At 65.3% G+C, this 57,671-nt stretch carries 52 protein-coding genes (1 of these 52 only partly in view); 11 read left to right on the forward strand and 41 right to left on the reverse strand.

All coding sequences use genetic code 11. The features are described from left to right. Positions 1–52 precede the first annotated feature (52 nt). From NGB94_RS03755 to galU, 6 genes are all read right to left on the reverse strand, one after another. Positions 53–514, reverse strand: coding sequence for an NUDIX hydrolase (locus tag NGB94_RS03755; protein ID WP_325789201.1), 462 nt, complete (start codon positions 512–514; stop codon positions 53–55). After that, positions 511–1,434: an N-acetylglucosamine kinase gene (locus tag NGB94_RS03760; RefSeq protein WP_325789202.1), complete on the reverse strand. Its 924-nt coding sequence runs from the start codon at positions 1,432–1,434 to the stop codon at positions 511–513. Before NGB94_RS03760 ends, NGB94_RS03755 begins: the two co-directional genes overlap by 4 nt. A 70-nt stretch (positions 1,435–1,504) precedes the next feature. Continuing rightward, positions 1,505–2,776 carry a phosphotransferase gene (locus NGB94_RS03765; protein WP_325789203.1) on the reverse strand — a complete coding sequence of 424 codons (1,272 nt, stop codon included), beginning with the start codon at positions 2,774–2,776 and terminating at the stop codon, positions 1,505–1,507. Between the two features lie 9 nt (positions 2,777–2,785). After that, entirely contained in the window at positions 2,786–3,736 is a 951-nt protein-coding gene (locus NGB94_RS03770; RefSeq protein WP_325789204.1) for a hypothetical protein, read from the reverse strand. 95 nt (positions 3,737–3,831) lie between these two features. Beyond that, positions 3,832–4,449 (reverse strand): GNAT family protein, encoded by a 618-nt coding sequence (locus NGB94_RS03775; RefSeq protein WP_325789206.1) that lies wholly within the window; start codon positions 4,447–4,449, stop codon positions 3,832–3,834. A gap of 4 nt (positions 4,450–4,453) precedes the next feature. Next, positions 4,454–5,356: a UTP--glucose-1-phosphate uridylyltransferase GalU gene (galU, locus tag NGB94_RS03780; protein WP_325789208.1), complete on the reverse strand. Its 903-nt coding sequence runs from the start codon at positions 5,354–5,356 to the stop codon at positions 4,454–4,456. A 68-nt stretch (positions 5,357–5,424) separates the two neighbouring features. Here galU and NGB94_RS03785 point away from each other — a divergent pair, with 68 nt between their 5' ends. The 3 genes from NGB94_RS03785 (at position 5,425) to NGB94_RS03795 (ending at position 7,338) form a co-directional block, all read left to right on the forward strand. Next, the gene (locus tag NGB94_RS03785) at positions 5,425–6,030 is read left to right on the forward strand and encodes a 5-formyltetrahydrofolate cyclo-ligase (protein WP_325789209.1); all 606 of its coding nucleotides are present in this window, start codon (positions 5,425–5,427) and stop codon (positions 6,028–6,030) included. A 90-nt stretch (positions 6,031–6,120) separates the two neighbouring features. Beyond that, on the forward strand, positions 6,121–6,420 hold the full coding sequence (locus NGB94_RS03790) for an FmdB family zinc ribbon protein (protein WP_325789211.1): 300 nt from the start codon (positions 6,121–6,123) through the stop codon (positions 6,418–6,420). 171 nt (positions 6,421–6,591) lie between these two features. Further along, positions 6,592–7,338 (forward strand): SAF domain-containing protein, encoded by a 747-nt coding sequence (locus NGB94_RS03795; RefSeq protein ID WP_325789212.1) that lies wholly within the window; start codon positions 6,592–6,594, stop codon positions 7,336–7,338. A 384-nt stretch (positions 7,339–7,722) separates the two neighbouring features. Here NGB94_RS03795 and NGB94_RS03800 read toward each other — a convergent pair whose 3' ends face one another. The 11 genes from NGB94_RS03800 to groES form a co-directional block, all read right to left on the reverse strand. Continuing rightward, entirely contained in the window at positions 7,723–11,634 is a 3,912-nt protein-coding gene (locus NGB94_RS03800) for an AAA family ATPase (protein ID WP_418910603.1), read from the reverse strand. A 138-nt stretch (positions 11,635–11,772) separates the two neighbouring features. Beyond that, positions 11,773–13,401: a glutamine-hydrolyzing GMP synthase gene (gene guaA, locus NGB94_RS03805; RefSeq protein ID WP_418910604.1), complete on the reverse strand. Its 1,629-nt coding sequence runs from the start codon at positions 13,399–13,401 to the stop codon at positions 11,773–11,775. A gap of 32 nt (positions 13,402–13,433) precedes the next feature. Continuing rightward, positions 13,434–13,856, reverse strand: coding sequence for a DUF3817 domain-containing protein (locus tag NGB94_RS03810; RefSeq protein WP_325789216.1), 423 nt, complete (start codon positions 13,854–13,856; stop codon positions 13,434–13,436). Continuing rightward, the gene (locus NGB94_RS03815; RefSeq protein WP_325789217.1) at positions 13,853–14,662 is read right to left on the reverse strand and encodes an SURF1 family protein; all 810 of its coding nucleotides are present in this window, start codon (positions 14,660–14,662) and stop codon (positions 13,853–13,855) included. Before NGB94_RS03815 ends, NGB94_RS03810 begins: the two co-directional genes overlap by 4 nt. Before the next feature lie 55 nt (positions 14,663–14,717). Continuing rightward, positions 14,718–15,209: a PTS sugar transporter subunit IIA gene (locus NGB94_RS03820; RefSeq protein WP_325789218.1), complete on the reverse strand. Its 492-nt coding sequence runs from the start codon at positions 15,207–15,209 to the stop codon at positions 14,718–14,720. A 16-nt stretch (positions 15,210–15,225) separates the two neighbouring features. Next, complete coding sequence (locus NGB94_RS03825; RefSeq protein WP_325789219.1) at positions 15,226–16,947, reverse strand: glycerol-3-phosphate dehydrogenase/oxidase; 1,722 nt, start codon at positions 16,945–16,947, stop codon at positions 15,226–15,228. Between the two features lie 52 nt (positions 16,948–16,999). Continuing rightward, positions 17,000–18,139: a GuaB3 family IMP dehydrogenase-related protein gene (locus NGB94_RS03830; protein ID WP_325789221.1), complete on the reverse strand. Its 1,140-nt coding sequence runs from the start codon at positions 18,137–18,139 to the stop codon at positions 17,000–17,002. A gap of 79 nt (positions 18,140–18,218) precedes the next feature. Beyond that, entirely contained in the window at positions 18,219–19,736 is a 1,518-nt protein-coding gene (gene guaB / locus NGB94_RS03835; RefSeq protein ID WP_325789222.1) for an IMP dehydrogenase, read from the reverse strand. Between the two features lie 116 nt (positions 19,737–19,852). After that, on the reverse strand, positions 19,853–21,943 hold the full coding sequence (locus NGB94_RS03840; protein WP_325789224.1) for an acyltransferase family protein: 2,091 nt from the start codon (positions 21,941–21,943) through the stop codon (positions 19,853–19,855). A 159-nt stretch (positions 21,944–22,102) separates the two neighbouring features. Next, complete coding sequence (gene groL / locus NGB94_RS03845; RefSeq protein ID WP_325789226.1) at positions 22,103–23,713, reverse strand: chaperonin GroEL; 1,611 nt, start codon at positions 23,711–23,713, stop codon at positions 22,103–22,105. Positions 23,714–23,784: 71 nt separating this feature from the next. Then, positions 23,785–24,081: a co-chaperone GroES gene (gene groES / locus NGB94_RS03850; RefSeq protein WP_055239413.1), complete on the reverse strand. Its 297-nt coding sequence runs from the start codon at positions 24,079–24,081 to the stop codon at positions 23,785–23,787. Positions 24,082–24,444: 363 nt separating this feature from the next. Here groES and NGB94_RS03855 point away from each other — a divergent pair, with 363 nt between their 5' ends. The 4 genes from NGB94_RS03855 (at position 24,445) to NGB94_RS03870 (ending at position 28,286) form a co-directional block, all read left to right on the forward strand. Then, the gene (locus NGB94_RS03855; protein ID WP_325789227.1) at positions 24,445–25,398 is read left to right on the forward strand and encodes a siderophore ABC transporter substrate-binding protein; all 954 of its coding nucleotides are present in this window, start codon (positions 24,445–24,447) and stop codon (positions 25,396–25,398) included. Between the two features lie 80 nt (positions 25,399–25,478). Further along, entirely contained in the window at positions 25,479–26,522 is a 1,044-nt protein-coding gene (locus NGB94_RS03860) for an ABC transporter permease (RefSeq protein ID WP_325789228.1), read from the forward strand. Between the two features lie 28 nt (positions 26,523–26,550). After that, entirely contained in the window at positions 26,551–27,531 is a 981-nt protein-coding gene (locus NGB94_RS03865; protein WP_325789455.1) for an iron chelate uptake ABC transporter family permease subunit, read from the forward strand. After that, on the forward strand, positions 27,528–28,286 hold the full coding sequence (locus NGB94_RS03870; RefSeq protein ID WP_325789230.1) for an ABC transporter ATP-binding protein: 759 nt from the start codon (positions 27,528–27,530) through the stop codon (positions 28,284–28,286). Before NGB94_RS03865 ends, NGB94_RS03870 begins: the two co-directional genes overlap by 4 nt. A 6-nt stretch (positions 28,287–28,292) precedes the next feature. Here NGB94_RS03870 and NGB94_RS03875 read toward each other — a convergent pair whose 3' ends face one another. The 6 genes from NGB94_RS03875 to NGB94_RS03900 all read right to left on the reverse strand — a co-directional run bounded on the left by NGB94_RS03875 (position 28,293) and on the right by NGB94_RS03900 (position 34,059). Further along, positions 28,293–29,708 carry a hypothetical protein gene (locus NGB94_RS03875; RefSeq protein ID WP_325789231.1) on the reverse strand — a complete coding sequence of 472 codons (1,416 nt, stop codon included), beginning with the start codon at positions 29,706–29,708 and terminating at the stop codon, positions 28,293–28,295. A 3-nt stretch (positions 29,709–29,711) separates the two neighbouring features. After that, complete coding sequence (locus tag NGB94_RS03880; RefSeq protein WP_325789232.1) at positions 29,712–30,101, reverse strand: hypothetical protein; 390 nt, start codon at positions 30,099–30,101, stop codon at positions 29,712–29,714. Between the two features lie 99 nt (positions 30,102–30,200). Further along, complete coding sequence (locus NGB94_RS03885; RefSeq protein WP_325789234.1) at positions 30,201–31,127, reverse strand: hypothetical protein; 927 nt, start codon at positions 31,125–31,127, stop codon at positions 30,201–30,203. 305 nt (positions 31,128–31,432) lie between these two features. Then, positions 31,433–31,789: a DUF6507 family protein gene (locus NGB94_RS03890; protein WP_325789236.1), complete on the reverse strand. Its 357-nt coding sequence runs from the start codon at positions 31,787–31,789 to the stop codon at positions 31,433–31,435. An 89-nt stretch (positions 31,790–31,878) separates the two neighbouring features. Beyond that, positions 31,879–33,027 carry a MalY/PatB family protein gene (locus NGB94_RS03895; protein ID WP_325789237.1) on the reverse strand — a complete coding sequence of 383 codons (1,149 nt, stop codon included), beginning with the start codon at positions 33,025–33,027 and terminating at the stop codon, positions 31,879–31,881. A gap of 54 nt (positions 33,028–33,081) precedes the next feature. Beyond that, a complete protein-coding gene (locus NGB94_RS03900) occupies positions 33,082–34,059 on the reverse strand; it encodes a hypothetical protein (RefSeq protein WP_325789239.1) in 978 nt (325 codons plus the stop codon). Positions 34,060–34,068: 9 nt separating this feature from the next. Between NGB94_RS03900 and NGB94_RS03905 the strand changes: the two genes are divergently transcribed. Then, the gene (locus NGB94_RS03905; RefSeq protein ID WP_325789241.1) at positions 34,069–34,212 is read left to right on the forward strand and encodes a hypothetical protein; all 144 of its coding nucleotides are present in this window, start codon (positions 34,069–34,071) and stop codon (positions 34,210–34,212) included. Positions 34,213–34,391: 179 nt separating this feature from the next. On the opposite strand, the gene NGB94_RS03910 is transcribed toward NGB94_RS03905, so the two are convergent. From NGB94_RS03910 to NGB94_RS03920, 3 genes are all read right to left on the reverse strand, one after another. Continuing rightward, positions 34,392–34,796 carry a hypothetical protein gene (locus tag NGB94_RS03910; protein WP_325789242.1) on the reverse strand — a complete coding sequence of 135 codons (405 nt, stop codon included), beginning with the start codon at positions 34,794–34,796 and terminating at the stop codon, positions 34,392–34,394. A gap of 76 nt (positions 34,797–34,872) precedes the next feature. Continuing rightward, entirely contained in the window at positions 34,873–36,207 is a 1,335-nt protein-coding gene (locus tag NGB94_RS03915; protein ID WP_325789243.1) for a hypothetical protein, read from the reverse strand. After that, positions 36,207–36,566, reverse strand: a complete 360-nt coding sequence (locus NGB94_RS03920) for a DUF6507 family protein (RefSeq protein WP_325789245.1) — start codon at positions 36,564–36,566, stop codon at positions 36,207–36,209. Before NGB94_RS03920 ends, NGB94_RS03915 begins: the two co-directional genes overlap by 1 nt. 128 nt (positions 36,567–36,694) lie before the next feature. Here NGB94_RS03920 and NGB94_RS03925 point away from each other — a divergent pair, with 128 nt between their 5' ends. Next, entirely contained in the window at positions 36,695–37,921 is a 1,227-nt protein-coding gene (locus NGB94_RS03925; protein ID WP_325789246.1) for a class I SAM-dependent methyltransferase, read from the forward strand. Here NGB94_RS03925 and NGB94_RS03930 read toward each other — a convergent pair. Then, on the reverse strand, positions 37,918–38,730 hold the full coding sequence (locus NGB94_RS03930) for a shikimate 5-dehydrogenase (protein ID WP_325789248.1): 813 nt from the start codon (positions 38,728–38,730) through the stop codon (positions 37,918–37,920). The two genes, NGB94_RS03925 and NGB94_RS03930, sit on opposite strands and share 4 nt — an antisense overlap. A gap of 267 nt (positions 38,731–38,997) precedes the next feature. Between NGB94_RS03930 and NGB94_RS03935 the strand changes: the two genes are divergently transcribed. Together NGB94_RS03935 and NGB94_RS03940 are read left to right on the forward strand one after the other, a co-directional pair. Then, positions 38,998–40,146: a glutamate--cysteine ligase gene (locus NGB94_RS03935; RefSeq protein ID WP_325789249.1), complete on the forward strand. Its 1,149-nt coding sequence runs from the start codon at positions 38,998–39,000 to the stop codon at positions 40,144–40,146. A 514-nt stretch (positions 40,147–40,660) separates the two neighbouring features. Next, the gene (locus NGB94_RS03940; protein ID WP_325789250.1) at positions 40,661–42,562 is read left to right on the forward strand and encodes a DUF222 domain-containing protein; all 1,902 of its coding nucleotides are present in this window, start codon (positions 40,661–40,663) and stop codon (positions 42,560–42,562) included. On the opposite strand, the gene tsaD is transcribed toward NGB94_RS03940, so the two are convergent. The 14 genes from tsaD to glmS form a co-directional block, all read right to left on the reverse strand. Then, entirely contained in the window at positions 42,510–43,586 is a 1,077-nt protein-coding gene (tsaD, locus tag NGB94_RS03945; protein WP_325789251.1) for a tRNA (adenosine(37)-N6)-threonylcarbamoyltransferase complex transferase subunit TsaD, read from the reverse strand. The genes NGB94_RS03940 and tsaD overlap by 53 nt on opposite strands. Continuing rightward, entirely contained in the window at positions 43,583–44,062 is a 480-nt protein-coding gene (rimI, locus tag NGB94_RS03950) for a ribosomal protein S18-alanine N-acetyltransferase (protein WP_325789252.1), read from the reverse strand. The genes tsaD and rimI overlap by 4 nt, the downstream gene beginning before the upstream one ends. Before the next feature lie 26 nt (positions 44,063–44,088). Beyond that, the gene (tsaB, locus tag NGB94_RS03955) at positions 44,089–44,757 is read right to left on the reverse strand and encodes a tRNA (adenosine(37)-N6)-threonylcarbamoyltransferase complex dimerization subunit type 1 TsaB (protein ID WP_325789253.1); all 669 of its coding nucleotides are present in this window, start codon (positions 44,755–44,757) and stop codon (positions 44,089–44,091) included. Between the two features lie 5 nt (positions 44,758–44,762). Further along, on the reverse strand, positions 44,763–45,152 hold the full coding sequence (locus tag NGB94_RS03960) for a hypothetical protein (protein WP_325789254.1): 390 nt from the start codon (positions 45,150–45,152) through the stop codon (positions 44,763–44,765). Positions 45,153–45,275: 123 nt separating this feature from the next. Beyond that, positions 45,276–45,809, reverse strand: a complete 534-nt coding sequence (gene tsaE / locus NGB94_RS03965) for a tRNA (adenosine(37)-N6)-threonylcarbamoyltransferase complex ATPase subunit type 1 TsaE (RefSeq protein WP_325789456.1) — start codon at positions 45,807–45,809, stop codon at positions 45,276–45,278. Between the two features lie 8 nt (positions 45,810–45,817). Next, positions 45,818–47,026 carry an alanine racemase gene (gene alr, locus NGB94_RS03970; RefSeq protein WP_325789255.1) on the reverse strand — a complete coding sequence of 403 codons (1,209 nt, stop codon included), beginning with the start codon at positions 47,024–47,026 and terminating at the stop codon, positions 45,818–45,820. A 34-nt stretch (positions 47,027–47,060) separates the two neighbouring features. Beyond that, a complete protein-coding gene (locus NGB94_RS03975) occupies positions 47,061–47,567 on the reverse strand; it encodes a GNAT family N-acetyltransferase (protein ID WP_325789256.1) in 507 nt (168 codons plus the stop codon). Between the two features lie 8 nt (positions 47,568–47,575). Further along, a complete protein-coding gene (gene mgrA, locus NGB94_RS03980; protein WP_325789257.1) occupies positions 47,576–48,622 on the reverse strand; it encodes an L-glyceraldehyde 3-phosphate reductase in 1,047 nt (348 codons plus the stop codon). Between the two features lie 48 nt (positions 48,623–48,670). Further along, entirely contained in the window at positions 48,671–50,443 is a 1,773-nt protein-coding gene (gene treZ / locus NGB94_RS03985; protein ID WP_418910607.1) for a malto-oligosyltrehalose trehalohydrolase, read from the reverse strand. Beyond that, positions 50,437–52,749 (reverse strand): malto-oligosyltrehalose synthase, encoded by a 2,313-nt coding sequence (gene treY / locus NGB94_RS03990; RefSeq protein WP_325789259.1) that lies wholly within the window; start codon positions 52,747–52,749, stop codon positions 50,437–50,439. Before treY ends, treZ begins: the two co-directional genes overlap by 7 nt. After that, positions 52,746–54,932 (reverse strand): glycogen debranching protein GlgX, encoded by a 2,187-nt coding sequence (glgX, locus tag NGB94_RS03995; protein WP_325789260.1) that lies wholly within the window; start codon positions 54,930–54,932, stop codon positions 52,746–52,748. Before glgX ends, treY begins: the two co-directional genes overlap by 4 nt. 55 nt (positions 54,933–54,987) lie before the next feature. Further along, complete coding sequence (locus tag NGB94_RS04000) at positions 54,988–56,526, reverse strand: NAD(P)H-hydrate dehydratase (RefSeq protein ID WP_325789261.1); 1,539 nt, start codon at positions 56,524–56,526, stop codon at positions 54,988–54,990. 9 nt (positions 56,527–56,535) lie between these two features. Next, on the reverse strand, positions 56,536–56,886 hold the full coding sequence (locus NGB94_RS04005; RefSeq protein ID WP_325789262.1) for a holo-ACP synthase: 351 nt from the start codon (positions 56,884–56,886) through the stop codon (positions 56,536–56,538). 48 nt (positions 56,887–56,934) lie between these two features. Continuing rightward, on the reverse strand, positions 56,935–57,671 hold the 3' end of the coding sequence (gene glmS / locus NGB94_RS04010) for a glutamine--fructose-6-phosphate transaminase (isomerizing) (protein ID WP_325789263.1). 1,141 nt of this gene lie beyond the right edge of the window; the window shows 737 of its 1,878 coding nt (coding positions 1,142–1,878); its start codon lies beyond the right edge, outside the window — the gene reads right to left on this strand; the stop codon is at positions 56,935–56,937.

The raw sequence follows: 57,671 nt of genomic DNA on the forward strand, positions 1-57,671 counted from the left end.
TAAGCTATGTGCTTCCGGGCCCCGGCGTCCAGCGGATGCACGGGTTACGCGCCTAGCGTAGGGGCGCCGTGCCGCTTTCGGGCGCCGCGGCCAGCAGTTTCAGAGCTGCGTCCACCAGCCCCACCCGTTCAAGCCCGGCTACTTCCTCCAGCGGGAACCACGCCGCTTCATCGGTGCTTCCCGCAGTTTCGCTGACCAGGCTGCCGGAGATAATCCTGGCCCGGTAAATCACCCGCAGCGCGTGGAGCATCCTGCCCTCGCCCCGCATCCGCCGTTCAGCCGGCACAAAATGGCTGTCCACCCCCAGCAGGTCCTCAAGCTCCACCGAGAACCCGGTTTCTTCGCGGACCTCCCGTACGGCGGCTGTCGGGGCGTCCTCCGCGTACTCAAGTCCTCCGCCGGGGAGGGTCCAGGCCGAATTGCCGTGCTGGTTCCAGTGCGCCAGCAGGATCTGCCCGTCCCGGACCACCACGGCGTAGGCGCCCACCCGGACGTCAAAGGCCCGCTCGCTCATGCCGCCTCGCCCTGCAGCAGGTAACGCACGCCGAAGACCGGGTCCTGGCTCAGGAACCGGATGTCGCCCAGTCCCCGGGCAGAGAGCCCGGCCAGGAGCAGTTCCTGGAGCAGCGGCTGGTGTACTCCGATGCCGCCGCCCACCACCACCGGGCCGCTGATGCCCAGCCGGGCCGCGACGTCGGCCACCAGTGACGCCAGGTCCCTCGCTGCCGTAGCGATGATGCTGCGGCTAGGCGCATGCCCTTCCTGCGCCGCATCAAAGACCACCCGCGCCATGGACGCCCAGTAGCGCCGCCCGGTGCCGGCGTGGAACCGGGCGATCAGCGCATCGGGTTCCTCAACGCCCACTGCGAGCAGCAGTTCGGCGGCCAGCCGGTCGGGCTGCTGGCCGAGGTCGTGCAGGCGCAGGGTGTGGCGCACCGCTTCACGGCCGATCCAGTAGGCGCTTCCTTCGTCGCCGAGCAGGTAGCCCCAGCCGCCCGACCGGGCCTGCTCACCGCCTGGTGTCATGCCCCAGGCCACGGAGCCGGTCCCGGCGATCAGGCCGATGCCGTCCGGGGCTTCGCCAGCCGCGAGGATCAGCCGGGTGTCATGCACGACGGTCACGTCTGCCCCCGGCACCTGTTCGAGGATCAGTTCCCCCAGCGCGGCGGCGTCGTCAGCAGTGTCCACTCCCCCGGAACCCGCGATCACCCGGGTGACGCCGCTGGTGCCCAGCGCAGCGAAAATCTCGGCGAGGTTGTGCCGCGCCTGTTCACGCGAAACGTTCTGCACATTGGCGCTTCCGCTGACGGCTTCTGCTGCCACCACCTGCCCCTCGAGCCGGATTCCGTGTGTTTTGCTGCCGCCGATGTCGAGGCCGATGGCTGTGATGGGGGTAGTTTGTCCGGGGCTGGATGCGCTGGTGCTCGATTGCATTCCTTTAGCCTACGCAGAGGAGAAGCTCCACCGGATATTGTGAGCACATTTGGCATCCCGGCCGCGCGGATCAGGCGTCCGCGCCCTGCCGGGCACGGTCCAGGAGCGCATCAGCTGCAGACAGCCGGAGCGCAGCGTTTGCCTGCCGGTCCAGCCGCCCTGCCCGGGCTCCGGAAACAAGGCTGAGGGCGACGCCTGCCGCGCGCGCGTTCAGGGCCGCGGCGGAGCTGCCCGCCTGCACAGCGGCCGCCTCGAATCCGGGCTGGAATTCTGCCAGCCGGTCCGGGAGCGCCGATTGCGGGGAAAGCCTGGCCAAGACTGCGAGATGGCCCAGAAAGCAGGCAAGGTCATCGACACGGTGCCCGGGCCCCAGCCCGTCCACGTCCAGGACACCGGTAATCCTGCCGCCGTCCCAGCGCAGGTTTCCTTCGTAGAAGTCTCCATGCACCGGCACTACGGGCCCCGCGTCCAGTGCCTTCACCAGGGCTTCGATTCCGCCGGCGAGGTCCCGGATCCGCCGCTCCTCCCCCGGAAGGACACCCGCGGCGGCCAGGCCGTACGCCTTCGCACGCTCAGCCCAGGCGGGCCGTCTGCGCAGGGACAGGGCCGGTTCGGGCAGGGCATCCAGGACGGCGGTAAGGTCCGCCGGCGTGATGCGTCCGGATCCGGCCGCCAGGGTATGAAGCAGCGGGGCACCGGGCAGGGCGGAGAGAACGACGGCGCTGCGGCCTTCCGCGCCGGGCAGCAGCTCCGGCGCCGGGACAGCGGAGTCCGCGAGCAGCTCATGGCGGGCACGCAGTCCGTCCACGTGGCCGGGCAGCACCACCTTGATATAGGCCTGCTCCGCACCGTGCACCGCATGCACGACAGCGCGCCGCAGAGGCCGGTACCCGGACATCTCCAGCACCGCTGGGCCGCCCTGAATTGACCCGAAAACCTCCCGGGCAACTTCGGCCGGTGAGAGTGCCCATGCCAGGTCGCGGAGCATCGGATCATGGGGGTGCAGCCAGAGGAAAAGCCGGACCCCGGACAGAGAGGTCCGAAGCACCGGTCCTTCCGCCGCAGCGGGCGACGTCGTCGCGCCCGCGTAGAGGCTGATCCCCGCACCGGAGGGATCGACAGCGGTGATGCGGTACAGGGCGGTGGCCCCGGCACCGGGCCGGTCAAAGGTGCGCTCGTGGGTCCAGATGTCCAGGACCAGACGGCCGGGTGTGAGCAGCTCGGCCAGGGGAACAGCCATTCCGGACCCTTCCAGCAGCTCACGTGCGGGAACAGGGTGCAGGCTGCTGGCCGAAGCCGCGCGGTCGCCGTCCGCTCTCCGGCCGCGTGGCCTCGGAGACATGTGGGGAGGCTAGGCCCGGCGGCGCTGGAGTACGTCGTCCAGGTTCAGGATGCCGGTTGCGGGGCGCGGTTCGATGGCCGTGCTGCCGGGAGCCGGAGCGGCGATGGGCCGGATCGGCGTCTTCAGGACGGGCTTGGGCGAGGCAGGCACAGCGAGCGGAGCGGGTGCAGGACGCGGTGCCATCGGGGCGTCCACGTAGGTCGGTTTGGGCACGGCAACCGGCTGCCATGACGAAGCTTCGGCGCTCTTCGCTGCTTCGGCGAGGGCCGCCGCACGCAGCTCCGACGCGGTAAGACGCGGAACGGGCTTGGGCTCCGGAGCGGCGGGACGGGCAGGTTCCGCCGCTGCCGGCAGTTCTGCCCTGCGGGCCGCGTCGTCACCGGCGGCGTCGAAAACGGTGTCCGCCTTGGGGTTGCTGCGTACCGGTGCCTGCGGTTCCGGTTTCTGCCGGGCAGCGGCAGCGGCGCGGCGGGTGCGGCGTTCCCGCTGGTCACGGACCGCCAGGCCGCGCAGCGACACGACGGCGGCGCCCGTTCCCAGAGCTGCCCCGGCGGGGATCCACCAGGACACAGCACCAAAGAGGGCCGCCGCGCCTCCGGCCGGGATGGCAACGGCGAAGAGCAGCCCCAGGACAGCCAGCGTGAGCCGTCCGTAGCGGATGTTCAGGGGACCGGGGGCAGATGCCGGAACAGCCTGCCCTGCAGTCGCACCGCCTGCTGCGGTGCTCCCTTTCAGGTGCGGCGTGTGCTGGACGCCGGTGCTGGTGTTGTGCATGGTGTTCCCCTGAGAACTTGGGTCCGGTTCGATGGCGGCACTGCTGGCTGCGCGGACGGAGGTGCCGGCACGTCCCTGGGACGGGGCAGGCACCTGCTTTCCATGCAGGTACTGCGGGGCAACCCAGAGCAGCCAGAGCCCGACGGCTGCCGCCAGGACCAGGGAGCTGTTAAGAGGGAAGTCCACAACTACGACCGTATGAGAAAACCCCCACCGGTTGCGGCATTGGCAGGGGTGTGTCGAATCACTTCCGGAGAAAAGAAGTGCGTCATAACCCGAAGTCAGCGCGAAGATGCCAGCCTGGAAAGCAGTCCTTCCGGCACTTCTTCCGCCGTAAGGGCGAAGCTGAGATGGTCCGCCCACTCCCCCGCAATGTGCAGGTAGCGGCGCCGGAGTCCTTCTTCCCGGAATCCAAGTTTCTGGACTACCCGCAGGCTGGGCCGGTTTTCCGGGCGGATGTTGATCTCCATCCGGTGCAGGCCCAGGACCTTGAAGCAGTGGTCGGTGGCAAGGGCAACGGAGGTCGGCGCGATGCCGCGGCCGGCCCGCGCCTCGTCGACCCAGTACCCCAGGGTCGCCATCCGGGCCGAACCCCAGATGATGGACGAGACGGTCAGCTGGCCGACAATCGCCGGGTTGCTGCGCACTCCGCCCTGGCGCTCCGTGATGACGAAAGGCAGGGCGGTGTCCTGGCGGGCCTGCTGGTTGAGGCTCCGGACCATCCCGGTATAGGACGGAAGAACTGTTCCGGGCAGCGGGTTGGTGGCTTCCCACGGCCCGATCCACCGGGCGTTCCGTGACCGCACCGAATTCCATTCGGTGCGGTCACGGTAGCGGATCGGCCGGAGGATGAGGTCGCCGCTTTCAAGCGTCACCGGCCAAATCGCCGACCCCAGCATTTAGCTAGCCTTCGTCGGAGCTGTTGAAGTCCTTCAGCCAGGCGCGCAGGTCCGGGCCGAGGTCTTCGCGCTCGGAGGCAAGGGTGACAACGGCCTTGAGGTAGCTCAGCTTGTCGCCGGTGTCGTAGCGGCGGCCACGGAAGACGACGCCGTAAACGCCGCCGCCCTCGCCCTCGGTGCCTGCCAGGGTCTGCAGGGCATCGGTGAGCTGGATTTCCCCGCCGCGGCCGGGTCCGGTTTCCTCGAGCACGCCGAAAACGGACGGGTGGAGGACGTAGCGGCCAATGACCGCGAGGTTTGACGGCGCGTCAGCGGCGTCGGGCTTTTCAACGAGCTTGTTGACGCGTACGTAGTCTTCGCCCTCGATGACGGAGATATCCGCGCAGCCGTAGGCGCTGATCTGGTCCGGCTCAACTTCGATCAGGGCGACGACGGAGCCGCCCGTCTTCGCCTGGACTTCGACCATTGTTTCCAGCAGCGGGTCCCTGGCGTCGATGAGGTCGTCACCGAGCAGGACGGCGAAGGGGTCGTCACCAATGTGCAGCTTGGCGCGGAGGACTGCGTGGCCGAGCCCCTTCGGGTCGCCCTGGCGCAGGTAGTGGATTTCGCCCAGTTCAGAGGACTCACGGACCAGGGCAAGCTTTTCGTCGTCGCCCTTGTCCTTCAGCGTCTGCTCGATGAAGGGCACCCGGTCGAAGTGGTCCTCAAGGGAACGCTTGTTGCGGCCGGTGATCATCAGAATGTCGGGCATGCCCGCATTAACCGCTTCTTCAACGACGTACTGGATGGCCGGCTTGTCCACCACCGGAAGCATTTCCTTCGGCATGGCCTTGGTGGCCGGAAGGAAGCGCGTACCCAGACCGGCGGCGGGAATTACGGCTTTGGTGATCTTTGGGCGTGAGGTCATGACGGTAAGAGTACCTAAGTGAACGCACGGCGCGCCAAATGCACCGCCGCTGCGGGCACAATGGGTGCATGACCGGCATAACAAAAGAAGAGGTGCGGACCAGGTTCAAGCAGCAGCGGCGCGCAATGGACGGCAGGGAGTCAGCCGAACAGCTCGCCGCCGCCGCCTTACCGCTGCTGAGCGGTTTGAAACCGGGGTCGATGGTCAGCTGTTACCTCTCGGCCGGAAAGGAACCGGATACCTCGGGTCTCCTCGCTGCGCTGTCCGCAGCCGGCCACACTGTCGTGGTGCCCGTCTGTGAACCTGCCCACCGGCTTTCCTGGTGTCCGTGGACTCCGGGAGTCCGGCTGGTTCCCGGACTCTTTCCCGGGATCCCGGAACCCGCCGGTCCGCGCTGGGACCTCCCGGAGATCATGGGGCTGGACCTGCTGCTTATTCCGGCCCTTGCGGTCGCCCGGGACGGCACGAGGATGGGCAAGGGCGGCGGCTACTACGACAGGTTCCTTACCCGGTTCCGTGCCGCCGGGGGTACTGCCCCGGTGGTGGCACTGGTGCATGACCATGAGTTCGTTCCCGCCGGGACTCTTCCCGCTGATGCCCTGGATGTTCCGGTGGACGGCGTACTGTGCCCGGCCGGTTATACGCCGGTGACCAGCCCGGAGGTGTATACTTAGCACTCTAGGCCACAGAGTGCCAATCCAGCCGATCTTCGGCGGATGACGACACTGCTGAGGCCTTCCTTTCGCCCTTCAGGAGGAGTAAGAGTGCCCACGTATGCCTATGCCTGCAAGGATTGCGGCCACGCGTTCGATATCCAGCAGTCCTTCACCGATGACAGCCTCACCGTCTGCCCCGAGTGCGGCGGCAGCCTGCGCAAGAAGTTCAACAGCGTAGGCGTGGTTTTCAAGGGCTCCGGTTTCTACCGCACCGACTCCCGCGACGCTGCTTCGACCGTTCCGGCTGCCCCCTCAAAGGACGCTCCCGCCAAGGAATCTGCGGCCAAGGCTGCACCGGCTGCTTCCTCCGCGCCGGCCTCTGCGGCTTCGGCTCCGGCCGCCGGCTAGCTCGTTCGGGGTTCCGCTGTGCGGTCCTGAAACCACGCAGTGCTGAAACTGTGCGGTCCTGAAACCTAAGGGCGCCCCGGGCTCCTGCACAGGAGCCCGGGGCGCCCTTTGTTTTCCCCAGGACTTCTCCTGGCGGGCGCACCGGGCCCTCCCCCGGCCTAGCGTGGCCGCATGTTCAGCACTTTCCGGCGCGGCCGGTTGATCCGCCAACGGGACAACGTCCAGCCAGCCGGAGCCAGGCCGGCTCCGGCGCCTCCCGGCCGGGTTTCCCCGGGACGCGGGCGCCTTCACCGCGTCCTCGTCCGCCGGCGGCGTTTCCTGGCGGGAGTGCTCGTTGCTGCCGCTGCCGGAATCACGGTGCAGGCGATGCTGCCTGCCGAGCCTGCCGCGGTCGCGGCGGCTGCTGCCGCCAGAGACCTTCCCGCCGGTCACATCATTACGCCCGGCGACCTTCGCATGGTCCGGCTTCCGCCGAAGGCCGTGCCTCCTGGAGCGCTCACCGGCACCGGTTCCGCCGCCGGGGAGCAGCTGGCCGTGCCGCTGCGCAGCGGCACGGTGCTGAGTGAGACTCTCCTGGTAGGTGACGGGCTGCTGGCGGGTTCGCCGGAGGGAACTGCAGCGCTGCCCCTCCGTCCGGCTGATCCTGCGTCCGCCCGGCTGCTGGCTCCCGGGGTCCTGATCGACGTGGTCGCCGCCGCCGACGAGGGGTTCGATGGGGCCGGCCCTCCGGTAGTCCTTGCATCCGGTGTCCCTGTGCTGTGGGTAACGGGGGCCGGAAGCGGGGCCGGTTCGTGGCCCGGGGCCGATGCCGCAGCGGAAGAACAGCTGGTGGTGGTCGCGGCGCGGGCAGCTGACGCACCGGAGCTGGCCGTCGCCTCAGCCAGTGGCGGGCTTTACCTCATCCCCAGTGCCCGGTAGCTCCGCAGGTCATCGCAAAACTATCCCCAGTGCGGAGGACGCTGTTCGCGCAGCCAGTCTGAGGTGTCCTCAGGCGCGTCTCCCCACGCGCGGGGATCGTCCTCAGCCGCGGTCTGCGGCAGGATTCCAGTGCCCCGCGGCTGCGGAGCCTTTCGGGAATCCGGATGCGGTTTGCCGCCGGCCCTGTCTGTCTCCGGCGGACGGGATCCCTCGAAGGTGCCCGGTGCGGAAGGCCCGGCTTCTGCTGCCGGGGAGGCCGGAGCAGTATGCACAAGCTGTGCGGCCTGTTTCAGCCTGGTCGGTGCAGAGGTGCTCCGCCGGGACCGGCGCTTGCCTGCCGCCGGAGCATCTGCCGGTGGGTTCCCCGTAGCCGGCCCCCGGTTTTCACCGTCGCCGGGATTCGTCATTCCGGGATTCGGTTGGCTGTTCTGTTCCTGGCTCATGCTGCCTGTCGATTCCCCCGGCCGCCGCTGCAGCTGCTGCCGCGGCGCGAATCGCCGGGTTGGCTTGTTCCTCTGACCGTGGCCGGATCCGCGTGCTGCCGTGAGGAACCACGGTGGCCGGGGCGGCCGCCGCGCTCACGTCGCGGATCGGTTCGGGGTCCGGCGCCGGGGCCTGGAGTCCCAGGTACCGTCCCACCAGGTCGGCGCAGGCGGCGGGATCGGTAAAGACCTCGATGGTCCACAGCGGCATGTAGCGCCAGCCCAGCCGCTCAAGCAGCTGCGGACGCAGCCGGCTGCGTTCCCGAACGCTCATGCCCCGGTACCGTGCCGTGCCGTCGGACTCGATAGCCATCGGCACGGCCGGATCCGCCTCCGCGGAACGCCGGACTGTTGCCACAATGTCAATCACGTCGTCGTAGTGGTCCCAGACGTCCGCGCCCCGCGAGCGGAGCCGTCCCACCAGGTCCGCTACCAGCGGGTCATCCGCCATGATCGAGTTTCCGGCAGGGCGTTCGCTGGTGGGCTGGGCCGGGCCGCCGTCGAGCTCGCGCACCAGCAGCTGGTAGAAGTCGCGGGCACCGTGGCCGAGCCTGGACTCGTCGAGGTCCGAAGGCTGGAAGCAGGTCAGCACATGCAGGCGGTGGCGGGCGCGGGTCATCGCATTGACGAACCGTCCCCGTCCGCCCGGCTCGGAGAGCAGGCCAAAGTTGTGCAGCGCCCGGCCGTGCGGGGTCCTGCCGAAGCCGAGCGAGAAGATCACCGCATCGCGGACCAGGCCGGCAGCGCGGTCAGCCGGTACCACCCGGAAGGATTCGGCGCCGGGGGCGAAGAAATCCGCTGCCCAGGGGAAGTTGGCCATCTGCACACGGATTGCCTCAGCCACCCGAACGGCGTGCCGCGGGCTGGCAGTGATGACGGCCAGTGACTGGCTCGGACGGCGCCGGACGTGTTCAAAGACCAGGTCCACCACGCGGTTGACCTCGGCGGAGACACTTTCAACGCCTTCCTGGTCAGCACTGGGCATGCCCGTGCCGTCAGCAAGGTACTCCACCGTGAGCGGCCGTTCACCGGTGGCCACTTCATCGCCGCGGGGCACCCAGGACAGGCGTCCGCCGTAGAACTCGTCGCTGAGCTGCTTCAGCAGGTGCTTATCGGTACCCCGGTAGACAGTCGACAGGTTCCGGACGGGCAGGATCCGGGCAAGCGCGTCGAAGGCGCTGGGCAGTTCGTCCTCTGCGGTCCCCGTGTCCGGGTGCTGAATGTTGATGGTGAAGGGACGCGGGCCGCCGAGGTTTCCGTCGCCGAAGGCAAGTACCTGCTCTGCGCGGGCAATCGCCGGGACGGCAGCCTGCAGGCTCATGGACTCAGCGTCCAGGATGATCAGGGCGTCAAAGCGCCTGGATCCCGGAAGCATCATGGGCAGCAGGAGCGGGCTCGCGGCCCAGACCGGAAGCAGCGAAGACACCAGCTCGTCGGACTGCCCGGAGAGTGAATCCACCGTCAGCGGACCGGTCTTGATGACTTCGCGGAGCCGTGCGGCGTCCTTGGGCCGCGACTTGATTCCCTCCCGCCAGCGCCGTGCCAGCTCCCAGCGAAGCCGGGAAGAGCCGGAGGCAATGTGCGCATTGTCCGCCAGGCGGTATTCGGCCTCCAGGCGGCGCAGGCTGTCGCCGTCGGACATAGCCAGGTAGTCATCGCCGCTGATCATGGCTTCAAGTGCGGACTGCCACCAGGCCAGCTCCAGTTCATAGCCGACCTGCCGCGGTGTCACTTCGCGGGCCTCAAGGTCGTCAAGCAGCTCGCCAAGGCCCTGTCCGCGCATCTCGTCCACGAGCAGGGTGCGCTCGGGCAGGGTTTCAAGGGTTTCCTTGTCCCCGGCGAGGGCGCTCAGCTTCTTCTCGAGGTCGTCCAGTGACTGGTCGGCGAGGTTGGGCCGGTCCGGAGTTCCGGCGAGGATCCGCGTCAGCTCGTCGAGCTGGCCCTTGACCTCAAGATAGGTGCGGTTCAGGTCTGCCAGACCCGTGGGTACCGAGGGATGGCGCTGGGTCGTGGCGTACCGCGTCCAGGTTCCGCGCTGCTGCTGCACCTGCACCAGTGACGTGTGCAGATCCGCAATGTGCACACCGGGACGAATGTATTCCTTGGCCACGCGCCGCAGCCGTGAACGCGTCATGGAACTCATGTCCACGCCGTGTTCGCGGCGCCAGGAGGATGATGCAGTGGCTGAGATCAGGTCCGTCACGGGCCGGTCGAAGATGTCCGGGGTGAATTTGTCCAGGCTCTCGCGGACCGCAACCAGCAGCTGCAGCTGCTCGCCCCACTGGGCGAAGGTCTCCCCCAGCCGGATCTGTGAGTGCTCGGCCACTTCCTGGACCCGGGTGCGCAGCTGCGGCAGTGCCTCAGCCAGCTCCTCGGTCAGCTTGTGCGCTGCTTCGGTCTCCTTGCGGTTGAGCAGCTTGGCCCCGAACCAGGGGCTGGAGACGGCGGCGCGGGAAAAGCTTCCAAGTTCCGCGGCGCGGCGCAGCCGGCCCGTCAGCTCGGTACGGTCCGTGATGCTGTCCAGGACGCTGCGCTTCAGGCGCACCGTGGTGGCCGGTGCCGGAGTCAGGGATGTGAGTTCAGCCAGGGACTGCATGGCCTGGTAGGGCGAGCAGCCCCAGCGCTGCCGCACGTTATGCAGGGACTTCACATGGTCGCGGAGCTGGTGGCGGCTTTCCTGCAGGACCTTGTGCAGGTTGCCAAGGTTCGGTTCCGCTGCCTTCTCGCTGCGCACGATCGCGCGGATGAGGCGGTCCCGGAGGGCGTCTTCGCTGAGGCCGGCCCCGAGCTGCAGCACCAGCGAACCAAGATTGAGGCTGTCCAGGGCGGAAACGAACTCGTTCAGCGTCCCGCGCCGCTCGGCGACCACGAGGACCGACTTGCCGGCGTTGACCAGGGCGGCCGCCGAATTGACCGCGGTCTGCGTCTGGCCGGTTCCCGGAGGTGCCGAAACCACGAGGGAGGTGCCGGCGCCTGCCAGGTCCAGTACATCCTGCTGTTCGCGGTCAGCGTCCATGACCAGGAGTTCGGAGGCCGGGGCGCGGTCGTCCAGGGGCGGGAGCCCCGGGTCGGCGGGTTCCGGGACTTCGGCGCCGCCGTCGACCGCTGCGTCCATCAGCGCCCGGAGGACGGGATGGGCGGGGTCCAGGGCCGTATCCTCGGCGAGGTCGGGCAGGTCAGCGAATGTGGACACGAGGAGCCGGTGCTCAATGTTCATGCCGCGCACACCCTCGGTGAGCCCACGCAGCCGTTCCAGGACCGGATGCGGGTCGAAACGGGCCGTACCATAGGCCAGCCGTGCCAGAGACTCGGCCTCGACGTCGAGGCCCTGCTGGTTCTCGAGGTGACGGATAAGGGCGGGGTTCAGTTCGGCCTTGCCGGTGAGCTGAAGCTCGTAATCGTCCTGGGAAGCGTGGACCGTGAGGCTGACGGCGGTGAGCAGCACGGGAGCGGTGAGGGATTCCGGGCGAAGCGCTTCATCCGAGGCGTAGCGCCAGGATGCGGTTCCTGCGGCAAGATAGCCGACGTCGATGCCGCGGTCGGAGCCCAGTTCGTAGATCTTGGCCCGCAGCGCGCGGGCTGCACGCATCGCCGTGCTGTAGTGGTCCGCGTCGCGCAGCAGGGTTGAGAGCCTGGTCTTCCGCCCGGCGAGCAGCTGGGCCAGGCCGGAGGGGTGGGCATGGGTCAGGTCGATGCTGTTCTCCGGCGTGACCGTGAAATGCAGCAGCGTGTCCGACCCGGCGTGCTGGCCCAGCCCGGCCAGCCACGGCAGCAGGAAGTCCGAGGCGCTGTCCCCGGGATTCTGCTCAGACACTGATGCCCTCTTTCCTGCACTTCCGCGCGACGATCTCGACCAAACTGGCATACCTTCCAAGCTATCGTCATTTGCCGGGATAGCTCCGGATAGCAACGCGGGGGACGGCTCTTCAGCCGTCCCCCGCGCTCTATGATGCTACTCCCACTCGATGGTTCCCGGGGGCTTGCTGGTGACGTCCAGCACCACCCGGTTAACGCCGTCCACCTCGTTGGTAATGCGGTTGGAGATCCGTGCCAGCAGGTCGTACGGCAGGCGCGACCAGTCCGCCGTCATGGCGTCCTCGCTGGATACCGGGCGCAGGACGATGGGGTGGCCGTAGGTACGGCCGTCACCCTGGACGCCGACGCTGCGGACGTCTGCCAGCAGGACGACCGGCATCTGCCAGACTTCCTCATCCAGGCCGGCTGCGGTGAGCTCGGCACGGGCGATCGCGTCTGCACGGCGAAGCAGGTCCAGGCGTTCCCTGGTTACTTCGCCGATGATGCGGATGCCCAGTCCGGGACCGGGGAACGGCTGGCGGCCAACGATCTCCGCCGGCAGGCCGAGTTCGCGCCCAACGGCACGGACTTCGTCCTTGAACAGCAGCCGCAGGGGCTCAACCAGTTCGAACTGCATGTCCTCGGGCAGGCCGCCGACGTTGTGGTGGCTCTTGATGTTCGCTGCACCTTCGCCGCCGCCGGATTCGACGACGTCCGGGTACAGGGTGCCCTGGACGAGGAACCGGATCGGTTCCCCGGCAGCGTTGGCTTCGGCCATGATGGCGCGTTCGGCTTCTTCGAATGCTCGGATGAACTCGCGGCCGATGATCTTGCGCTTGGTTTCGGGATCGGTGACCCCGGCAAGCGCGCTCAGGAAGCGTTCCTGCTCATTGGCAACGTAGAGATTGACGCCGGTTGCGGCGACGAAGTCGCGCTCAACCTGCTCTGCTTCGCCTTCGCGCAGCAGACCATGGTCAACGAAGACGCAGGTGAGCTGGTCGCCGACGGCGCGCTGCACCAGTGCGGCAGCCACGGCGGAATCAACGCCGCCGGAAAGGCCGCAGATGACGCGTGAGGAGCCGATCTGTTCGCGGATGCGTTCGACCTGCTCTTCGACGATGTTGCCGGTGGTCCAGCTGCGGTCCAGCCGCGCACCCTTGAAGAGGAAGTTCTCCAGCACCTGCTGGCCGTGGGCCGAGTGCTTCACTTCGGGGTGCCACTGGACGCCGTAGAGCTTCTTTTCCTCGTTGGCGAAAGCGGCAACGGGTGCGCCGGCGGTGCTGGCCAGCACCTCGAAGCCCTCGGGGGCTTCGTGGACGCTGTCACCGTGGCTCATCCAGGTGTTCTGGTGCTCGGGGGTTCCTTCAAGGATGGAGCGGGAACCGTTGACGGCAGCCGCATCGGTGGAACCGTATTCGCGCATGCCGGTCCTGGCGACTTTGCCGCCAAGGGCCGCAGCCATGGCCTGGAAGCCGTAGCAGATGCCGAAAACCGGTACACCGGCGTCGAACAGGTCCGGATCCACCTTGGGGGCGCCTTCGGCGTAGACGCTGGAGGGTCCGCCGGAAAGGATGATCGCCGCCGGATTCTTGGCCAGAAGTTCCTGGGTGCTGTAGGTGTGCGGCACGACCTCGGAGTAGACATCGGCTTCGCGTACGCGCCGGGCAATCAGCTGGGCGTACTGGGCGCCGTAGTCCACAACCAGGACGGGGCGCTCTTCAATGGGAGCAGTCGCGGGATTAGTCACGGTTTCAAGGATAGTCGCCCCGGCGCACCGCCCGCACATTGTGCCGGCTGCGGATTCCCGGGTGGAAGCGGCTAGTACCGCTTGGCGGCTTCCGGATGCGCTTCAAGTTCCGCGAGGACCTGCTTGTGGGTGCGGGTTTCAACGATGAATGAGAGGAACGGCACCACACCGCCCAGCGCAATGACGATGAACTTGGAGAACGGCCAGCGCATGAGCTGCCACAGCCGGAAGTCAGCGAACAGGTAGACCACGTAGAGCCAGCCGTGCGCGATCAGCACCGCGGTGTAGAGGTTCAGTCCTCCCACGATTACCGGCGGAATCTCCAGCACGTACTTCATGATCATTTCGGCCACGAGCAGCAGCAGGAAGATACCGGTTACCCACGAGGAGACCTTGTAGAACGCCAGGGCCGTCCGGATCTGCGCGTGGGTGCCGCCGAAGCGGCGCTTCTTCTTCTTCGGGCGGGGCGGCCGGGTGACTGCGGGGTCGCTCAATTCTTTACCTCACTGCTAGTTGTACCGGGTTCGTCGTCATACTCGTCGTCTTCGTAGTCGTCGTCCTCGTACTCGTCCTCTTCGAGGCTGCGCTGGTATGAGTCGGCCAGCAGGCGCCACCAGAGGAAGACGGAGAAGCCGGCGAAGACCACCCATTCGACGGCGTAGAAGATGTTCAGCCAGTTGATCGTGGTTTCCTGCGGCTGCGGTGCCACTGTCACGGTCTGCAGCCCGGTGTCCGCCGGGGCACCGTCCACGAGGGTCTCGTGGGCGGTGACGAAGGCGGAGTAGAGCGGCCGGTCCCAGATGTTGCCCAGCTCTGCACTGGAGAGCGCAGCGACCATGCCCTCGGGCACCGGCCCGGCGATCGGCGCTTCGGGCGGAAGCAGCCTGCCGGTAATCGTGACCTCGCCCTCGGGGGCTGATCCGGCGTCGTCCGCTTCTTCCGTCCAGCCGCGCACAACCGGGATCGATGCGTCCTGCGGGGCGCCGTCGACGTCGAACGCCGTGACTACCCAGTAGCCCTCTTCGCCGTCCTGCAGGCGGTTCCCGATCAGGACCTGGTCTTCGGGATCGAAGGAACCGGTGAAGGTAACCATCTGGTCTGCCTGGGTGCCGTAGAGCGGAACGCCGGGGGTGAAAACGTCCGTCAGCGGGCGGACCACCTCAGTGTCCTCTGCGGGCGGCGGTCCCTCGTTTTCGGCTGCCGAGAACTGCCACTCGGAGAGCAGCACGAACACGGTGGAGATGGCCAGGGCAAACAGCAGTCCGGCGATCCATCGCGGTTGCAGGGCAGTCTTAAGCACGGGTTAACGGTACTTCGTAGTCGTGTAGAAAACCCAATGCCGCCTCCGGGACTGGTCAGTGGTCGAAGAAGACGAGGGAGGAATTGATGAGCTCTGCTATGACTTCCGGATCCTGTGCCCGGCGCAGGGATTCCCGGAAAGATGGCCGGAACAGGGACCGGGCAAGCGTGGCGAGCACCTCCAGGTGCTCGGAGTAGGCTGCTGCCGGCGTGGCAATCAGCAGCACCACCGTCGCGGGGCCGTCGGAGGCTCCGAAGTCCACGCTGTGCCCGTATTTGCAGATTCCGACGCCGATGGAGGTCTTCACCGTGTGCCGGCTGCGGGCATGCGGCAGGCCGATCCCTCCGGGCAGTCCGGTTGCCATCTGGTGCTCCCGGGCAGCGACGTCCCTCAGGAAACCGTCCAAGTCGTCCAGCCTGCCCAGGGCGTACATGCGCTGGGCCAGCTGTGCCGCGGCGTCGTCCCTGTCCTTGGCCTCCATTTCCAGGATGACCATTTCCGGCTCGGTAAGGACGGCGCCGGACGCGTTCAGGCTGAGTTCACTCATGCGTCAGTGCTCCGGATCAGCGCGGGGCGATGTCCTGGACGGCAAGCCGGGCAGCGTCGGCGGACACGTCGTCCGGCTGTTCCTGGCTAAGCCGTTCGGCTTCCACCCGGGCGAGGTAGTGGCGTACTTCTTCCTCTACCCGGGCCTCGTCCCAGCCGAGGATCGGTGCCATCAGGTCTGCGACAACGGGTGCCGCGGAGACGCCCCGGTCCCAGGACTCGATGGAGATCCGCGTGCGGCGTGCCAGCACGTCCTCGATGTGGCGTGCGCCCTCGTGGGTGGTGGCGTACACAACCTCGGCACCAAGGTAGTCGTCGGCTCCGGGAAGCGGTTCGCCCAATTCCGGTTTGGCCTTGATGAGGTCCAGGACCTCTCCGGCGAGGGCCCCGTAGCGGTTGAGCAGGTGTTCAACGCGGACAACGTGGATGCCGTATTCGTCGGCTGTCCGGTGGCGCCGGTTCCAGGCGGCCTTGTAGCCCACGGCGCCGAGCAGGGGGATGGTCTGCGTGCAGGATTCCGGCACCTTCTCATCCAGTGCCCGTGCGGCTTCGTCCACGGCGTCCTTGGCCATCACCCGGTAGGTGGTCCATTTGCCGCCGGCAACGACGACGAGTCCGGGCACCGGGTGTGCGACGACGTGTTCCCGCGAAAGCTTGGCGGTTGAATCGTTCTCGCCGGCCAGCAGCGGACGGAGCCCCGCGTAGACACCCTCGACGTCTTCGCGGGTCAGGGGACGCTTCAGCACACGGTTGACGTGCTCCAGCAGGTAGTCGATGTCCGCTGACGTGGCAGCCGGATGGGACTTGTCCAGGTTCCAGTCGGTGTCCGTGGTACCGATGATCCAGTGCCGTCCCCATGGGATAACGAAGAGTACCGATTTCTCGGTCCGCAGGATCATGCCGACAGTGGACTGGATGCGGTCGCGCGGCACCACCAGGTGGATGCCCTTGGACGCCCGCACCTTGAGCTGGCCGCGGTCAGTGACCATGGCCTGGGTCTCGTCGGTCCAGACACCGGTGGCGTTGACCACCTGGCTGGCGGCAATCTCGAACTCTTCGCCGGTCTCCTGGTCCCGCACACGGGCGCCGACAACGCGCTCCCCTTCGCGGAGGAAGTCGACGACGGAGAGCCGGTTCACGGCGGCGGCGCCGTAATGGACGGCGGTCCTGACCATGTTGGCCACGTACCGGGCGTCGTCCACCTGTCCGTCGTAGTAGCGGATGGAGCCGATCATGGCGTCATCCTTGAGGCTGGGGGCCGCCCGCAGGGTGCCGCGCCTGGTGAGGTGCGTCTGCATGGGCACGCCGCGGGAATTGCCGGACGTCATGCCCAGGGTGTCATAGAGGAAAATGCCGGCGCCCACGTACGGACGCTCCACGAAGCGCTTGGTCAGCGGGTAGAGGAACGGGACCGGCTTCACCAGGTGCGGGGCGATCCGCTGCAGCAGCAGGCCGCGCTCCTTCAGGGCTTCCTGGACCAGGGCGAAGTCCAGCATTTCCAGGTAGCGCAGGCCGCCGTGGATCAGCTTGGAGGACCGGGAAGACGTTCCGGAGGCCCAGTCCCGGGCCTCCACCATGCCGACCTTCAGTCCGCGGGTCACGGCGTCCAGTGCAGCACCGGCGCCCACCACCCCGCCTCCCACGATCAGGATGTCCAGCTGGCCGCCGGGCTCCGTCGTCGAACGCAGTTTCTGCAGGGCTTCTTCGCGGTATTCCGGACTGAGTGCATCTGTTGCCATGGTCTAGGTTCCTCTCTGAAGCGTGCCCCGCTGGTGGTGGGGTTGGACGTGCTCAGGTGTTGTAAGGGTAAGGCGAGACCAGCACGTCAATGCGCTGGAACGCCTTCAGGTCAGAGTAGCCGGTTGTTGCCATTGCCCGCCGCAGTGCCCCCATCAGGTTGGAGGTTCCGTTGGTGTGGTGCGAGGGGCCCCACAGGACTTCCTTCAGCGGACCAACGGTGTCCAGATGGACCCTGTCCCCGCGCGGAAGCTCGCTGTGGTGGGCTTCCTGCCCCCAGTGCCAGCCGCGGCCGGGGGCTTCCTCGGCGCGGGCCAGGGCAGAACCGAGCATCACGGCGTCTGCGCCCATGGCGATCGCCTTGATGATGTCGCCGCTGGTGCCCATGCCGCCGTCGGCGATCACGTGGACGTACCGTCCGCCGGACTCATCCATGTAATCCCGGCGGGCTTCGGCGATGTCGGAAATCGCGGTGGCCATCGGGGCGTGGATGCCCAGCGCGCGCCGCGTCGTCGTTGTTGCCCCTCCGCCGAAACCGACGAGGACGCCGGCAGCACCTGTGCGCATCAGGTGCAGGGCCGGGGTGTAGCCTGCGGCTCCGCCGACGATCACTGGGACGTCGAGTTCGTAGATGAACTGCTTGAGGTTCAGCGGTTCAACGTTCTTGGAGACGTGCTCGGCGGAAACTGTGGTTCCGCGGATCACGAAGATGTCCACGCCTGCGGCCAGGACGGTCTTGTAGAACTCCTGCGTGCGCTGCGGGGTCAGCGAACCGGCTACGGTCACGCCTGCTTCGCGCATCTCTGCCAGGCGGGAGGTGATCAGTTCGGCCTGGATCGGCGCGGTGTAGATCTCCTGCAGGCGGCGGGTGGCAGAAGGGTTGAAGTTCTCTTCGCTAAGGACGGCGATTTCGTCCAGGATCGGCTGCGGATCCTCGTACCGGGTCCACAGTCCTTCGAGGTTCAGGACGCCGAGTCCGCCCATGCGGCCCAGGGCGATGGCACTGGCCGGAGACATCACCGAGTCCATCGGGGCGCCGATGACGGGCATTTCGAACTGGTAGGCGTCTATCTGCCAGTTGACCGAGACGTCCTGGGGATCACGGGTGCGCCGCGAGGGCACAATCGCTACGTCATCCAGGGAGTAGGCTCTGCGCCCACGCTTGCCACGGCCGATCTCTATCTCGTTAGTCACTGCTCTAGGTTATCCCAGTCGCTAAAAGAAGCAGGCACCGTTCCGGCTGGAACGGTGCCTGCTTCCTGAGGGGCTGGCTTTAGCGGCGGCCGTAGTTCGGTGCTTCGGCAGTCATCATGATGTCGTGCGGGTGGGATTCCTTCAGCCCGGCGGAGGTGATCCGGACAAAGCGTCCCTTGGCCTTCAGCTCGGGGATGGTGTGGGCGCCGGTGTAGAACATGGTCTGGCGGAGCCCGCCTACCAGCTGGTGCGCGACGGCGGACAGCGGGCCGCGGTAGGGCACCTGGCCTTCGATGCCTTCGGGGATCAGCTTCTCGTCGCTGGGCACGTCGGCCTGGAAGTAGCGGTCCTTGGAGTAGGACGTGTTCTTCCCGCGGGTCTGCATGGCGCCCAGGGAGCCCATGCCGCGGTAGGTCTTGAACTGCTTGCCGTTCACGAACACCAGGTCTCCGGGGCTTTCGGCGGAGCCGGCGAGCAGGCCGCCGAGCATCACCGTGTCAGCACCGGCGACGATTGCCTTGCCGATGTCGCCGGAGTACTGCAGGCCGCCGTCGGCGATCACCGGAACACCGGCGGGAATGGCAGCCTTGGCCGCTTCGTAGATGGCGGTGATCTGCGGGACGCCAACGCCGGCAACCACGCGGGTGGTGCAGATCGAGCCCGGACCAACACCAACCTTGATGGCGTCGGCACCGGCGTCGATCAGCGCCTGGGCGCCTTCGCGGGTGGCCGCCTGGCCGCCGATGACGTCCACGTGGGCTGCAGCCGGGTCCTTCTTCAGGCGGGCGATCATTTCCAGTACGCCGGCGCTGTGGCCGTTGGCGGTGTCCACTACCAGGACGTCAACGCCGGCGTCGACCAGTGCCATGGCACGCTCGTAGCCGTCGCCGAAGAAGCCGACGGCGGCACCGACGCGCAGCCGGCCCTCGTCGTCCTTGGTGGCCAGCGGGTACTGCTCGGCCTTGTCGAAGTCCTTGACGGTGATCAGGCCCTGGAGGCGGCCGTCGTCGTCAACCAGAGGAAGCTTCTCGATGCGGTTCTTGCCCAGGAGCTCAACCGTCTCCTCCGGGGTGATGCCCACGCGGCCGGTGATCAGCGGCATCCGGGTCATGACTTCGCCGACCTTGCGGCTGGCGTACTCGGAGCGCGGGATGAAGCGGGTGTCGCGGTTGGTCACGATGCCCAGGAGCTTGTTTTCCGGGTCGACGACCGGCAGGCCGGAGACGCGGAAGTGGGCGCAGAGATCGTCGAGTTCCTGCAGCGTCGCGTCGGGGTCGATGGTGACAGGGTTGGTGATCATGCCGGATTCGCTGCGCTTGACGCGGTCAACGTGCTCGGCCTGGTCGGCGATGGAGAGGTTGCGGTGGATGACGCCCAGGCCGCCGTGGCGGGCCATGGCGATCGCCATGCGGGACTCGGTGACCGTATCCATCGCTGCCGAAAGCAGCGGGGTCTGCACGGTGATGCGCTTGGTCAGGCGGGAGCTGGTGTCCGCCTCGGACGGGATGACGTCCGTGGGGCCGGGCAGCAGAAGGACGTCGTCGTAGGTAAGTCCGACGAAGCCGAACGGATCGTGTTCTGGGGACTGCTGGCTCAAGTGCGCGCCTCTTTCAGGACCGGAGATTTTTGTGGGGTGGCTGGGACAACACGCCCGCGTTTATCCAATCGTAGAACGAAATCAGCGCCCTTCCCTATTCCTTCGGGTGCTTTGCGCTATGTGGTTCCGGGCACTGTGACGCCTTCCCAGCCGGTGGCGGCCAGGATGCGTTCAGCGAGTACATGGGACGTGGTCTCCATGTAGGTGCGGTTCAGGTGGTCGTGGTCCTTGTAGACGATCACGTTGCCGATGATTCCCGGGCAGGCGTCGTCGAAGCAGAACTGGTCGCTCATATCCAGGACCCGGACACCGGGGATGCGTTCCTCCAGCCCGTCCAGCGGCGAAACGGCGGCCAGCAGCTGGCTGCGCGGAACGTGGCAGGCCTGGACATCGAAGCCGCTGTCCTCCAGGCACTTGAACATATCGAACTCGAAACGCGGGTTGTCCCGCATCGCCAGCACCTGGATTCCGGCGTCGGCGAAACCGCGGACGCCCTCGTCGTAGCCGCCGGCCAGCGTTTCATCGGGCACTGACTCCCGGGTGACCGAGGCCACGGTGAAGACGGCGTCCGGCATCAGGTCCAGGACGTACTCCCCCGCAGCCTGGTTGAAGGCGTTGCATTCCTCGGAGCGCTCCGGATCTTCGGCCCCGTAACGGCAGCCCATCTTCAGGACCGTGACCACATGCCAGTCGTTGGCGCGGGCCACCGGCCCCAGGGCGGCAGTCCACTGCATGGCGTGGGAATCCCCCAGGACCACGATGGTTTTCTGCGCGCCGTCTGCGGTACCGATCTGCTTGCAGTGCTTTTCCAGCAGGCTGTCCGCCGCCGGTGCAACGCCTTCCTCGCAGGCCTCATCCAGCTGCGCCCACTCCTGGTCCATGTCCGACGGTGCGGGTTTCACCAGCGCCGTTGTGGAAGAGGCGGTCTGGAAGTCCGGATCCAGGGACAGGGCACCGGGGTTGTCCGCGATGGACTGCAGCCGCACGGCCTCGGCCTGGGCATCGACCCGCTCCTGCCAGCCCGCCAGCGGCGCTGCGACGAGGGCGAAGGATGCGGCCAGGACCAGGCCGGAACGCCAGGGTGAGACCTGCGGCCAGGACCAGCTGCGCAGCGGACCCTCCACCAGCTTGGTGGTGAGCACGGCCAGCAGCAGCGAGACCGCAATGACGACGGCGCCGTCCACCAGTCCTGCGTTCTGCTGTTTGGAGGCGATCAGCCAGAACACCAGCACCGGCCAGTGCCAGAGATAGAGGGCGTATGAGTTGTCCCCCAGTTTCACCAGCGGTTTCGCCGTGAGCCAGCGGTCGGCGCCTGCCCGGCTTCCCGTGTCTCCGGCGGCGATCACCATTGCGGCGGCGAGGGTCGGCCAGAGGGCGAGGTAGCCGGGGAACTGCTGCTGGACCTGCAGGATAATGCCGCAGCTGAGCATTGCAATGACACCCGTCCAGCCGAGCAGGATCCGGACCCGCCTCCCAAGGCGCAGGTGGGGAAGAGCCAGCGCCAGCAGGGAACCAAGCGCGAATTCCCAGAGTCGGGTTCGTGTGTCGAAGTAGGCGTAGGCCTGGTTGGCGCCGGTTTGCCAGACTGAGAACGCCAGGGACACGGCGAACACCGCACCGAAAACGGCGGTCAGCACCGTTCGGTAGCTCCTGCGAAGGAGCCGGGCCAGCGGCAGCGCCGCGGCGAAGATCAGCGGCCAGAGGATGAAGACCTGGCCCTGGACGGAAAGGGACCAGAAGTGCTGCAGGGGGCTGGCGGCACTGTGGTCCGCTGCCAGATAGTCCACGGCGTTGTTGGCCAGGGCCCAGTTCTGGAAATAGAACAGCGATGACCAGGTCTGGCTGATCAGGTCCTGGCGCGCACTGGCAGGCAGCAGGGCCGCCGCTGCGGCAAGCACTGCGAGCAGTACGACGGCGACGGCGGGCAGCAGCCGCTTGAACAGGTGCAGCCAGTACCTGCCCAGGGCCAGCGCCCGCCCGCTTTCAGCCTTGCGGACAAAGGATCCCGTGAGCAGGAACGCCGAGATGAGCAGGAAGACATCCACTCCCCCGGAGACCCGGCCCAGCCAGACATGATAGAGAACAACCAGCACCACCGCGAGGGCACGCAGGCCCTGGACTTCGGGACGGTAACGGCGTTCTGCGGTGCGCGGCGCGGGAGCCGGAGGGTTGGGCGAAGCGGCAGCGTGCTGCACGGGTGCTGACACTTGCTGGTGTCCTTTCAAAACGGCAAATACCGCATGAGTTTACCGGCCTGCCGCTCTGAAGCCTGAATCCCACCGCCCCGCACTGCCTCCAAAGTACGCCGAAGGCCCCGCCGGACGCGGACGAATCCGTGCCTGACGGGGCCTTGGGCTTAGCCGGAATTAGTGGCTGTGACCGTGGTCGTCTTCCTCGTCACTCGGCTTTTCGACGACGAGTGCCTCGGTGGTCAGGACCAGCGCGGCAATGGAAGCGGCGTTCCGCAGTGCGGAGCGGGTGACCTTGACCGGGTCAATGACGCCGGCTTCGATCAGGTTGCCGTATTCGCCCGTGGCGGCGTTGAAGCCGTTGTTGACGTCCAGCTCACCCACCTTGGACACAACTACCATGCCCTCGGCACCGGCGTTCTCAGCGATCCAGCGCAGCGGCTGGGCCAGAGCGCGGCGGACCAGGCCAACGGCAGTCGCGGCGTCGCCGTCGAGCTTTGCCACCTCGGAATCGGTGTCCAGGGCGCGGGAAGCGTGGACCAGCGCGGAACCGCCGCCGGCCACGATGCCCTCTTCCAGGGCAGCACGCGTAGAGGACACGGCGTCCTCGATGCGGTGCTTCTTTTCCTTGAGCTCAACCTCGGTTGCAGCACCAACCTTGATGACGCCGATGCCGCCGGAGAGCTTGGCGAGGCGCTCCTGGAGCTTCTCGCGGTCCCAGTCGGAATCGGTGCGTGCGATCTCGGCGCGGATCTGGGCAACGCGGTCGGCAACGTCGGCTTCCGAGCCGGCGCCGTCAACGATCGTGGTGTTGTCCTTGGTGACGGTGATGCGGCGTGCCGAACCCAGCACCTCCAGGCCAACCTGGTCCAGCTTCAGGCCGAGGTCCGGAGACACAACCTGGGCGCCGGTCAGGGTGGCGATGTCCTGCATCATGGCCTTGCGGCGGTCGCCGAAACCCGGTGCCTTGACGGCAACAACGTTCAGCGTGCCGCGGATCTTGTTGACCACCAGGGTGGAGAGGGCTTCGCCGTCCACGTCTTCGGCAATGATGAACAGCGGCTTGGAGGCCTGGAGCGCCTTCTCCAGCAGCGGCAGGAACTCTGCCACGGAGGAGATCTTGCCGGAGTTGATCAGGATCAGTGCGTCTTCGAGGACGGCTTCCTGGCGCTCTGCGTCGGTGACGAAGTACGGCGAGAGATAGCCCTTGTCGAACTGCATGCCTTCGGTGATGACCAGTTCGGTGGACGTCGAGGAAGATTCCTCGATGGTGATGACGCCGTCCTTGCCGACCTTGTCGAAGGCCTCGGCCAGCAGCTGGCCGACTTCCTCGTTCTGGGCGGAGATTGCAGCGACGTGGGCAACCTGGTTGCCTTCGACTTCCTGGGCGTTTTCAAGCAGGCGTGCGGCCACGGCTTCAACAGCGGTCTCGATGCCGTGCTTCAGGGCGCCGGGTGCGGCACCTGCGGCTACGTTGCGCAGGCCTTCCTTGACCAGTGCCTGGGCCAGGACGGTGGCGGTGGTGGTGCCGTCGCCGGCAACATCGTTGGTCTTGGTGGCGACTTCCTTGGCCAGCTGGGCGCCAAGGTTCTCATACGGATCGTCGAGCTCCACCTCGCGGGCGATCGTGACGCCGTCGTTGGTGATGGTGGGGGCGCCCCAGGTCTTGGCGAGCACCACGTTGCGGCCGCGCGGGCCGAGGGTGACCTTGACGGTGTTGGCGAGCTTGTCGACACCGGCTTCCAGTGAACGACGAGCGGAGTCGTTGAACTCCAACTGCTTTGCCATGTGTGTGTCCTTTCGAGAACTACATCTACAAAAGAAGACCCCGGCCGAATCTGGCCGGGGTCTTCGAAGACTTACTTCACGACGATGGCCAGCACGTCGCGTGCGGAGAGCACCAGGTATTCCTGGCCGCCCTGCTTGACCTCGGTTCCGCCGTACTTGGAGTAGATGACGACGTCGCCTTCAGCAACATCGATCGGCACACGGTTGCCGTTGTCGTCAACGCGGCCGGGGCCGACTGCTACGACTTCACCTTCCTGGGGCTTTTCCTTAGCGGTGTCCGGGATAACCAGGCCGGAAGCCGTGGTCTGCTCAGCTTCGAGCGGGCGAACAACGATGCGATCCTCAAGGGGCTTAATAGAGACCGACACTCGGGCTCTCCTTTGCTTAGTTACTAACGGGTTTGTGGACCGTCGGTAGGCGCTTGCCGTCGTCGCGGGTGCCGGTGGGCGCTTCCCTCAGGAATTAGCACCCTCACGCGGGGAGTGCTAGCTCCGACTTTATGCAACGGTTAGCACTCGGTCAAGGTGAGTGCCAACAAACATGCCAGATTATTCTTCCCGGCCAGCGCGGGGGCTTCGGAGGGCGTGCGGCCACGTTACATTCAAGTTGCTTAGCCTTGCCTAACAAGATAGTTTTCAAAGGCGCGCGAAATTAGCAAACGATTTTGTGACCTAATGGTGGAGGCATCCGCCGGCAGGCCAACCTGAAGAGAACATCTGGAGCACCCCCAAGTGAAGACCACCCTGAAGTCCCGGCTCCTGGCCGGAACCGCCCTGGTTTCCCTGCTCGCGGTCAGCGCATGCGGCGCGGAGACTGACGCCGCCGCGGAACCCGCGGCCGCAGAGTCGACCACCGTCACCGTGGAGCACACCCAGGGCACCACGGAGGTTCCCGTGAACCCGGAGGTCGTCTACACATTCGACCTCGGTGCGCTGGACACCCTCGACGCCCTCGGCATTGAAGTTGACGGCGTTCCGGCAGCGAATTTCCCCGAAAGCCTCTCGAAGTACGGCTCGGATGACTACGCCAAGATCGGCAGCATGAAGGAACCGGACTTCGAGGCAATCAGCGCCGGCGCTCCGGACCTGATCATCATGTCCGGCCGCACTGCCGACTCCTACGAAGAGTTCTCCAAGATTGCCCCCACGATCAACCTCAGCACCGACGCTGCGGACCCGTGGAACTCCTTCATCTCCAACACCGAGATCATCGGTGAAATCTTCGGCAAGGAAGCCGAGGTTGAGGAGAAGCTCGCCGCGCTCGACTCCAGGGTCGAAGAAACCAAGGCAACCGCTGCCGACGCCGGAAACGGCCTCATCATCATGACCAGCGGCGGCGAGATGACGGCCTACGGCGCAGGCTCGCGCTTCGGCCTGATCCACGACGTCCTCGGCGTTGCGACCGCAGCCGACATCAAGTCCGAAGCCCAGCACGGCGAATCCGTCTCCTTCGAATACGTCGCCGAGATCAACCCGGACAACCTGTTCGTTATCGACCGCGACGTCGCAGTCGGCAATGCCGGTGAAGTCGCCTCCGCCGTTCTGGACAACGAACTCGTGATGGGCACCAAGGCTGCCAAGAACGACCGCATCACCATGCTCGATTCCTCCAGCTGGTACCTGGTGGGCTACGGCCTGAACAACGTTGACGCCATGGTCAGCGCTGTCCAGGACGGCATCTCCTAACCGTCCTTCGTACCTGCTAGATCCTCACTGGCCGGGACCGCCTTCGGGCGGCCCCGGCCGATGAGGGAGACGGAACCTTCATGACAACACAGATCAGCACCCCCGCTGCTCCGGCAACCGCCGGGGACGCTGCCATGTCCGGACCACGACGGCGGGTCCCCGGCCCGGCAGCCATGCTGGTCCTCGGCGGTACCGCCGTCCTCGTACTCGCCGTCGTGAGCATGTTCGTGGGGGTCAGCGATGTCTCCCTGTCCTCACTGCTGGCCGGCGACGAACACGCCTGGAACATCTTCTGGGTCAGCCGGGTGCCGCGGACCCTGAGCATCATCCTCGCCGGGATGGCACTGAGCGTGGCCGGGCTGATCATGCAGCTGATGGCGCGGAACAAGTTCGTGGAACCCTCCACCGTCGGCACGATCGAATCGGCGTCCCTGGGCATCCTCGTGGTAACGGTCCTCATCCCCGGCGCCTCGCTGTTCATGAAAATGTCCACCGCCACCCTCTTCGCCGTGGCCGGGACCGCCCTGTTCCTGCTCATCCTGCGCCGCATTCCGCTGCGCAACACCCTGATTGTTCCCCTGGTTGGCATCATGCTCGGCGGTGTCATCGCCGCCGTCACCACGTTCTTCGCCTACCGCTTCGACCTGCTGCAGACCCTGAATTCATGGATGACCGGTGACTTCTCCGGCGTGCTGCGCGGGCGCTATGAGCTGCTGTGGATCGTCGGCGCCCTGACCCTGATCGGGTTCCTGGCTGCTGACCGCTTCACTGTTGCCGGCATGGGCCAGGAATTCACCACGAACCTCGGCCTGAACTACAACCGCGTCATGACCCTTGGCCTGGTTATCGTGTCCCTGATCAGCGCCGTCGTGGTGGTCAGTGTCGGTTCCGTGCCGTTCCTGGGGCTGATCGTTCCCAACCTTGTTTCCCTCCTGGTCGGTGACAACGTCCGCCGCGCCATTCCCTGGGTGGCGATCTTCGGCGCCGGCTTTGTCCTGGCCTGCGACATCATCGGCCGGACCATCCGCTACCCCTACGAAATTCCGGTAGGAGTGATCGTCGCTGCCGTGGGCAGCGTCCTGTTCCTCTACCTGCTCCTGAGAAAGCGCTCCGCCCGTGCCTAGCTCCCCCACCAGCGTCCTGCCCTCGGCAATGACGGTGCAGCGCCGCCGTCCGGTGCGCAACCTCTCCCCCAAGTTCTGGATCATTGCGCTCTCCGTGGTGGCCGCAGTCCTGGTTACCGTCTTTATGACCATCGAGCTGCGCGGAAACATCGGTTATGTGCTGCCCCGCCGTGCCATCAAGGTGGGCTCGATGATCCTGGTGGCCTACGCCGTCGGGGTTTCCACCGTGCTGTTCCAGACGGTGACCGCCAACCGGATCCTCACGCCGTCGATCATGGGCTTCGACGCCCTGTACGTGCTGATCCAGACCGTCCTGGTATTCACTTTCGGCGGCGGACTGGTGCTCTCCATGTCCGAGCCGCTGCGCTACGGCATGGAAGTTGCCCTGATGGTGGGCTTCTCCTTCCTGCTCTACCGCTGGCTCTTCACCGGCGGGGGCAAGTCGCTGCACCTGATGCTGCTGGTGGGAATCGTCCTGGGCACCATGTTCCGCGGCATGTCCTCCCTGCTGCAGCGGCTGATCGAGCCAAGCGAGTTCATCATCCTGCAGGACCTGTTCTTCGCGTCCTTTAATAATGTCGACGGCGCACTGCTGGGCTATTCGCTTATCGCCGTGGCGATCGTCAGCGTTCCGGCCTGGCGGATGCGGCACTCCCTCGATGTCATGTCCCTCGGGCGGGATACCTCCATCAACCTTGGCGTGAACCACAAGCGTTCGGTCACCGGCGTCCTGGTGATCTGCTCCGTCCTGGTTGCCGTCTCCACCGCACTGGTTGGCCCGGTCACCTTCTTCGGCCTGCTGGTGGCTTCCCTCGCCTACCAGCTGTGCTCCCACTTCTCCCACAAGGCAGTGGTTCCCATCGCCGTCCTGCTGGGCATCATTGCCCTGGTCGGCGGCCAGCTGGTCCTCGAACGCGTTTTCGCCTTCGACACCGCGCTGAGCATTGTCATTGAATTCGTTGGCGGGATCGTCTTCCTGATCCTGCTCCTGAAAGGCTCCCTCAAATGATCCAGGTCACCGGCGTCACCAAGCAGTACGCGGGCAACACTGTTGTGGACGAGGTGAGCTGCCACATCAAGGAAGGCGGCGTCACCTCGATCATCGGCCCCAACGGAGCCGGCAAGTCCACGCTGCTTTCGATCATCAGCCGCCTCCTCAAGGCCGACACCGGATCGGTCACCGTGGACGGGCTGGATGTCTCCAGCGCCCCGGGCAAGGACCTGGCCCGCAAGATGGCCATCCTCCGGCAGGACAACCACCTCACCGTCCGGCTGACGGTGCGCGACCTCGTTGGCTTTGGCCGGTACCCGCACAACGGCGGGCGCGCGACGTCGTTGTGCCGGGAAAAGATCGAGCAGGCCATGACCTTCCTCGACCTGACGGAGCTGGCGGACCGCTTCGTCGACGAGCTTTCCGGCGGCCAGCGCCAGCGTGCGTTCATTGCCATGGTGCTGGCACAGGACACCGATTACCTGCTGCTGGACGAACCGCTGAACAACCTTGACATGAAGCACTCCGTGGAAATGATGCGGCTGCTCCGCCGGCTGACCGATGAACTGGGCAAGACCGTTGTCCTGGTCATCCACGACATCAACTTCGCGTCCTGCTACTCGGACGACATCATTGCCATGGCAGACGGCAAGCTGCTCCACCAGGGGCCTCCGTCAACGATCATGCAACCTGAGGTCCTGAAGGACATCTACGAGATCGATATCCGGATCGAAGAGATCGAAGGTAACCGGATCGGCGTGTACTTCGCTTAGGACCGCTTAGGGGTACGCTTCCCAGACCTTGCCTTCCGGGGCTCTGCCGTCCGCCGGCCGGTCATCGAAGCCCGGCAGCTCGGGGACCCAGAGCGGGGTCCCTTCAACCGCAGCGTGGATGAACCGCACGAGAGTGTCCCAGACAGTGGCTGACGTGACCGGCTCCAGCATCACCGATCCGGCGTCTGCTGCCGGACCGAGGCGGTACTGGCCGGTCGGTCCCGCGTTCACGAATCCGAACCAGCTGCCATCCCCCTCGTCGACGATTTCCCACTCAGTCCAGGGTTGTTCCCACATGCGCGCGGCCGCCTCGCCCAGGCCTTCCGGGGCTTCTGCCTGGGCGGACTTCATTCTCGCTTCGTACTGGTCCTTCGTCAGGACTACGGGCTCATGCGGAACACTCCAAGCCGGCGAGAAGCCCAGCCAGTCCGCTATCGCTTTGGGGACTGCGTTGGCTTGGAGCACCTGGACGGCCAGGTCGTCCGGGCCCGGCACCCGGGCGGATTCGCTGTGGAAGCGTGTTGGTTCCGCCGTCACCCGGCCAATGCCTCCGCCTATCCATACCTGCAGAACGGCCCCGCCAAAGGCGTCGCCTGCCGTGACGCTGAATGCCGCATCCGGCCTGCGGAGCGGGGCCACGAACTCAGTTCCGGCCGGTGTCAGCGAACCCTCTGGGGAGAGGAAACCGGCGTCCTTGAGGGCTGCGAACTCCGGCCCCTTGCGCTGGAACACTCCCAGCCGGTTCCGCTTGGCCATGCTGTCCATCAGCTCCAGGGCGGGGATGGGCAGGAGAAGTGCCGGTTCCTGGCAGGGCTGGGCAGCTGCGAGCGTGGCCAGCTCCTCACGGTCCTCTCCCGCCAACCGTGTTGCATCATCATCCAAGTGCGGTTCGGTGGGCGCGATGGTCTCCAGGACGCTGTGTTCCCGGCTCGTTCCCGCCGAGGGCCCGTCTCCGGCGTCGATCCGCAGGTCCTTGATCATCTGCTCGAACAGCGGCTTCATTCCAACGAGCTGGTCAACGGTATAGCTTGCCGTTGCCTCGAAGACCCGCTCTCCCGCGATCCACAGCCAGCGATCCACGCACACCGGGTGCTGCTCCACCAGATGAACAAAGCGCTGCCTGCGGCCGGCTACCGGGCCTTCGGGGCCGTTCATTGGCCACACCTCGTGGGCAAGAATGCGGACTTGGTGTGCTGTCTGCATGGTCGAAGCCAGTGCCGCGGTTGCGTATCGGGCCAGCGAGGTCCCGTTCGCAGGTGCCCAGCGCAGTACTATGTTGGGTCGAAAGATCCCGGAGGGCACCTGTGGATGTGCGACGGCAATCGTGTCCGCAGCCAGCTGTTCCAGTTCCCAGTCCTGCGGCCGGGGGACCCAGAGACCGGCTATCTGTTCGTGGCTGAGGCCTTCGACGCCGGATGTCATGGGCTAGCTTTCCCCGTTGTAGAAACGTTTGGTGAACGGGTCTTTCCCACGGGCCTCGAGTTTGTCTCCCTCTTTCATCCACTTGGGTTGGAGGAACTTGGGCATCCAGAAACAGCCCAGCAAGCCAAGGGCGAGGCATCCGAGAAGCACAAAGCTGTAGGGAACAATGAGGGCGTCGATGTCGGACTGAAGTACGAATTCGCTCGGTGCCATCAAAAGGAGCCATGCTCCAATGTATGTCTGCGCCAGGGAGGGCTTTCCGGGCATGAAGCTATCCAGGACCAGCAGGCCCACAAACTTTTTTGTGTAAAGGAGGAGGCCACCAGTGAACACAATGAGCCCAAAGGGCAACATGAACGCAAAGTACACCCAATAGTTGGTTTCAGATTCCATGCCGCGCTGCACCTTGCTTTTGATTGCCGACGCGAGAGGGCTTCGTCATGCACTTAAGCTCTGTCATACTCCGCATTTGTATTCCATTCCGGTAAGTGGTCAACCGCCAAAGAGTTTGTCCCACCCCTTCGCGAAACTGTCTACGGCATCCATGACACCGTCGGCTGTTACGTCTTTCACCGTGCGCCCGCCAAAGAAATCAAATTCTATTGAGGTAACCGCTGAAATGCCGATACCGATTCCGGCGCCAACCAAAGTACCGACCGGCCCGCCGATTGCGGTACCGATGAGCGCACCGGCGGCAGCTGCACCGATGTCAATGCCCGCCTTGGTACCGCCCTTGATCCCGCCCTCGAGGTTTGCCCGCCGGTCGATTTCTTCCCTGCTCCAGCCGGGGTTCGACTGCAGTAATTCGTTGTAGGCGGACTCCCGTTCACCGGCAACAGTAAAGCCAGCTGAGACTACGGAGAGAATGCCGGCGCCACCGACGTTGATCCCTTTCGCTGCCGCACCAAGATCCTTATACCTGTCCGGCAGGACCCAGTTCGACGGATTCGCCTTTACCCGGTTGCGGTACCAGTCCGAACGGTTGTAGAGATCCCTTGAGGCTTTCGGGCGAAGGTCGAAGCTGAAGAAGGCTGTAGGTTTCAGTTGAGTTGTCCAGCTGCCCCTGACCATGCGCATACGTTGTGCTGCAGTTTGGTGTCCGAGGTACAACCGCGCGGGCCGCAATTCCCTAACAGCTGTTTGCCGAACCTGAGTGGCGTTTATCCCTGTGCCTACTACTGCGTAGAGAACCGTCGCGGGGATACTCGTGGCGGCGTCCAGGAGCGAGCCTTCACCTCTGAAAGCGGACCGCAGTTCTGCAGCGGTTTGCTCTTCAAGGGCTCGGTACTGGGCAGCCAGGGCAGCCACTTCGGCCGGCAGCAGCAGGTCCGCCGTTGCTGCCGGCTGCGGTGTGTATACCGGATCTGGGCGGCAGACGGACTCCTGCTCTTGCGCAGCCCGCAGGTTTGCGGCTTCCACTCGTTCCAGGAGCGCCGTCCGCCGAATTTTCAGGAACCGAATTCCCTCCGCGAATTCCGTCAGCGCTGTGCTGACAACCTGGGCTGTGTCCGCGACCATTGCGGCGTTCGGCACTACGTTCCGATACGCAGCGATGACCTCGGCTGAGCCTTCCCCCGCGTAGTGCGATCCAAGCTGCTTCCAGGTGTCGCCGGCCTGTTCCGCGCTTTGGAGATACGCATCCCCGGCCCGTTTCACTGCTGGTGCCGCGCCCTCCACCGCGTCCGGCGAACACCAGCCAGCGAGACTGGACGTCTCGATCAGCATCAGCCGGCCCTGTTCAATTGAAGTTCCCATCCGGCCTGTGCCTCAGCGAGGCTGGCTTTCGCTGTTTCGGCCATCTCCTGGTCCGCGCCCGCAATAATGGTGATGGCTTTCCGGACGCCCTCAGCCGCGTTGCGGATGCGGGCCTCCGCCGCCTCTATCTGCAGACTCATGGTGTCCTGCCATACCTCGGCGAGCGCCTGCGCCACCATTCCGGAACCGCCCGCGCACGCTGCCTTTGCCGCGCACAAGCCGTTCCGCAGGGCAGACGCTGCCTCGTGCCGGCATTCGTCTTCCTCTACCTGGGAAAGGACACTTGCGCATCCTTCCGGATTGACGCTGTAGCCATTCAGCGGCATGTCCCACACCCTCCATAGTCGGCGCCGGAGGTTCCTTCCCCCGCCGGCGCTGTGCTCCTTTTCGGAAGAGCGTACGGGTTTCCAGGCAGTTACTCTCTGGCTGCGCTCAATCTGTGGATAGCTTCTTCAAGGACTTCCGGGGCACAGCCGAAGTTCAACCGGACGCAGCCTGCCCCGGCAGTCCCGAACTTCAGGCCCGGTTCAACGGCTACACGAGCCATCTCAAGGGCATACTCCGCGGGATCCGTCCCCCAGCCCAGTGCACGCATATCCAGCCAGGCGAGATAGCTCGCGTCCGGCATCCGGTATCCCACCCCCGGCAGCTCCGCGGTCAGCAGCTCGCGCAAAAGTTCCCGATTAGAGGCCAGGACTGCCAGGACGCCGTCGAGCCACTCATCGCCCTCCGCATACGCGGCGGCGGTGCCGTGCAGGCCCAGGATCGAGGTCCGGAAACCTACTTCTTCCGGCATTTCATCCAGCAGCAGCCGGGTCTCCGGGGCCGAGGCAATCATCAGGGCACATTTCGCCCCGGCAATGTTCCACCCTTTGCTGGCCGCAGTGACACATACACCGTGGGCGCGTGCCTCGTCGGACACCGAGAGGAAGGGCGTAAAGGCCTCCGGGGAATAGACCAGCGGCGCATGGATTTCATCGCTGACCACAGTGGCGCCGTACTTCGCTGCAAGGCGGGCGACGGCGTCGAGCGTTTCCTTCGGGTGCACCAGGCCCAGCGGGTTGTGCGGATTGCACAACAGCAGAGCGCTGGCACCGCCGGCGAACGCAGTCTCGAGTCCGTCCAGGTCCAGGGACCATCCGGCGTCGTCCTGCAGCAGCGGCACCTCACGGGTCCTGCCGCCCGCCTCCAGCGGAAGATCGAAGAACGGCGGATACACGGGCGGAGTGATGATGACTTCGTCGCCCGGCTCGAGAATCTGCCGCAGAGTCTCCACGATGGCCACGCTCACGTCTGTTGTGGTCCGGACATCCTCCGGGTCCACATCCCAGCCCCAGCGCCGCTGCGCGAAGCCTGCGAACGCCGGACCCACCGGACCCGGGCCGGATATGTAGCCTACGTCGGATGCTTCGATCCGTTCGATCATCGCGCGGGCCACCGGGGGCGCGAGAGGATAGTCCATCTCCGCTACGAACAGCGGCAGCACGTCACCGGGATAGGTGCGCCATTTGGCGCTGGTACGAAGACGAAGAACGTCAAGGGAATCAACAGCCATCTCAGTCATGGCCCCAAGATACCCGTATCCGTGCCTTGGCTGGCGTGCCTGTGGCGGGTCCGCCTACCGCGGGCTGAATGCTCCCTGGGCTGCCGCAAGGATGAAATTGACCAACGTGTCCCAAACCGCCGACACAGGCTCGGGTTCGAGAACCACATCGCCGTTGCCCGGATCGGCAGTCGCGAGGAAAGGTCCCGCTTGACCTGCCGTGACCCAGCCCAGCCTCCTGCCGCTGTGCACATGCTCAACGTTCCAGCCAACCCAGGGCTGGGCCCACATCCGCGCTTCGGCTTCCCCGAGTCCTTCGGGAGGCTCGACGGCGGAGCCCTCGTTGAGCCGGCGCTCAAACAGGTCGCCGGCCAGCCGCAGCGGGTATTGGCCCACGGTCCAGGCCGGAACCAGAGGAAGCCATTTCGCCAGAAAGACGGGCAGCGCTGCAGCATCAATACTCAGCAGCTCGCAGCTTCCAGAAGGAATGACCGTGGTCTGCAGAGCAGAAGCAGCAGGACCGGCGGCCACCAAAGCCGCACCGGCGCCCAGCCAGGCGTCCATGCCGGTGGAGCCGTCCGGACCGACAGCGCTGACAGTGAACTGTGCCTGCAGCCCACGCAGCGGCTGGACAAATTTCTTTCCTTCCGGAGTCAGCCGCCGGCCGTCCAGGAGCCCAAGGTCCTTCAGCTGTGCCACGGATTCCCGGGCGCCGGCGGCGTCGAACCGCCCCAGCGCATCCCGGTTTGCCATGGACAGCAGCAGGCTAAGGCTTTCCGGGCCAATGACCTGTCCGCTCGCGTGGTGCTCCTGCTCGGTCCGGAGCGGCACCAGATCCTCAGCAGCTGTCTGGAGCAGCCGCGAAGCTGTCGAGTCGAACCGCGGCTCCGCACCGGTCGGAGAAGCCGGGGCTCCCGCTGCGGGCGGAGCTGCACGGCGCATTTGGAAGACCATATCTTCGAACAGTAGGCGCATTCCCGTGTGCTGTTCGAGCGCATAGCTTGCCGTGGCTTCCAGCGAACCCTTGGTGTCGCTGAAAAGCCAGCGGTCCACACATACGACTTGTCCCTCCGCCACTCTGACGAAGCGCTGCTGACGGCCTTCGACCAGGGGCCCCTGTGGTTCCAGCTGCTGATGCCACAGCTCGCTGGAGATGATGTGCGTTCCTGGAAGGACAAGTGTGCCCGCGAGCGCAGCAGTGGATAGCCGGGGCAGTGAAACGGGGTCTGAGCCGCTCCGGCGCAGAACAAGGTTCGGGCGGAAGTGCCCTTCGGGGACAGGCGGATGGGCCAGCACAACGCTGCCTGCCGGCCCATCCAGCTGTTCCCAGCTTTCGGGCCGGGGTATAAGGAGCCCTGCGGCGACATCGGATGTGAGCCCGCCGTTCACTGCTGCTGCCCGTCTGACGGCTGGCCCTGCCCTTGAAGGAAGCGTTTGGCGAACAGGTCTTCGCCTTTGGCCTCCAGCTCTGCGTCACGGCGCATCCAGCGGGGCCGCAGGAACATTGGATACCAGAACATTCCGATCACGCCCGCCACCATGGCAGGGAACAAGATCAGTCCCAGGAGACCTGATACCGAATCCGGCAACCTGTCCATCCCCACTAGGCCACCCGCGCCCAGCAGGCAAAGTGATAACCCGAGCCACGTGGTCGCCAGGGCTGGCTGCCCCGGAAACAGTCCGTTCATGAGCAGGAGCCGCAGCCAACGTTTCAAGTGCACCATAACCCCGCAGAGGAGCAGGAAAAGCCCCAGTCCTGCCAAGATTCCGAAAACCAACGAATCACTCACAATGCAACGTCCTTCTCTGGCTGGATTCCACGAGGCGGGAGATCGCAGACTCGTGCTCCAACACTAGGCCGGAGATTCATTTCCCCCACAATCTGTCCCAGGCGTCCCCTGCAGCCTCGAGTCCGGCTGAAACTCCGTCCTTTGCCTTGTCGTAGAAATCCAAGGCCACATCAGAGACTCTGTCCTTGACGCTGTTGCCGTCGCTTCCGGCATCCGTCAGCCAGGATATGCCCATGCCAACCCCGAACCCGATCACGGTGCCCAAGGGACCGCCAATCATCGTGCCGACCGCAGCACCGGCGACACCTGCTCCAACGTCGATTACGACGGAAGTGCCCGTTTGCACAGCAGCCATCTCACTGGCCCGGAAGTCCCGCTCGGTGTCACTCATTTCCGGGTTGTCCTGCAACAGCTGGTTGTGGTTCTCTGCCCTGTTGTCCATGAAGGTGAACCCGGCCATCGCAGTGGTCAGGACGGCGCCACCAACCTTGATCCCCTTCAGGGAGTTAGGCGTCTCCGCCCAGCCGGGAGTCTGCGGATCCGGAACGTGCCAGCGGTCAGGCCGGGCGTCGACGCGTGTCCGGTACCACTCGGACCGGTTGTACATGCTCCGGTTTACCTCAGGGCGCCACTCGCGAACCGTGCGGTAAATCTCCTCGGTAAACCGCTGGCGGCGCGTAATGCCTGCATCAGGGTGCAGGGGTGAATGAACAGAAATCCACCGGCCGTCCTCCCAGAGCCAGCGGTGACCCAGTTGCTCCGGGCCAGTGAGCCGGTCAAAGGATCCAAGTAGCGGGGTGAAGCGCCGTTCCAAGGCCGGCATGGGTACCTCACGGATGGTTTCGACCGTGACGCGCCGGAAGGTATGTACTCCCATGATGTTGTCAGCCGCAGCAGCAACAAGCCCAAAGTTTGGACCGGCCAGGAATCCTGCCAGGCCGGGTTTGTGCCCGCTAACGTTCTTCAGAGCGGCGGCACATGTTTCTTCCGCTTCCTGATAACTGCGGGCAAGCCTGTCAATCTCTGTCTGGAGCACCAGCCGCTGAAAGTCCTGGAGGCTGCCGTCCGGATCTTCCGGGGTGCAGGCCGGAGGACCAAATGCGGCAACCCGTGCCAGTAGGTCCCGTCGCAGGATGTTCAGTGCGGCTACCTGGTCCGCGAAGTCCGTTAGCGCAGACGCGGCCTGGGCGCTTGCTGATTCCACAAGTTCCGAGTGCGGAGTGACGTTCCTGAAGACACCGAGGATGTCCTCCCGTTCAGGTGCGTCGTAGCAGCCTGAGAGCCCGTCCCACGCCGTTTCCTGGTTTTGGACTGCATCCCGGAACGCCTCGCCGGCGGTTCGGAGTGCTTCCGCGCCCGTTTGGGTGGCCTCGGCATCCACCCAGTTCTGCAGTCCTGAGATATCCAGCATCAGAAGCTCTTTACATCATCAAGTTCAAGGGAAGGCACCTCCACCGCAGCGAGCCGGGCTTCCTCGGCCATCTGCAGGTCACCGGCGATGTATGCGCTGACTGCTTTTCCTACGCCGTTTACCGCGTTGGCCGTCCGGGTTTGGGCGGCTTCACACTGCAGATGGAGTGTGTCGTTCCACAGATCGGTCAGAGCAGCGGCGATGGCGGGACTCGACATCGTCCCCAGGACCTGGTCGACTGCAGCACTGAGCTGGGTATGTGCGGTTTCAGGGCCTGGATCAGTCCCTACCCTGTTTAGAATTCCACGGCACGCTTCTACTGATATGTCATAACCGGGCAGAGCCAATTCTTCCCCCATAGTTCATTGCGGACCCTGTGACTGTAAATGAAACAGTCCGGGGTGCGCGATGGGGAGAAGTACCCATGCTCCCGCCCCGTGGAAGGCCGCCTAACCCGCACTGCACCGGAAGAACTAGGCTTGTAAGCATGCCCGACACTTCCCTTGCCCACGTCCTGACCCCCGAAGGCTGGGCACTGCTCAACTCGCTCGGCCCGTATCTTGAATCCGAGTCCCTGAAACTGAACACCGATCTGCGCAAGGCCGGGCACTCACCCGAGCTGGTGGCCGCCGTCCTCACCCAGGCAAAGCTGCGGATGAAGGCCCGCGCCAAGTTCGGACCGTTCGCGGAGCACATGCTGTTCACTCCCGCTGGCCTGGAGCAGGCCACCCGGCTGAACGTCGCAGCGCTGCACGCCCAGCGCTACCAGGAAGCAGGTCTGGAGAAGGTTGCTGACCTGGGCTGTGGAATCGGAGCTGATTCCCTCGCCCTGGCCACATTGGACCGTCAGGTGACGGCCGTCGAGCTCGATGAGATTACCGCCGCCGTCGCAACCATCAACCTCATGCCGTGGCCGGAGGCGAAAGTGGTGCAGGGCGATGCTGAGTCCTTTGACCTCACCGGGTTCGACGGCGTGTGGCTGGATCCCGCCCGGCGCACCACGTCGACGTCGGGAACCTCCCGTATCTTCGATCCGGAAGCCTTCTCCCCTCCCCTGTCCTTCGTGGAGTCCCTTGCCGAGCGAGGCATGCCCGTTGGCGTGAAGCTCGGGCCGGGTATCCCGCATGAGTCGATTCCGGCGGGCTGCGAAGTCCAGTGGGTGTCCGTCGGCGGGGACGTCACTGAGGCCTCGCTCTGGTTCAATGAGCTGCGCCGTCCCGGCATCCGCCGTGCCGCGCTGGTGATTGGTGCGTCCGGCGCCGCGGAGCTGACCTCCCATGAGGACTATGTACCGGGAGCCCAGGATGTGCGGGTTGGTCCGGCTGAGGGTTATCTGTATGAGCCCGACGGCGCGGTGATCCGTGCGGGCCTGGTGGCCGACGTCGCGCGTTCCCTGGGCGGGCACCTGCTCGATCCGCAGATCGCCTACATCGCGTCGCCGGAACTGATGGAGACGCCGTTTGCCCGTGCCTACCGGATCTTGGAGGTGCGTCCCTACAACGTCAAGGCGCTGAAGGCCTGGGTCCGTGCCAATGGCATCGGGGTCCTGGACATCAAGAAGCGCGGCATGGCCGTCACTCCCGAGGAGCTGCGCAAGCAGCTGCTGACCGGCACCGGCAAGGGCTCGAACAAGGCCACCCTGGTCCTCACCCGGATTGGTGAGGACCGTGTGGCGATCGTCGTCGAGCCTGTTTCTTCACCGGTGGAAGGCTAGCTGCGGGAGAACTCGCTGGCTTCGCGCACCTGTTCGGGTGTGGGACGGACCCCGGTGTAGAGCACAAACTGTTCCTCGGCCTGGATCGCGATGACTTCTGCGCCGGTGATGACCTTCTTGCCGGCAGCACGGGCGGCACGGATCAGCGGTGTTTCCGAGGGAAGCGCGACGACGTCGAACACCGTCTGCGCGGCGGCAATGGTTTCGTTTTCGTAGGACTGGACGTCCTCGTCGGCTCCGGCCATCCCCAGGGGCGTCACGTTGATGAGCAGGTCTGCTGTTGCTTCGCCTGGTTCCGGGGCCCAGTTGAAGCCGTACAGGTCTGCCAGGGCCCGTCCGGTGCCTTCATTCCGGGCCACGATGGTGACGTCTCCGAATCCGGCGTCGCGCAGTGCAGCAGCCACGGCTTTGGCCATGCCGCCGGAGCCGCGCAGCAGCACTGAGCTGGATGGGGAGACCTCGTGGTCTGCCAGCAGCCGTGCGATGGCGAGGTAGTCGGTGTTGTAGGCGGTGAGCACGCCGTCGTCATTCACGATGGTGTTCACGGAGTCAATCGCTGCTGCGGAGGGATCCATCCGGTCCACCAGCGCAATGACTTCTTCCTTGTACGGCATGGAGACTGCCGCGCCGCGGATGGGCAGGCCCCGAATGCCTGCGACTGCCTGGGCCAGGTCTGCGGGCGCGAAGGCCTTGTAGATGAAGTTCAGTCCGAGCTGTTCGTAGAGGTAGTTGTGGAACCGGGTGCCGATGTTGCTCGGGCGGGCGGCCAGGGAGATGCACAGGGTCATGTCTTTGTTCAGGATCGGCATTGGACCATTATCGCGTGCGGCCGCCCGGAAGCGGGAGCATGACGGTGCCGGGTCCGCTGGTTGGGCAGCGGCGCTGGTTGGGCCGCTTCCCCAGGTCCCGCCGTCGGCCCCCGGCCGCATTCCCAGGGTGCCGCCGTCGGGCTGGGCCCTTCAAGCGGCGGTGGAACCGCGCCTGCCGGCGCGGGGCTAGGATTGAACCGGGTTCTCAAACGCAAGGGTGCGGAACCGGAATGGTCTATTAGGTACGCACACAGCAGGAGAGATGTATTGAAGATTGAGTTTGCGTCCTCGGCGCAGTCGACGCTTGGCGTCGAATGGGAACTGGCTTTGGTCGACCGGGAGACCGGTGACCTGGTTTCAGTCGCCGATGAAGTCCTGCGCGCAGTCAACGAGGACGACCCGTCGCTGAGTGCGGATGAGGAACACCCCCATATCAAGCAGGAGCTGCTTGAAAACACAGTCGAGCTTGTTACCGGAATCTGCACAACGGTGGCCGAAGCCAAAGCCGACCTCGCCCGGTCCATGGACGCTGTCCGCCGGGTAACCGACCGCATGAACGTGGAGCTGTTCTGCGCCGGTACCCATCCGTTTGCCACTCCCCGGTCCCAGCCGGTGACTGACAAAGAGCGTTACGCCAAGCTCATTGACCGCACCCAGTGGTGGGGCCAGCAGATGCTGATTTACGGTGTTCACGTCCACGTTGGTTTGGACTCCCGGGATAAGGTCCTTCCCGTCCTGGACGGTTTGGTGAACTATTTCCCGCACTTCCAGGCGCTTTCGGCTTCCTCTCCGTTCTGGTCCGGTGACGATACCGGCTATGCATCGCAGCGCGCCCTGATGTTTCAGCAGCTTCCCACCGCAGGACTGCCGTTCCAGTTCCGCTCCTGGGACGAGTACGAGTCCTACGTCCAGGACATGTTCACCACCGGTGTTATCGATTCGATCAGTGAGATCCGTTGGGATATCCGTCCGGTTCCTGCTTTGGGAACAATTGAGATGCGGGTTTGCGACGGTCTCTCCACGCCCACCGATATTGGTGCCATTGCTGCCCTGACCCAGTGCCTTGTCGATGAGTTCTCTACGATTCTGGACAACGGCGGAACCATTCCGACCATGCCTCCGTGGCATGTGCAGGAGAACAAGTGGCGTGCCGCCCGCTACGGCCTTGATGCCATCATCATTCTGGATGCTGCCGGCAACGAGAAGCTGGTCACTGAGCACCTGCTCGAAGATGTGCTTCCCCGTCTGGCTCCTGTAGCCGAGAAGCTTGGCTGCAGTGCTGAACTTGCTGATGTTGCCGGCATTATCGAGCGTGGTGCCGGCTACCAGCGCCAGCGGCGGGTTGCCGAGGCCAACGGTGGTGACCTCCGTGCTGTGGTGCACGACGGCGTTCGGCAGCTGCGCGGCGAAGGCTAGCTTTTCGGTTTGGCTGGTTCGGCTCGTGGTGCCCAGGTTTGGCTGGTTTCCGGCAGGACGTAAGCATCGGTCCGGCTTAGCCAGCCCCCCCCCCTTTCTCCTCTGCATTAGACAGGCCCGTAACCTTCCGTTTCGCGCCTCGGAAAAGCGGGTAAATCACCGGTAATTGGTGGTCCTGAAAAGGGCCGATTTAGGCCCTGAAATGTCGGTGGCAGCTGACAGTGTTAGGGGCATGAACCGTTCCTCGGACACACCGTTCTCCCGGTCAGCTGACCGGGAACGTTGCGGCGTGCCGGGGGCTGGACCCGGTGTAGAAGCGGGTGCCGAATCCTTCGCTCGCCCGGGTACCGGTGCCTCGTCTGGTCCTCGTCCTGGTGAGCCGAATGAGGCTTATGACGGTAAGCCGTCGGAGCCTCATGCTGGTAACCCGACTGAGTCTCATGCCAGGAACCCGTCTGGCCCGCATCCCGATTCCTCTAACTCTTCCGGATCCGTGTTCTGTGCCGATCCGGCGGTGGCTGATGACTCGTCGGTGTCGTCCCTTCCCGAGGGATTTGCCGGGCGGTTGTCGTTCCGCGGCGCCGACCGTCTGGGTTATGAGGAAACCGTCTCCGCTCTGCAGCGTCTGGGCATGCTGGTGTCTTGGGCGCAGGCGCAGCAGGCACGTGTCGCTGCCCGTCTGGAAGTGCTTTTCGCCCGGGATATTGCCGAAGCATCCGGCAGGGAAGAACCAGCCCTGGCTATGAGTCTTGCTGCTGCGGAGGCTTCCACTGTCCTGAACATTCCGCACATGACCGCGATGCAGCTCATCAGTGAATCCACCCGGCTGTGTACTGAGGCGCCGGACACTCTTGACCGTCTGGCCGAGGGGAAGATCGGCCTCCAGCACGCCCGGATCATCCTCGAAGAAACCCACAACCTACCCGCCAACGTCCCTGACATTCCGGAAGCGGGGGCGGTTGCCGGCCTCGACAGTCCTGCTGCGGATCCATCAAACGACGACTCAGAACAACTGGAACTCGGCCTCCATGAACCGGACCCAGATAACGTGAACGGCTCCGATGCCGATGCCGATGCCGATGCACCAGGTGATGCCGAAGCGCTCAGTGTCCGTAATGCCTTTGAACGCGATCTGCTCGCGGAAGCTGAAGGCAGGACTGCTGCCGGATTCGGCCGGCGGGCCCGCAGGCTCCGCGAATCCCGCTTCCCAGATCTGATTCCGGTCCGGCACCGGGAGGCCAAGGACAAACGCCGGGTCATGTTCCAGCCCCTGCCCGATGGTATGTCCTGCCTCAGCGCGATCATCGCCGCGGAAAAGGGCCAAGCCATGTTCGCCGCCCTCACCAGTGCCGCGAAAGCCGGCAAACGGGCCGGAGACCCCCGCACCATGGACCAACTCCGCGCCGACACCCTCACCGAGCTGCTCCTCGAAGGGGAACCCGCGGCCCTATCCACCGACACTCTCACTCCAGGAAACACACCCGGGTCCTCATTGGAGGCTCAGTCAGCTGCCTCTGTATCGTTTGGCAATGCGGGCCCGGCTGCGGGCCCGGCCTCGGGCTCGGGCACCGGCTCGGGGAAAGCCGAACCCACGGATATCCCGGCGGACTCACTCCGCGGCACCAGGCGGAAAGGCAAGCATCCCCGGCGGGCCGAACGGCACCGCAATCGGAACCAGAACCGCTCTAAAGTCAGCACGGAAGTCATGGTCCTGATCAACGCCGACACCCTCGCGGGACTCAACGAGAACCCGGCAGAACTCAACGGCTACGGACCCATCAGCGCCGAAACCGCACGGACCGTGATTCTTGAGGCCCTGCACTGGACGCCCCTGCTCCAGGACCCCGCCACCGGCGAGATTCTGAACGTGGGACGAACCCGCCGCATCCCAGCAGGCCTCAAACGCTGGCTCCAGGCACGGGACGGAACCTGCCGCTTCCCCGGATGTTCAGTGAGCGTGACCCACGCAGAGATCGACCACACGGGCCAACAGACCACTCGAACCTGGAACACCTCTGTCCCAAACACCACCGGTTCAAGACGCTCGGGCACTGGAAAGCACGCCAACCAAAACCCGGAACCGTCGAATGGGACTCCCCCGCCGGACGCACCTACGCCACCGACCCGACCTTGGATTACGTCCCGGCCGGGCAGGCAACGGGACTACGGATCCCGCGGCAGAGCCAGAAAAGGAAGAGCCTCGACGCAGGTGGCGACCCACCGCCCTTCTAGGTCCGACTCCCTCGCCCTTCGGCACTACGCGAAGTGGCTGGCATGCGACGGGCAGCAGACACCCGGCGGCGCCAGCCACCACACCCACTGCCCGCAGGTCCGCCCTTCACCTAGGCGACAGGCGTCCTCCGCTAGGCAGCAGGAAGGTGAATACTCGTCACAGGCTGGGACGGATCGGGAGTGAATTCGACACCGGAAGGCTCGCCGCCCGCCATCACTATCTGCGCACCCAAAGCAGCAACCATTGCACCGTTGTCGGTGCACAGACGGATAGGAGGAACACGCAGCGAAATACCGGCAGCAGCACAACGCTCGGCAGTCAGCTCACGAAGCCGGGAGTTCGCAGCGACGCCACCACCAAGCAAAAGGTTCGTAATCCCCTGCTCAGTACAGGCAAGAACAGCCTTGGACGTAATGACATCCACAACTGCCTCCTGGAAAGACGCAGCGATATCCGCAACCGGAAGCTCCTGGCCGGCAGCCTCATACTGCTCGACACAACGGGCAACGGCAGTCTTCAATCCCGAGAAGGACCAGTCATACCGGTGCGGACCGGGAACCTCAGCCGTGCCCATGTACTTGGGCTGGGTCAGACCGCGGGGAAAACGGATAGCCTTCGGATCGCCCTGGCGGGCAAGCTTGTCGATAGCAGGACCACCCGGATACCCCAGACCCAGAATGCGGGCGACCTTGTCATAGGCCTCACCGGCAGCATCATCGATGGTGGAACCGAGAAGCTGGACATCCGAAGTCAGGGAACCAACACGAAGAATCTCGGTATGCCCGCCGGAAACCAGCAGCGCACCAAGATTCTCCGGAAGCTTGCCGCCGTCCAGAACACCAACACCGACATGGGCAACCAGATGGTTGATCGCATAGAGCGGCTTGCCGGTAGCAACGGCAAGAGCCTTGGCAGCGCAAACACCAACCATCAGGGCACCGGCAAGACCAGGACCGGACGTCACAGCAATGGCATCGATGTCTTCCAGCGTGACGCCGGCCTCGTCAAGAGCCTGGCGCAGCGTAGGAACAAAGGCGTCCAAGTGAGCACGGGAAGCGATCTCCGGAATGACGCCGCCAAAACGGACATGCTCCTCCATGGAAGAAGACACAGCATTCGTCAGCAGGGCGTCTCCGCGGACAATTCCGACGCCGGTCTCGTCGCAGGAGGATTCGATGCCAAGCACCAGAGGTTCGGTGCAGTTCATTGGAAGTCCTTCACTTGTTTGGTTTCGCGCGGCGGAGCACCATGCCAGGAGGAAAGCTCCAGACGCATAATCAGCGCGTCGGCTCCATCCCGGTAATAGCGCGGACGGACATGGATCTGTTCAAACCCGAACCAGCGGTAAAGCCGCTGCGCACGGGGATTATCGGCACGCACTTCCAGCAGCACATCATCAGCACCGCGGACTTTCGCCTCATCGATAAGGGTGGCCAATAACCGGGACCCGGTACCCGAACCTTCGTGGGCAGCATCGACGGCGATGGTCTGGACATCCGCAATCGGCAGCACGCACATCAGCCCCGCATACCCGATGACGGTGCCGTCGGACGCCTCAGCCACGTAGTAGGCGCGGGTGTCCCGCTGGCGGAGCTCGTCATAGAACATCTCCGTGGGCCAGGCATCAACGGGGAACATCGCCTTCTCCAGCGCGTCGACGGCAGGAATATCCTCTTCCGTCATGGGCCGGATGGCCGGAAGCTGCCCGTTCACAGCGCTCGCTTCCGCGGACCGGGAACCTTCGCGTCGGATTCACGCAGATAAAGCGGCAGATCCGGACGCAGGTCCAGGCCACGGACCAGACGTACGACGGCGGTGCGCCCCAGCGCTGCAGCAGTCGGCTGGGCACGGGCAAAGTCCTGCACCGCATGCAGGACATCCGGATACAGGCCGCTACCGGCGCCATAGGCCGGCAGCTCCGGAACCTCAGACGGAGAGGTAACGTGGGGGCCGTCCAGCAGTTCCGGTGTTCCTCCGGTGCTGCGGTAGCGGGCCCAGTAGACCTCTTTGCGCCGGGCATCAGTGGCCACGACGAACTCATCCACGCCGGCCCGCCAGGCATCCAGGGCAGCGTCTACAGCAATGGCATCCAGGCTCATGACTCCGTGCAGTGGTTTGTTCCAGGCAAAGGCAAGGGTTCGAGCTGTCGCGATGCCCGAGCGGAGACCGGTGAAAGGACCGGGTCCGACGCCGACAACCAGCGCATCGATCTGGGCTCCGCTTACACCCGCTTCTTCCAGGAGCCTCGAAATGCCGGGGGCGAGGACTTCGGCATGGGATCGGGTATCTTCCGTAGCGAACTCCGCGAGGATTTCCCCCTCACCGGTCAGAAGTGCCGCACTGGCAATGGCGGAGGTATCGATGGCGAGGATAAGCACGGTGTTCAGTTTACGCCGTCGCCCGATGCTCCCGTTTCGCGGAGCAAGCCGCCGGGTGTTCGGGAATCCCTGACGTCCTCAGCCACTTTGACCCAGTGGGGAACCATAAAGCGCGGCAGCCACACCAGGCTCATCAGGAACGTCCAGATTCCGCCGAGCACAAGTATCAGCAGCGCTGCGAGGAGGGGACGGGGCAGGGAATCGCCGTCCATGTCCCACAGCAGAGTACCGGTCAGCAGTCCAATGCCCCCGTAGAGCATGCCCAGGGCGGGGTAGGCCTTTACCTTCGGCAGGAGCCCGGGGTGCCCCACCCACGTACGCCATCGGCCGGTATAGGCGCGCCACCCCATGGCGAGCACCACAAGGCTCAGGATCAGCCCCAGCAGAAATCCCATTGAACCTGGCTTTCGGTCCGGTCCCTCCGACGCCACCGCCTAGGACGCGGCGTCAGGTTGGGTTTTATCGTATCTTCCGCGGCCTGAAGGGGTGGCGGGAGACCGGAGATCGCCTACGCCGGGTCAGGGAATGGGAAGAGGAGCTGACTCCCAGCGGGGACCGTACCCGGTGATCCGGATGGTGCGCTCCTCGTCGTCGTCCTCCACAGAGAAGTCGGTGACCAGTTCCCCGGAACCGCCGGCAGCTCCACCGGTGGCACGCAGCAGGGTGATTTCCAGCCGGCTGTCGGACAGATGCTCCACCAGACCGCGCCCCCACTCCACCACGGTCACAGACGTGTCCATGGTGTTCTCCAGGTCGATGTCATCAATTTCGCCGGCAGATTCAAGCCGGTAGGCGTCCACGTGCACCAGGTCCGGCCCGCTGCCCAGTGACGGGTGGATACGGACGAGGACAAATGTGGGAGAAATGATCCCCGGCCGGACTCCCAGCCCCTCCCCCAGACCCTGCGTAAACGTCGTTTTGCCCGCACCCAGCTCCCCGGTCAGCAGCAGCAGATCCCCGGCCCGCAGGGAAGCACCAAGAGCGCGGGCCAGATCCTGCGTCTGGGCAGCACTGGAAGTTCTGTAGTCGCGCTCCCAGACCGGCGCTTCCATACCGGTGGTCACGGAAGCACCGCCTCGGAATCCGGCTCGAGGGCTACGACAGCATCAGCGGCGGCACCGGAGTCGACGTAGCTGCGCGTGACGCGGCCACTGATCCGGGTGATGATTTCGTAGTTGATGGAACCGCTGGCCTGCGCCCACTCATCAACGCTGGGGAACCCTGCCGGCCCAAAGAGCACCGCTTCCCTGCCCAGGAAAGAATCCGGAGTTCCGGCCACCCCGGTACGGCCAAGGTCTATGACCATTTGGTCCATGGCGATCCGGCCCACCACAGGGAAAACCTCGCCGTTGACCATAACGGGCCCGCCGGTCGCGACGCGCGGAATGCCGTCGGCGTAGCCAACCGGAACAAGCGCGAGCGTGGTGGGTTCGGCAGTGCGGTAGTGCAGACCGTAGGAAACGCCCTGGCCTGCCGGCACTTCCTTGCAGTTGGCGATGGTGGTCTTGAGCGTCATGGCAGGGATGAGTCCCAGCTCTTCGGCGCTCTGGCCGGGGAACGGCGACAGCCCGTACATGCCCAGTCCCACCCGGACCAGGTCGAAGTGTGAATCGGGCCGGGACAGGACTGCCGGGGTGTTGGCGATATGCCGCACTTCGTGGTCCACCCCGGCGTCCTCGGCAACGGCTACCGCTTCGCGGAACTTCTGCAGCTGTTCGTCGGTTTCCATCCGGCGCGGCTCGTCTGCGACGGCCAGGTGGGAGAAGATGCCCACCACCCGCAGCAGGCCCTCCTCCTGGTAGGCCAGGGCCGCGCCCACAAAGGATTCCCAGAGTTCTTCCGGGCAGCCGTTGCGGCCCAGGCCGGTGTCGATCTTCAGGTGCACCCGGGCCGGGACTTCGAGGTCACGTGCCGCGGCTACCACTGCCTCGAGCTCCCAGCCGGAGACACCGATGTCGATGTTCGCAGCGATGGCAGCGGAGAAGTCACTGTCCGAGGTGTGCAGCCAGGCCATCACCGGCGTGGAGATTCCCGCCGTGCGCAGGGCCAGTGCCTCGGAAATGTGCGCTGTCCCGAGCCAGGAGGCTCCGGCGTCGACCGCGGCACGGGCCACTTCCAGCGCACCGTGGCCGTAGGCATCAGCCTTGACCACCGCCATCAGGCGGGCGGGCTTGGCAATTTCGGCCAGGTGGCGGACGTTGTGCCGGATCGCGGCAAGATCGACGACGGCGCTGCGCTCCGCCGCGGGGACAGTTTCGAGGTAATTCACGGGTCCATTCTGTCACTGCGGACCCGGCAGGGAATCACCGGCGGTGTTCCTCGAGGTCCTTGTGCATGATGTGCAGGCCGGTGAACCCGTGCACCGGGTGCCGGAAAGCGTCCGGAACTGTGGCGAGAATCCTAAAACCCAGGGACTCCCACAGGGCCACCGCTCGCTCGTTGGTTTGGACCACCGCATTGAACTGCATGCTGCGGTAACCCTGCGCTGCAGCCTGCTCCAGCACGTGCGCGGCGAGCGTCCGGGCGACGCCGCGTCCGCTGGCCGGTGCAGCAGTCATAAACGATGCGTTGGCCACATGGCTGCCGCCGCCTGCCCGGTTGGGGTGCAGCTGGGCCGTGCCGAGAATCTGCCCCGCTTCCTCGGCGACGTAGACGTACGCGGGACGTTCCTCCAGCCAAACGTCCCGCGCATCGTCTTCTGTCATGTCCCGGTCCCAGCAGTACGTTTCACCGGCCCGGACGATCGGTTCCATCAGCGGCCAGATCTGCGGCCAGTCTGCAGCGTCCGCTTCGCGGATACCTATCCCCACCGCTGTGCTCAGGCGTCCAGGGCGGCAGCCCAGAGGTTAATGTCCGAGTCCTGGGCAAAGGTGTCGATGTCCGCAAGCTCCTGGTCCGTGAAGTCCAGGTTCTGCACGGCCGCCAGGCTGTCTTCGAGCTGCCGGACGCTGGAGGCGCCCACCAGGGCAGAAGTGATGGAGACGCCGTTGCGCTGAGTGCGCAGCACCCAGGCGATCGCCATCTGGGCCAGGGTCTGGCTGCGGGACTCGGCGATGCGGTTCAGTCCGCGCACCCGGTCCAGGTTCTCCTCAGAGAGCTGGGAGGGATCCAGCGATTTGCCGGCCGCGGCACGTGAATTCTCCGGTACACCGCCGAGGTACTTGTTGGTCAGCAGCCCCTGGGCGAGCGGGGAGAAGGCAATGGACCCTGCGCCGGTCTCTTCCAGTGCCTGGAAGAGGTTCGGATCGCCCTGCTCCACCCACCGGTTGAGCATGGAGTAGGAAGGCTGGTGAATGAGCAGCGGGGTCCCCATTTCCTGCAGGATGCGTGCTGCTTCAACGGTCTTCTCCGCCGAGTACGAGGAGATGCCCGCGTACAGGGCCCGGCCGGAACGCACCGCGGTGTCCAGCGCACCCATGGTCTCTTCCAGCGGGGTTTCCGGGTCAGGACGGTGGCTGTAGAAGATGTCCACGTAGTCCAGCCCCATCCGTTCCAGGGACTGGTCCAGGCTCGAGAGCAGGTACTTGCGGGAACCCCAGTTGCCGTAGGGGCCCGGCCACATGTCATACCCGGCCTTGCTGGAAATGACGAGCTCGTCGCGGAAAGGCCGGAAATCATCCTTCATGTGCCGGCCAAAATTGGTTTCCGCACTGCCGTAAGGCGGCCCGTAGTTGTTGGCGAGGTCAAAATGCGTGACCCCCAGGTCGAAGGCCCGGCGCAGAATGGCGCGCTGGTTCTCGAACGGGACGTCGTCCCCAAAGTTGTGCCACAGCCCGAGTGAAACGGCGGGCAACTGCAGTCCGCTGCGGCCAACGCGGCGGTAGGGCATGGTTTCGTAGCGGTCTTCTGCGGGAGTGTACGTCATGGATCCATCCTGCCATCGGTGTCCGGGGTAGTAGTGGAAGCGGGCATGTCAGTTCGGCGCCGTCCGGGTGCCGGATAGAATCGCCGAACCGAAGCCTGGAAGCTCCACAGCGCCGTCGAAGGTCAGGATAGGGGCAGTCTCCAGCAGCACCTGTGCCTCGCCGACAAGGGGAATCGGGAGCTCGCGCGCTGAATCCGCGAAGTTCAGCGCCACGATGACGTTCCCGCGGTGAATGGTCAGCCAGCGTGAGATCTCGTCAAAATCCACGCTGATGTTCCGGAAATCGGGTTCAGTCAGTTCCGGCACCGTGCGGCGCAGGGCCAGCAGGTCCCGGTACAGCCGGTGCAGCCTGGCATGCCCGTCATTGCCCACTTCGGACCAGTCCAGCTTGGACCGTGCGAACGTATCCGGGTCCTGTGGGTCGGGAACCAGGGACGGGTCCCAGCCCATCCTGGCGAACTCCGCCAGCCGTCCCTCCGCCGTAGCCCGGCCAAGGGCCTCCTCGGGGTGGGAGGTGAAGAACTGCCACGGGGTTGAGGCACCGAATTCTTCACCCATGAAGATCATGGGAGTGTTCGACGACGCCAGGTTCAGGACGGCAGCGAGCGCAAGCTGGTCGTAGCCCAGCACAGCCGTATTGCGGTCACCGGCGGCCCGGTTGCCGATCTGGTCGTGGTTCTGGACGGCGACCACCAGCTGGCGGGGGGTGATCACTGACTTGTCCAGCGGCCGGCCGTGGCTGCGGGCGCGGAAGGAGGAATAGCCTCCGTCGTGGAAGTACCCGTCGGTGATCACCTTCGCGATTGCCTCGAGTGAGTCGAAGTCAGCGTAGTACCCCTGGGTTTCCCCCGTGAGGTTGCTGTGTACCGCGTGGTGGTAGTCATCTGACCACTGCCCCGCAATGCCGTAGCCATTGAGGTTCCGCGGCGTAATCATCCGCGGATCGTTCAGGTCCGACTCAGCGATCAGGAACAGGGCCCCTCCCAGCTCAGCTGCGAGATCGTCCGTAAGTGCCGCCATTTCCTCCAGGATATGGAGCGCCCGCTCATCCCGCAGGGCATGGACTGCATCCAGCCGGAGGCCGTCCACATGGTAATCCCGGAACCACATTTCGAGGTTGTCCAGGACGTACCGGCGAACGTGGTCGGACAGCGGTCCGTCCAGGTTCAGCGAATCGCCCCACGAGGTGGCACTGCCCTGCTGAAGGTAAGGACCGAACAGCGGCAGATAGTTGCCGCTGGGACCCAGGTGGTTGTAGACGACGTCCTGGATGACTCCGATCCCGTGGGCATGCGCGGCGTCAACGAAGCGCTGGTAAGCCTCTGGTCCGCCGTAGGCTTCGTGGACCGCATACCAGAGCACGCCGTCGTAACCCCAGTTGTGGGTGCCGTTGAACGCATTGACCGGCATCAGTTCCACGTACTGTATGCCCAGGTCAGCGAGGTAGCCCAGCTTCGCGGCGGCAGCGTCCAGCGTACCTTCGGGCGTGAAGGTACCGATATGCAGTTCGTAGATCGCTCCCCCGGCCATGCCCGGAGAGACCCAGTTTGAGTCCGTCCAGCGGAAACCGGACGGATCAAAAGTCCGGGAGAGGCCATGGACACCTTCCGGCTGGCGGCGGGACCGCGGATCCGGCACCGGAGTCGTGGCGTCATCGATCAGGTAGCCGTAGTCAATGTTCGTGCCGCCGGGTTCCACGACCACCGGGGATGCATGCCACCACCCGTCTTCGCCGGCGTCCATGGCCGTTTCCCGCCCACCGGCCAGGAGCCTCATGGTGCGGGCCTGCGGTGCCCATACGCTGAATACAGTGCTCACGATGCCTCCTGACGTACCAGCAGCGCCACGGGATAGTGCTGGAACAGGTCTGCGGCTTCAACGCTCCCGCCTTCATGGCGCCTGCCGGTCAGCCGGTCGACGTAGGTTCCCGGCGCCAGGTGAACGAGAGTTCCCCTCCAGCCGCCGGAAGCTTCGAGTCCCAGGGGAAGACGGGTCACCAGCGTGAGGGCCCCGCCCCGGTCGAAACCGAACACGTGCTCCGCGGCCGGTCCTTCGGTTCCCACCGCCGAGTAACCGGTGAACAACTCGGGACGGTCCCGCCGCAGGCGCAGGGCCTCACGGGTGACGTGGAACTTGGCAGCCCCCGATGCATCAACGGGTACCGGTGTGCCCGCCTCCGCAGCGGCGGCTGCCGTGCGGAGCGAGTAGTCCACCGGGCGCCGGTTGTCCGGGTCCACCAGGGAGTGGTCCCACAACTCTGTCCCCTGGTAGACATCCGGGACGCCTGGCATGGTCAGCTGCACGAGTTTGGCGCCCAGGGCGTTGGACCGGCCTGCGGAACCGATGCGTTCAGCCACGGAGACCAGGATCGCATTGGCTTCGGGGTGGTCATATGCACCATCCACCAGGGCGTGAAGCTGTTTCTCGAAGGCCTCATCCGGCGCCGTCCAGGTGGTGCTCTGCCCTGCTTCCCGTGCGGCTTTCTCCGCGTACGCGTGGGCGCGCTCGCGTTCCAGCGGCCAGGTTCCAGCCAGTGCCTGCCACAGCAGGTCCGCCAGTGGACGGTCTCCCAGCGGCAGCAGCTCCTCCAGCTCGGTGACGGCCTCTGACCATCGCTGCGGGATCTCGGACAGGACGCTGATCCTGGCCCGGGTGTCCTCGCTCCGCTTCGTGTCATGGGTGCTGAGAGTGGTCATGGCGAGCGGCGCGTCCTGCTGCCTCACGAGCATGGCCAGGTGCAGGTCATGCGGTTCAAGGGCGAAAAGCGAGGGATCAGCACCAACCTCGTTGAGGGACGTTAGCCGGGAGTAACGGTAGAAAGCCGTGTCCTCCACGCCTTTCGCCATGACCATGCCCGAGGTCTGCTGGAACCGCACGGGCAGTTCATCCAGATAACCCGTAGTCCCGGCTCTATCTCCGCGCAGCAGCGGCAGCAGCAGCTCGAAGGCCGGTTCAAGGTCGGGCCGGCGCACCCGGGCGTTCAGCGCGGCCTCCTCGAGGTAAGCAGCGCCGTCGGGCAGGTAGCTTCGGTAGACAGGGAAACAGGCCAGCAGCTCGGCAATCGCGTCCGCGGCCGTGGCTGGATCCAATCCGGAGTCCCGGGGCAGCAGGCGTACCAGGCGCTGGACTTCGGAATGCAGCAGCCCGTCGGCAACAGCCCGCTTGGTGTCATGGATCATGTGCCGGTAGGGTTCGGCGTCGGACGCGTCCGTGAGCAGCGCGGCTGCCTGCGGGTCAACGAACAGCCGGTCCACCTCGGCGAGCGCGTCGTAGCCGGTGGTTCCGGCCACCGGCCAGCGCCCGGGAAGCTTTTCGCCGGGTTCCAGGATCTTCTCCACGAGGACGTAGGCCCCGCCGCTCAGCTCACCGAGCTGTTCCAGATACCCCGCGGGATCTGCCAGGCCGTCCGGGTGGTCAATCCGCAGGCCATCCACCAGGCCCTCCCGGAACCAGCGCCCAATCTCGGCGTGGGTCTCATCAAAGACCCACGGAACTTCCACCCGGACACCGGCGAGTGTGTTGACTCCAAAGAACCGGCGGTAGTTAAGTTCGTCGTCCGCGCGGCGCCAGCTCACCAATTCATAATGCTGGCGGTCATGCACCTCCCGGGGCGTATCGCCCGGACTGAAGGTTCCGTCCGCGATGGGAAACGACTGCTCGTAATAGTGCAGCTGGCCGTCCTCAATGCGCAGGTCCTCCAGGGCATCGCTGTTTTCTCCCAGTACCGGCAGCCTCAGCCGCCCCGCTGCTGCCTCCCAGTCGATATCGAAGGCTTCGGCATAGCGCGATTGCCGTCCTTCCTGCAGCACTGAATACCACCAGCGGTTGGCTGCCGGAGTGGCTACGCCCATGTGGTTGGGAACAATATCAACCAGCACTCCCATGCCGGCCTCATGGGCGGCATCAGCAAGCGCTTTTAGGCCTTCCGGCCCGCCGCGTGCCGGATCCACGGCAGAGGGATCGGTTACGTCGTAACCATGGGTAGAGCCCCGCTCCGCGGTCAGGATGGGTGAGAGATAGACCCAGTCCGCGCCCAGGTCCTTCAGATACGGAACAAGGGCGGCGGCGTCGTGCAGGGTGAATCCCTCGTGCAGCTGCAGCCGGTACGTAGAGCGGGGCGCCCTCATACGGTGCTCTCCCGGGTCTTTGCCCCGGCCAGCGCCGCAAGGGAAGCCGCGACTGAATGGTCGTGGACTTCTTCCTCCTGCGGGTGGACCCGCAGCACGATCATGGACTTCGCCGCGACCTGCAGCTTGCCGTCGCTGCCGATTGGCTCCCCGTCCGCCCCTTCACCGGCAGTGTCGATGACCAGGTCCCAGAGATCACCGTATTCCTGCGGCGGCAGGTTGACAGTCACGGCGTCGTCGTCGGCGTTGAAGTACAGCAGGAAACTGTCATCGGTAATGGGTTGTCCGCGGCGGTCGTTGCCTCTGATTCCCTGCCCGTTCAGGAACACACCCAGGGACCGGCCCAGCTGGCTGTCCCAGTCTTCAGGCTTCATGGGCGTGCCGTCGTCATTGAGCCAGACGATGTCCGGCAGGACGTCTTCCTCGCCGCGCTCAACCGGCCGTCCGTCAAAGAACTTGCGGCGCCGGAACGTGGGGTGTTCTGCGCGCAGCTTGTTCACCGCGGCCGTGAACTCCATCAGCGGTGCGTCCATGTTTTCCCAGTTGATCCAGGTCAGCTCAGAGTCCTGTGCGTAGCCGTTGTTGTTGCCGTTCTGGGTACGGCCCAGCTCATCGCCGTGGGAAATCATCGGAACGCCCTGGGAGAGCAGCAGCGTGGCCAGTATGTTGCGCTGCTGGCGGGCGCGCAGGGAGAGGACTTCGGGGTCGTCAGTGGGGCCCTCCGCGCCGCAGTTCCACGAACGGTTGTGGGACTCGCCGTCGTTATTGTCTTCGCCGTTGGCCTCGTTGTGCTTCTCGTTGTAGGAGACCAGGTCCCGCAGGGTAAACCCGTCGTGGGCCGTGACAAAGTTGATGGAGGCCACCGGACGGCGCCCCGAGGACTCGTAAAGGTCCGCCGAACCCGTGATGCGGGACGCGAATTCACCCAGTGTCGAAGGCTCGCCGCGCCAGAAGTCCCGGACGGTGTCCCGGTACTTGCCGTTCCATTCCGTCCACTGCGGCGGGAAGTTGCCCACCTGGTAGCCGCCGGGGCCGATATCCCATGGCTCAGCGATCAGTTTGACCTGGGAGACTACCGGGTCCTGCTGCACCAGCTCGAAGAACGTGGAGAGCTTGTCCACATCGTAGAACTCGCGGGCCAGAGTGGAAGCCAGGTCGAAACGGAAGCCGTCTACGTGCATTTCCGTCACCCAGTAGCGCAGCGAGTCCATGATCAGCTGCAGGGAGTGCGGGTTGCCGACATTCAGGGAATTGCCGGTGCCCGTGTAGTCCATGTAGTAGCGCTTGTCGTCCTCCACCAGCCGGTAGTACGCCGCGTTGTCGATGCCGCGGAAGGAGAGGGTGGGGCCCAGATGGTTGCCTTCGGCGGTGTGGTTGTAGACCACGTCCAGGATCACTTCGATGCCGGCCGCGTGCAGGGCCTTGACCATGGCCTTGAACTCCTGGACCTGCTGTCCATCCTCTCCGGTGGAGCCGTAGGTGTTCTGCGGGGCGAAGAAGCCGATGGTGTTGTAGCCCCAGTAGTTTGAAAGGCCCTTTTCCTGCAGGGTTGAATCATTCACGAACTGGTGCACCGGCATCAGTTCCAGGGCGGTCACGCCAAGCTTCTGCAGGTGTGCGATCACGGCAGGGTGCGCAATTCCGGCGTAGGTCCCGCGCTGTTCCTCGGGAACCTCCGGGTGCTGCTGGGTGAGGCCCTTGACGTGGGCCTCGTAGATCACGGACTGGTGGTACTCCGTGCGCGGACGCCGGTCGCCGTCCCAGTCGAAGAACGGGTTGACCACCACGGCCTTCATCATGTGGGGTGCCGAGTCGTCGTCGTTGCGGGAGTCTTCGTCGCCGAAGTTGTAGCCGAACAGGGACTGGTTCCAGTCCACCTGCCCCGATACGGCCTTGGCGTAGGGATCCAGCAGCAGCTTGCTGGGGTTGCAGCGGTTGCCCTGTTCAGGGTCGTTCGGTCCGTCCACGCGGTAGCCGTACTTCTGCCCCGGAACTACATGGGGCAGATAACAGTGCCACACATAGCCGTCCACTTCCGTGAGCGCGACGCACGTCTCCGTGCCGTCGTCGTCGAACAGGCAGAGAGTTACGGATTCTGCCACCTCGCTGTAGAGAGCGAAATTCGTGCCGTTTCCGTCGTAAGTTGCTCCCAACGGGTAGGCATCTCCGGGCCACACTTCCATTCAAAGCTCCTCGCTGCGGTGGGTGGCAGGCAAAATACTATGCCTGCTTACTTTTCTACAGTATGCCAGCTTCACCGGGGCCGGGACGCCACTGTTCCATAGCGGAGACCACCCCGCGAATGGCCTCCGGGAGAAGGGAGGGCTGGACCGGACCCTGTTCAGCTGCGAGACTTCCGGCCCTGCCGTGGATGCTTGCCGCCGCCGCTGCCACGCGGGCGTAGTACCCCGAACCGGGCGAAGGCGTCCGGGAGGTGGAGAGCATCGCCCCGAGGATGCCGGAGAGTGTGTCGCCGCTGCCTGCGGTGGCCAGCCAGGGCGTTGCTTCGGCCTGGCTGTAGACGGGGCCGCCCGGGGCAGACACGAGCGTTGCCCACCCCTTGAGGAGGACGGTAGCACCGGTCAGCTCGGCGGCTTTCCGCACCCACGTGAGCGGATCGGACTCCACGGTTTCCCGCTCCGCTTTCTCGCCCAGCCGGTTCAGCAGCGCCGCCATTTCCCCGGCATGCGGGGTGAGGATCACCTGTTCGCCCAGACCCGGCTGGACGGCGGAGAGCGCATCGGCGTCGATCACGCACGGCAGTCCGGAGGCCATCGCGTCCACGGCCCGGCGCCGCTGCGCCTCGTCTGTGCCTGCCCCGGGTCCGGCCACCCAGGCCTGCACGTGGGTGAGCGGAACGGTGCTGTCCGCGCAGACGGCCTCTGGATGCGCCTGGTTGATCAGCCGGCGAACCGGTTCCGGTCCCAGGTACCGCACCATGCCGGTCCCTGTTGCAAGCGCTGCGCCGGTAGCCAGCACAGCAGCCCCGGGATAGGTGTCCGATCCCGCCGCGATGCCAAGTACTCCGCGGCTGTACTTCTGGTCCCCGGCTGCGGGACGGGGAAGCAGGGCAGCGATGTCCGGGGCCAGCAGCCGCTGCACGTCAGGTGTTCCAAGGTATGGGGTGATCCCGATGTCCACGAGTTCGATGCGTCCGGCGGCTTCGGCGCCCGGGCCGGCAACCAGTCCGTTTTTCAGCGCACCAAAAGTTACTGTCAGGTCTGCGCTCAGGTGCGGGCCGGGCGCCTGCCCTGTGTCCGCGTCAATGCCGCTGGGAAGGTCGCAGGCGACGACGGCGGGAGCCAGTCCGCGCCGCTGCCGCGCCGGTGCCAGGGCAGCCAGCCGGGCTGACGGTTCCCGCAGCCCGCCCTTGCCGCCGGTTCCCAGGATTCCGTCCAGGACCAGGTCGGCTTCTTCACAGAGCCGCAGCAGCGAGTCTGCCGTGTCTTCGCTGAGTTCGAGTACCCGCCCGCCTTCGGCACGGAACGCGGCCAGGCCGGCGGCGTGTGCGGAGGGTGAGGTGAGCACAGCGGCGGCAGCGCAGCCGCGGCGCAGCAGCCGGACTCCCGCGTACAGGGCGTCGCCGCCGTTGTTGCCGGCGCCGGCAAGAACCACGCAGGACGCCCCGTAAATCCTGCCCCGGCGCTCCTTCAGCAGGCGCGCCGCGGCTGCGTAGAGCCCGTAGGCGGCCTGCTGCATGAGTTCTGCACCCGCGCCGGCATCCAGAAGGGGACGCTCGGCCGCCCGGACCGCTGATCCGGAGTACGCACTGATCATGCGTACAGACTAGCCTTCAGCGACCACCATGGCAGTGGCAAGGTCGCCGTCGTGGCTCAGAGAGAGGTGCCAAACCCGTACGCCGCGTGCTTCGGCAGCCGCGGCAACCGTACCCTCGACGCGTACGCGCGGCGCCCCGGCTGCGTCGAGTTCGATCTGGCAGTGCTGCCAGTTCATGCCCGCCGGTGCACCAAGCGCTTTGGCAACGGCTTCCTTGGCTGCGAACCGGGCAGCCAGCGAACGAAGGTTCAGTTCACGCTCAGCCGGGACGAACAGCCGGGCCCGCAGCCCCGGCGTCCGTTCAAGCTGGCGCCCAAACCTTGGGACATCCACCACGTCCACTCCGATACCGACAATCATGGTGTTCCCCCTGGCCCTTTGGCGGGCACGTTATTCGGATTATGCGGACTATTCGACGGTGACGGACTTGGCCAGGTTACGCGGCTGGTCCACGTCGTACCCCTTGGCGGTAGCCAGGGCACAGGCGAAGATCTGCAGCGGAACCGTGGTCAGCAGCGGAGCCAGCAGCGTCGGTGTTTCCGGCACGTAGAAGACATGCACGGCGTAGGCCTTGACCGCGTCGTCGCCTTCTTCCGCGATGACGATGGTCTTGGCGCCGCGGGCACGGATTTCCTGGATATTGGAAACAACCTTGGCGTGCAGCGAATCGCGTCCGCGGGGCGAAGGAACAACGACGAAGACCGGCTGGCCCTCCTCGATCAGCGCGATCGGTCCGTGCTTGAGCTCTCCGGCAGCGAAGCCCTCGGCGTGGATGTATGCCAGTTCCTTCAGCTTCAGCGCACCTTCCATGGCCACAGGGAAGCCTACGTGGCGTCCCAGGAACAGGACCGAGGAGGCACCGGCCATCAGGTTGCCGAGTTCCTTGATGTCCTCGGCACTGTCCAGGACGTGCTGGATCTTGGCGGGAACCTTGGCCAGGTCCGCAAGGATGTCCTTGATTTCGCCCTGGAACTTGTTGCCGCGAATCTGCGCCAGGTAGAGCCCCAGCAGGTAGGTTGCGGTGATCTGCGCGAGGAAGGCCTTGGTGGACGCTACGGCGATTTCCGGCCCCGCGTGCGTGTAGAGAACGGCGTCGGCTTCCCTCGGGATGGTGGAGCCGTTGGTGTTGCAGATGGCGAGGACCT

The sequence above is a fragment of the Arthrobacter koreensis genome (assembly GCF_035792275.1).
GTDB classification, from domain to species: domain Bacteria; phylum Actinomycetota; class Actinomycetes; order Actinomycetales; family Micrococcaceae; genus Arthrobacter_B; species Arthrobacter_B koreensis_A.

Excerpts from the sequence above, each read along its gene's own strand:
- NGB94_RS03930 (WP_325789248.1), bottom strand. The coding sequence starts at position 38,730 with ATGCCGATCCTGAACAAAGACATGACCCTGTGCATCTCCCTGGCCGCC.
- mgrA (WP_325789257.1), bottom strand. The coding sequence starts at position 48,622 with ATGACGTACACTCCCGCAGAAGACCGCTACGAAACCATGCCCTACCGC.
- galU (WP_325789208.1), bottom strand. The coding sequence starts at position 5,356 with ATGACCTCACGCCCAAAGATCACCAAAGCCGTAATTCCCGCCGCCGGT.
- tsaE (WP_325789456.1), bottom strand. The coding sequence starts at position 45,809 with ATGGAAGCGCCGGTCTGGGAGCGCGACTACAGAACTTCCAGTGCTGCC.
- NGB94_RS03825 (WP_325789219.1), bottom strand. The coding sequence starts at position 16,947 with ATGGCAACAGATGCACTCAGTCCGGAATACCGCGAAGAAGCCCTGCAG.
- treY (WP_325789259.1), bottom strand. The coding sequence starts at position 52,749 with ATGAGGGCGCCCCGCTCTACGTACCGGCTGCAGCTGCACGAGGGATTC.
- NGB94_RS04000 (WP_325789261.1), bottom strand. The coding sequence starts at position 56,526 with ATGATCAGTGCGTACTCCGGATCAGCGGTCCGGGCGGCCGAGCGTCCC.
- NGB94_RS03760 (WP_325789202.1), bottom strand. The coding sequence starts at position 1,434 with ATGCAATCGAGCACCAGCGCATCCAGCCCCGGACAAACTACCCCCATC.
- NGB94_RS03775 (WP_325789206.1), bottom strand. The coding sequence starts at position 4,449 with ATGCTGGGGTCGGCGATTTGGCCGGTGACGCTTGAAAGCGGCGACCTC.
- NGB94_RS03880 (WP_325789232.1), bottom strand. The coding sequence starts at position 30,101 with ATGGAATCTGAAACCAACTATTGGGTGTACTTTGCGTTCATGTTGCCC.
- NGB94_RS03795 (WP_325789212.1), top strand. The coding sequence starts at position 6,592 with ATGTTCAGCACTTTCCGGCGCGGCCGGTTGATCCGCCAACGGGACAAC.
- NGB94_RS03960 (WP_325789254.1), bottom strand. The coding sequence starts at position 45,152 with ATGGGATTTCTGCTGGGGCTGATCCTGAGCCTTGTGGTGCTCGCCATG.
- NGB94_RS03865 (WP_325789455.1), top strand. The coding sequence starts at position 26,551 with ATGACGGTGCAGCGCCGCCGTCCGGTGCGCAACCTCTCCCCCAAGTTC.
- tsaD (WP_325789251.1), bottom strand. The coding sequence starts at position 43,586 with ATGAACTGCACCGAACCTCTGGTGCTTGGCATCGAATCCTCCTGCGAC.
- NGB94_RS03875 (WP_325789231.1), bottom strand. The coding sequence starts at position 29,708 with ATGACATCCGGCGTCGAAGGCCTCAGCCACGAACAGATAGCCGGTCTC.
- NGB94_RS03915 (WP_325789243.1), bottom strand. The coding sequence starts at position 36,207 with ATGCTGGATATCTCAGGACTGCAGAACTGGGTGGATGCCGAGGCCACC.
- NGB94_RS03860 (WP_325789228.1), top strand. The coding sequence starts at position 25,479 with ATGACAACACAGATCAGCACCCCCGCTGCTCCGGCAACCGCCGGGGAC.
- NGB94_RS03870 (WP_325789230.1), top strand. The coding sequence starts at position 27,528 with ATGATCCAGGTCACCGGCGTCACCAAGCAGTACGCGGGCAACACTGTT.
- guaA (WP_418910604.1), bottom strand. The coding sequence starts at position 13,401 with ATGTGCGGGCGGTGCGCCGGGGCGACTATCCTTGAAACCGTGACTAAT.
- NGB94_RS03895 (WP_325789237.1), bottom strand. The coding sequence starts at position 33,027 with ATGACTGAGATGGCTGTTGATTCCCTTGACGTTCTTCGTCTTCGTACC.
- NGB94_RS03925 (WP_325789246.1), top strand. The coding sequence starts at position 36,695 with ATGCCCGACACTTCCCTTGCCCACGTCCTGACCCCCGAAGGCTGGGCA.
- NGB94_RS03890 (WP_325789236.1), bottom strand. The coding sequence starts at position 31,789 with ATGCCGCTGAATGGCTACAGCGTCAATCCGGAAGGATGCGCAAGTGTC.
- NGB94_RS03785 (WP_325789209.1), top strand. The coding sequence starts at position 5,425 with ATGACCGGCATAACAAAAGAAGAGGTGCGGACCAGGTTCAAGCAGCAG.
- NGB94_RS03920 (WP_325789245.1), bottom strand. The coding sequence starts at position 36,566 with ATGGGGGAAGAATTGGCTCTGCCCGGTTATGACATATCAGTAGAAGCG.
- rimI (WP_325789252.1), bottom strand. The coding sequence starts at position 44,062 with ATGACGGAAGAGGATATTCCTGCCGTCGACGCGCTGGAGAAGGCGATG.
- NGB94_RS04005 (WP_325789262.1), bottom strand. The coding sequence starts at position 56,886 with ATGATTGTCGGTATCGGAGTGGACGTGGTGGATGTCCCAAGGTTTGGG.
- NGB94_RS03755 (WP_325789201.1), bottom strand. The coding sequence starts at position 514 with ATGAGCGAGCGGGCCTTTGACGTCCGGGTGGGCGCCTACGCCGTGGTG.
- groL (WP_325789226.1), bottom strand. The coding sequence starts at position 23,713 with ATGGCAAAGCAGTTGGAGTTCAACGACTCCGCTCGTCGTTCACTGGAA.
- glgX (WP_325789260.1), bottom strand. The coding sequence starts at position 54,932 with ATGGAAGTGTGGCCCGGAGATGCCTACCCGTTGGGAGCAACTTACGAC.
- NGB94_RS03765 (WP_325789203.1), bottom strand. The coding sequence starts at position 2,776 with ATGTCTCCGAGGCCACGCGGCCGGAGAGCGGACGGCGACCGCGCGGCT.
- NGB94_RS03820 (WP_325789218.1), bottom strand. The coding sequence starts at position 15,209 with ATGAGTGAACTCAGCCTGAACGCGTCCGGCGCCGTCCTTACCGAGCCG.